Origin of the sequence: Dongia sp. (assembly GCF_041918875.1) — a bacterium.
In the GTDB taxonomy this organism is placed as follows: Bacteria; Pseudomonadota; Alphaproteobacteria; order Dongiales; family Dongiaceae; genus Dongia.
In genome coordinates this window covers 225,385-282,060 of record NZ_JAYRUV010000003.1, presented here as the reverse complement: position 1 = coordinate 282,060, position 56,676 = coordinate 225,385, and the positions used below count along the sequence as shown (strand labels likewise).

The following is a 56,676-nucleotide window of genomic DNA, read 5'->3' as shown; positions in this document are numbered from 1 at the left end:
TGCGCAGCTGGAACATTGTGGCTTCTGCAACCCGGCCGCCCAAGGTCTCCGCCACGAAGCGTAACGGATCGATATCCCCGGCGCGCGTCGCCGACACGCGGGCGAAATCGACCCGCGCCATCAGGGATTCGGGTGACAGCCATGCATCGTCCCGATCGGGCCAACCGGCCGGCGACGGCGCAAAGAACGGCTGCTGGCCTAACGCCTTCATCGCGGCGACAATACGTTCGCCCGGCAGATCGGCCTTCTGGCCGATGCCGCGCAGCAGGGCCACTACCCATTCGTGGGGGCTGCGCAATTTGCCGGATCCCACGCGCCAGGCGTCCGGCCGTTCGATCAAGACCCGATAAAGGGCCGGCAGATGGCCGCCACTCTCGAGATAGGCCCGCGCAAGAGCGTCCGTCAGATCGGTTGACGGTGCTTCGGCCGTGAAATGCCGCGCAAGCTTGGCTGCAATGAATTTGGCCGTGGCCGGATGGTTTGCAAGGTCGGCAATCGCCCTTTCGGCCTCCTCGCCGCCGGCTTCGCCATAGGTCCTGCCGAGCAGCGTTTTCGGACCGGGTTCGTGCAAGGCCGGAACGAAGATGGCGGAGCCCCTTTCGCCCTTGGCGAGCCGCTCTGGCAAGCCGGCGCGCGACACGGTCCAGCCAGTCAGAATGTTTGCCAGAGCCCGCACATCGTCCTGGCCATAACCGCCGCCGACACCCAATGAATGCAATTCCATCAGTTCGCGGGCGAGATTTTCGTTGAGGCCTATTTCGCGTTTGTTGCCCAGCTTGGAATTGGGTCCAACCGAGCGCGCATTGTCGAGATAGAGCAGCATCGTCGGGTGCAGGGCGGCCGCACGCAGCAGGGCGCCGAAGCCGCCCAGCACATGCGGCCGTATGGCTTCGCGCTCGAATGCACCGGCAAAACCGACAATTTGCCGCCGCGTGCCCGAGACGGTGAAATGATTCAACCAGAATTGTACCAGCCTCTCGTGAAAGCCGGTCTCCGTTGCAACCTGGACGCTGAGTTGCGCGCTTACGTCGGCAAGGTAGAGCGAGTGCAAACTATCGCGCAGTTTCTTCCTGGCCATGGCGTCGCCGTCTTTGACGGCTTTCGCGCCCGGCAGGCTTGCGGCAATCTCCGCCATGCCCGGACGTGCCAGAAGAACGGGGGGCGAAGCAGGCGTTATTTCAATCTGCCGCGACAGCCAGCCTCGCGGATCGCGCCGGACCTTGTCCAGTTCGCCGGGCCTGGCGCCAAGCCCGAACCTGTTGGCAGCAATGACAGCGGGCTCGGCCATGATTTTTACCCGCGTGTTAGGGGCGCTGCCCCATCTTGCGCCAGCCTTCCGCCCATTGTTTACGCTGCTCGGGCGTCAGTTCAGCCGCGATTTCAGCCAGGCCCTCCTGGGCATGGTGCAGCAATTGGCCAGCCGATTGCTCCAATTCATCCAAGGCTGCATCGAGCTTGGCCTTGTCGAACGGTTCCGTTGCCAGTGCATCGGCCACATGCAGGTTCAACGCGCGCATTTTTTCGCGCTCTTCCTTGAATGCCGGCCCGCGTGCCTTCAATTTTTCACGGATCACCGGGCGCAGTTCGTGCGGAACTGTCGCTATCACCATGCCGCCCTTGCCTTCGGGGCCGCCCCAGGGTCCATGCATGCGGCCCGCGACCATGCCGGCCAGCAGGAACAGGTTGAGACACATCGAGACAATGGCACCGGCCAGCAGCCATTTCGCCTTGGCGCCTGAAATCGTCATCAGTATTCCCCCACATCGTTGGCAGTGTAGATCGACGCCACCACATCGAACTCCTGCTCATCGCTCACCGAGGCATTGCCCCAGCCCAGCACAAAACCCGTCAGCAGCGACAGGAGCGCCGCGCTGGCGGCCATCCGCGCCGGCGACATCAGAGCCATCAGCCAGATACCGCGGCGCGGCGCGGCGCGATCGAGACGCCGTGCCAGTGCCGGCGGCGCCGCTTCGACCCCGAGCGCGGATTCCAGCAGGGCTTCGAACTCTTCATCCCGCATCCGTCCAGTCATCGCTCCGTTCCTTCCAATCTGGCGCGGATATCGCGCTTGGCTCGCACCAGAAGTGATTCATATGCCTTCACGGTAATTTCCATCGTCGCGGCCGCTTCCGCATTGCTAAGGCCAAGCGTGTAACAGAGTGCCATCGCTTCCCGCTGTCGCTCGGGCAGATCCGCCATCGCGGTGCGTACCTGCTCTTCCTGCTCCGTCTTCAGCATCTGCAGTTCTGCGCCCGGATTTGGATCGGCCAGGGGCAGATCCGGATCCAATTGTTCCGCCCGCGGCTTGCGGCGCGCGTCGATGCATAGATTCATCGTCACGCGGTAAAGCCAGGTCGAAAATTTCGCCTCGCCGGGGCGCCATTTCTCCGCCTTGCGCCAAGCCCGGGTGAAGGCCTCCTGCGCCGCATCCTCGGCATCGGCGCGCGATCCGGTCACACGCAGGGCCAGCGAGAAGACGCGGTTGAGATGCCGTTCGCGCAGCCGCGCGAAGGCCGACCGATCTCCCGCCGCAACGCCTCGCAACAGGCGATCGTCATCGTCGCCGCCAGGCTCCAGATCGTTCGCCGCTTGTCGATCGCGCACTGTCGCTATCAAGGCAACTCCGGTTGCTCCGGCCCTGGCCTTTCGACCAGGGCCTTCATGAACGGCGATTATGGCCACGTCACTGAGCATCTTGCCAGTCCCCAGAGGGATCGGGTTACGGCAGGACCGGCCCTTCGCCACTCGGCGCATAGCGTTTGTGATGCCGCGGCATTTCGTCCTTGGCGATCTTGCCATCCTTGTTATCGTCAAGGCGCACGAAGATCTTCTCGGCCTGGGTGCTCCACTCCGCGGCAGAGACCTTGCCGTCCTTGTCGGTGTCGAGGCGTGCCATGTGGTCCTTTCCATCGGGGCCGCCCTTGCCGTCATGGGGCTTGCGCATCTTGCCCAGTTCGTCGGCGGTCACGACCCCGTCCTTGTTCGCATCCATCTCGGCGAAAGTCATGCGCCCCTTCTTCGGCCATTCGGCTTCCGTCACCTTGCCGTCATTGTTCTGGTCGAAGTGCTTGAGGAACATGGCGCCCATTTCACCCTGCTTGCCTTCCATCTTGGCATGCTGGGCATCGAAGAAGGTCTTGAACTCCGCCTCGGTGGCAAAGCCATCGCCATTGCTGTCGACGCTCGTGAAGTGGGTCTTGCGCTGGGCGTCGAATTCGGCGCGGTCGATCGCGCCGTCATTGTTCGTGTCGGCATTCGGCCATGGGCCCATCTCGGCGACAGCCGGCACGGCCGCGCTCAGCATCAGGCCGATGACACCGCCTAACAGCATGAGACGATTGGAATTTTTCATTTACCGATACTCCGTCATGATAGGCTGCCTCGCAGCCCCTTCATGACGTTACACGGCGCTTCGGGAAGAACCCTGCGCAGGGCGGAAAGACCGCCGGCGCCTGGCCGGAGCCTACATTTCTCCGGAACTCAGGACCCCATCGCCATCGGTATCGAACTGGACGAAAAGATCGTTGCCACTCTGCATGTATTCATCAAGGCTGATCGTTCCGCTGCCGTCGAGATCGCTGCCTTGGAACAGGGACGATCCGCCATGGGTCATCGCCCGCTCCATTTCCTCGGGCGAGAGGGCCAGGTCGCCATCCGCATCGGCCTGGTTGAAAAAGCTCATGCGGGCGGAATCGAAATCGATCGCCGACATGCCCTGCTCGACCCCGATAACGCCGGGCATGAATACATCGTCCTGAGCATTGGCGGCGGCTCCCAAGACAAGCCCAGCCAGCGTGAACGCCGCGCGCCACGTGAATTTAGGCATTGAGACCTTGCCGTCCCATGTCGAGGAACTTCTGGCGCCGTTCGGCGCGGACGTCGGCGCCGGATTGATTGTCATACTTGGTCAGCGCTGCTTCGACCGCATCGCCAAGACGCGTCGCCGTTTCGCCGCGCGCACGGTGAGCCCCGCCCAGGGGCTCGGCGACGATCTCGTCAATGACACCGAGCTGCTTCAGATCCTCGGCGGTGAGCTTCAGGGCCTCGGCCGCATCCTTGGCCTGTTCGGCGCTGCGCCACAGGATGGAAGCGCAGCCTTCCGGGGAGATCACGGAATAGACCGAATGTTCCAGCATGACGATGTGATTGGCGGCGGCCAGCGCGATGGCACCACCCGAACCGCCTTCGCCGATGATGGCCGAAACCAGCGGCACCTTGATCTTGAGGCAGGTCTCGATCGACCGCGCGATCGCTTCCGCCTGGCCGCGCGCTTCCGCCTCGACGCCCGGATAGGCGCCCGGCGTGTCGACCAATGTCACGACCGGCAGTTCGAATCGCTCCGCCAGTTCCATCAACCGGATCGCCTTGCGATAGCCCTCCGGCTTTGCCATGCCGAAATTGTGTCGAACACGGCTCTGCGTGTCGTTGCCTTTCTCATGCCCCATGATCACCACCGGGCGGCCACGGAAACGACCGAGGCCGCCCTGGATGGCACGATCGTCGGCGAAGGCGCGGTCGCCCGCCAGCGGCACGAAATCGGTCACCAGGGCCGCGACATAATCGCGGAAATGGGGCCGTTCGGGATGGCGTGCCACCAGCGTCTTCTGCCAGGGCGTGAGTTTCGCATAGGTCTGCTTCAGGAGCTTTTCAGTCTTGCTCTGCAGCTTGGCGACTTCTTCGGCGATGTTGATGTCGCCGCCAGTGGCCACATGCTTCAGTTCGGCAATCTTGCCGTCCAACTCGGCAATCGGCTTCTCGAATTCGAGGTAGGTCGCCATTCTCGCAAAACTCTCCCAGTAACTAGCCCGGTGAAACTTGCCCGGTGGCCGGCTTATTTGGCGCCGGAAATCTGCCGTGCCTTGGCAAGTAGCACCTCGGCCTGGCGGATAGAAGCCAAATCGATCAGGCGGCCGTCGAGGGAGACGGCGCCCTTGCCCTCTTTCTGAGCCTGGGCCATGGCTTCCATGATGCGTTCGGCCTTCTTCACCTCGGCTTCCGCCGGGCTGAACAGCTCATTGGCAAGGGCCACCTGCGACGGGTGGATCGCCCATTTGCCTTCGCAACCCAGCACATTGGCGCGGGCGCCGGCAGCCTTGTAGCCGTCGGCATCGCCGAAATCGCCAAACGGACCGTCCACGGGGCGCAGGCCGTTGGCGCGCGCCGCAACCACCATGCGGGCGACGGCATAGTGCCACATGTCACCCCAATGCACGTCGCGATTTCCGCCGGCATCCTTGTCGGTGAGGATCGAATAGGCAGGGTTGGCGCCACCGATATTGGTGGTCTTCGCCTTGGTCGAGGCGGCATAGTCGGCAACGCCGAAATGCAGGCTCTCATTGCGCTTCGAGGCGGCGGAGATAGCGTGCACATTCTGCATGCCCAGCGCCGTTTCGATGATCATCTCGAAGCCGATGCGCTTCTTGCGCCCGACCGCCGCTTCGCATTGCGTGACCAGCATGTCGACGGCATAGACATCCTCGGGCGTGCCGACCTTCGGAATCATGATGAGGTCCAGGCGCTCGCCGCCCTGTTCGATCACGTCCACCACGTCGCGGTACATGTAATGGGTGTCGAGACCGTTGATGCGCACCGACATCTGCTTGGTGCCCCAGTCGATGTCGTGAAGGGCCTGGATGATGTTCTTGCGCGCCTGTGCCTTGTCGTCGGGCGCCACCGCATCCTCAAGATCGAGGAAGATCACGTCGGCGGCGGATTTCGCCGCCTTTTCGAAAAGCTGCGGCTGCGAGCCGGGAACGGCGAGTTCGCTGCGGTTGAGACGCGCGGGTGCCTGGTCGACGATCTTGAAGCTCATGTTTTCACTTCCTGCCCAGATGGTTGCGATTGTTATTGGCCCGGGGTCCGGGCTGCTGTCAATCCTCGCCTTTGCGCTGCACAATGCCTGCGCCGGGAGCGGCATGCTTTGGCCAATTTACTTTTCCTGGGCAGTTTTACGCTTTCCAGATGTGGATTTCGCCGCTTTGGCCAGCGGATGATGCGTTTCCACCAGGGATTTCAACCGTTCCTGCTGTACATGCGTGTAGATCTGCGTGGTGGCAATGTCGGCATGGCCCAGCATCTTCTGCAGGCTGCGCAGGTCCGCGCCATGGTCGAGGAGATGCGTGGCAAAGGCGTGGCGCAGGACATGGGGCGAGATTCGTGCCGGATCGATCCCGGCCTTGAGACCGATCTCCTTCAGCATCTGCCCGAAGCGCTGGCGCGTGAGATGCCCCTCCTTGCCCCGCGACGGGAACAAAAAGGGCGAATTCGGACGCTCTCCAAGATGGCTTTGCCGATGCGCCAGGTAGGCGGTGACCGCCGCCTTGGCCGGCGGGTTGAGCGGCACCAGCCGCTCCTTCCCGCCTTTGCCGCGCACCGTGAGAAACGGCTGATCGCGCATCATCGCGGCAATCGGCATGCGCACCAGCTCGCTCACCCGCAGACCCGTCGCATAGAGCAGTTCGATCATGGCAAGGAGCCGCGCCCCTTCAGCGCCGTCGAGCTTGCCGCAGATATCGATGAGGGATGCCATTTCCTGTTCCGACAACAGCTTAGGCAATGGCCGGCCGAGCTTGGGCGCGTCCAGCGCCGCGGTCGGGTCGTCGCCTCGCCGGCCATCCTCGACAAGAAAGCGATAGAATTGCCGCAGGGCGGAGAGCCGCCGCGCCTGGGTACGTGGGGAAAGATCGCGATCGGCGAGGAACCCCAGATAGGCGCGCAGATCCGCCGAACTGGCCGTACCGAGGGCATTGCGCCGGGCCGTCAGGAACTGCAGCAGATCGTCGAGATCGCGGCGATAGGCGGCCAGCGTATTGGACGCCGCATTGCGCTCCGCTCCCAGCATTTCAAAGAAGGCGCCCAGCGCCGGATCTGCGCTCACAGCCCGGCGAGGACGGCGATTTCGCGGGCAATGCGGCGCGCGTCCGCCTCCAGTCCCAGATCAATCATGCTACGGAGGGCGCTGCCGAGAGTTGCCGGATCGGCTGCGATCGCCTTGTCGCCACCGATGCCGATAAGGCTCAGTGTCAGCGCCTCGCCCTTGCGCTTGCCGGCGGCGGCGGCCACGATCTCAGCAGCCGGCGAGCCGAGTGCGACGATCGGTGCCGCCTGGAAATTGCCGGCAACGGGCGATGCCACGGGCTGATTGAGGCCGGCCAGCAATGTATAGAGCAGCTCCACGCGCGGATTGGCCGTGCCACTGGCCTTGCTCCAGGCCGCTACCGGATCGCCGGAACCGGGCAAGCCGGCGATCCGGCCGAGAAGATCGAGCCCTTCCTTCTCGCCGGCACCTCGGAAGGCGCCGGGGTTGGCCGCCACCGTGTTCAGCCAGTAGCCGCCTTTGTCCGCTTGGCCGATGACGAACATCAGGCGCGCGGCCTCGGGCGCGAAGAAGGCGAGTTCCCGCGCCGGCGCGATGTCGCGGGCAAGCGGGCCAAACAGCTGCGCCTGATTGAGATAGTCGCCGCGCTGGCGCGCTTTCTTGAGCGCCGCGTCGACGATGCGCGCCTTCTGCGCCGGCATGCCGCCGCGATATGCGGCCTGATAAAGCTGCGCGCGCAATTCGACCGTATCGCTCATGCCGATCGCCGTCGCCGGGTCGGCGATGCCCGCCGGCATCTGCAGATAAAGCTCGCCCAGTTCGCGGTCCTGAATGAGGCCGTAGCGAAAGGCCTGCTCGGCGGCAGCGACGCGTTCCGGCAGCGGTCGCGTGACGTCGCGCGCGATCATCACGCTGCCGCCGGTGCCGACCGGCACCATCTGCGCAGCGCCAATGGCGGCCGGCGCCTTCATGCCCACCGTCTTCATGAGCGCCACATTCAGCGGGTCCGGCACGGCCACATTCTTCGGCACGCGCTTGGTTTCGCCATTGGCGAGTGCCGCAAGTGCGATGAAATCCTTGGTCGCCGGATCCGGATCGTTGCGTTCGCGCAGCAGATCGAGGCCTAATGAGGCCGGATCGTTCTGCTCGCGCATGATCTGGCAGAATATGACCGCGCGACGGAAAAAGAGGTCCGGCGCCTCGGCGCGCGCCGCGATGCTGTCGACCTGCTGGCAGGCCCCGTTCGTATCGTTGGCCAGGAGCGCCTTTTCGACGGCTTCCTGGGGATCCATCGGACCCGCCGCGGGCGTCCCCTGCCCCAGCGACATCGCGGCATCGTTGAAGCCCATCTGATGCAGCTTGTCGGCCCGCCCCGGCATCAAGGGATCGACCGGACCGGCAGCACCCGCGCTGGGCGCATCGGTCAGCAGCAGCCGGCGCTGCAGGTCGCCCAGGCTGGGCACGCCGACCGGCGCCGGCAATTTCGGCACGAGGCCCATCAGCCGCGACACTTCGGAGGTCCGCCACAAATCCGCGCCGAGACCGCCATTGCCGGCATTGAGCAAGCCGGTGCCGCTCAATGCGGGCGATGCAGCGACCGGATCGGCTGGCGGCAGCGGTGTCGCGGAAGGCAAGGGCTGCTCGCCAGGGAGCTGAGCCGGCGGCGGAGAGGCTGGCTGGGCCGGCTGAACGGGCGGCAGGGGTGCCGCTTCGATCTCGCCGCCCGCCGGCGGCTGTGTGGCCCCAGGCGCAGGCAGCGGCACGCCAAGAGGTGTCGGATCGCCGGAAAGCGCCCAAGCCTCGGAAACGTAGCCGGCGAAGGAAAGGATGGCGGCGGCGCACACCGCCGGCAGGGCACGTCCCCAGAGGCTGCGGCGCTGCCGCATCGGACGGTCGGGCCTATTGCAAGGACAGCCGGTCATTCGGAATCTGCAATTCCACCTGCTGCGTCGGCGCCGGCAGCTTGTAGGTGCCGAGAAAGACGATGCCGCCCAGGATGACGAGGACGGCGATGCCGAAGATGCTGAGGATTGGCTTGCTCATGTCTGGAATATCAATTGCTTAACCATGGCCCGTGACACCGTATCCGAGACTTTGCGGACATTGCGGTCGGGATCGGATGCAACATGCCATAGCGCCGGATTCGAATGCTAGTTCAAATACTAACCGCGATTTCGGGTTCCTGGGCTTCAACTCGGCGTGACGGAGCCTGCCGCCGCCCTAAACCTTGACGCGGAGGCTAAGTGCCTGATACCCACGGCAAATGGTCGAAACAACCCAAAACAGCGCCGTCCATGGCGCCACCGCAGGCGGTCGCGCCGGTTCGCGCGAAACGGCCGATCATGCCCTGGACAAGGCCTTCGCCCACGGCGTCCTCGCCCAACTCAAACGCCCGATCGTTCTCGTCGGCCTGATGGGTGCCGGCAAGAGCTGCATCGGCAAGCGCCTTGCCAGCCATCTGGGCCTGCCCTTCGTTGATGCCGACCGCGAGATTGAGGCGGCGGCGGGCTGCTCGATCCCCGACATCTTCGCCATGCATGGCGAGAAGGCATTCCGCGATGGCGAACGGCGCGTCATCCAGCGCCTGCTCGGCAACCCGGTCCATGTGCTGGCCACCGGCGGCGGCGCCTTCGTCGACCCGACCACGCGCGCGCTGGTCAAGGAACGCGCCATCTCGATCTGGATTCGCGCCGACCTCGATTTGCTGTTCAAGCGCGTTTCGCGCCGCAACGACCGGCCGCTGCTGCAGAACGTGGATCCGCGCGCCAAGCTTGCCGAACTCATCGAACTGCGCCATCCGTTCTACGCCGAGGCCGACATCATCGTCGACAGTGCGGACGGCCCCCCGGAAGTGACATTGGGCCGCGTCATGGAGGCCTTGCACGACCATTTCGCCAGGGCGCAGGATGCGGCATCATGAGTGTTGCGCCAGCCAATGCCCGGAACCATGTGCAGCCCGACCGCTTGCGGGTCGAACTCGGCGCGCGCAGCTACGATATCCTGATCGGCCGCAATCTCATCGCCGCCGCGGGCGAGCATATCGTGCCGCTGCTCTCGAAGCAGCATGTCGTGATCGTCACCGACGCCAATGTGGCCAAGCTTCATCTCGAGGGCTTGGAACATGCCCTCGCCCAGGCCGGCATCAAGGTGGACAGCATCATTCTTCCTGCCGGGGAAGCGACCAAGAGCTTTGCCGAGGTCGAGCGCCTGACCGGCCTGCTGCTCGACATGAAGATCGAGCGCGGCTCCACGCTCGTGGCTCTCGGCGGCGGGGTTATCGGCGATCTCACCGGTTTTGTCGCGGCCATCACGCTGCGCGGCATCGACTTCATCCAGGTGCCGACGACCCTGCTCGCCCAGGTCGATTCCTCGGTCGGCGGCAAGACCGGCATCAACACGCCGCACGGCAAGAACCTGGTCGGCGCCTTCTATCAGCCGCGCCTGGTCCTCGCAGACACGGCCACACTCGACACCTTGCCCCGGCGAGAATTGCTGGCGGGCTACGCCGAAGTGGTGAAATACGGCCTCATCGACGAACCGGAATTCTTCGCCTGGCTGGAAGCCAATGGCATGGATGTGATCGAGGGCGACGAGGCCGCGCGCCGGCACGCCATCGCCGTCTCCTGCCGCGCCAAGGCCCGCATCGTCGGCGCCGACGAACGCGAAAGCGGCGCCCGCGCTCTTCTCAACCTCGGCCACACCTTCGGCCACGCGCTGGAAGCCGAATGCGGTTTCTCCGACGAGCTGCTGCATGGCGAAGGTGTCGCCATCGGCATGGTGATGGCATTCGACCTCTCGGCCACGCTGGGCCTTTGCCCGCTGGCGGATGCCGCGCGCCTGCAGCGGCATCTGGCCAGCGTTGGCCTGCCGACGGCACCCGGCGCCGTGCAGGGCCGCTTCTGGTCGGCCGAGCGGCTGATCGAGCATATGGGCCGCGACAAGAAGGTGAAGGACGGTCGCATCGGTTTCGTGCTGGCGCGAGGCATCGGCAAGTCGTTCCATCCTGCGCATGTTGACCTTGCCGAGGTCATGGCAACTCTGGAGACGGCAATCGCCGCCTGACCCTGCATCGCGACCGGCGGCTTATATCTCGATAGTGGATGGCGAAGATGGATTGGATCCTGCTGAACCTCGGCGTTCTGGTGCTCCTGGTCCTTGGTTCCGCCTTCTTCTCCAGCTCCGAAACCGCGCTGACCGCGGCTTCCAAGGCACGCATGCTGACGCTTGCCAATCAGGGCTTCAGGCGCGCGGCCGTGGTCAACAAGCTGCGTGGGCGCATGGAGCAGGTGATCGGCACGATCCTGCTTGGCAACGCCTGCGTCAATAGCTTCATCGCTATCCTCTCGGCTCAGGTCTTTGCTGTCTATTTCGGCGATTCTGGCGCTGTCTATGCCGGCATCGTCGCGACCATCGTCATTTTCGTGCTGGGCGAGGTGCTGCCGAAGACGTTCGCTATCAATCATGCCGACCGCTCGGCCCTGACCCTGGCGCCTTTGGTCCTGGTCCTGGTGCGCGCCACGGCGCCGGTCACGCAGCTGACCCAGCTGGTCTGCAGCGGCCTGCTGCGCCTCTTTGGCGTCAAGGTAGTCAATGAGCCGGGTGCCGAGGAGCGGATCGAAGAGCTGCGCGGTGCCATCGCGCTCCATGCCGGCGCCGACGAGGAAATCCGCGAAGCCGGCCAGATGCTGCATTCGATTCTCGATCTTGAGGACGTGCCCGTCTCCGACATCATGGTGCACCGGCGCAACATGACCTTGATCGATGCCGACCAGCCGATCGAGCAATTGGTGGCCGAAGTGCTGCAGAGCCCGCATACGCGCCTGCCGCTCTATCGCGGCGAAGCCGACAACATCATAGGCGTCCTCCACGCCAAGGCGCTGCTGCGCGCAATCCAGGCCAATCAGTGGAAACTCGACGGCCTCGACATCGTCTCGCTCGCCGCTTTGCCCTGGTTTATTCCCGACCAGACCAACCTTTTGGCGCAGCTTGAGGCGTTTCGCAGTCGGCGCGAGCATTTCGCCATCGTGGTCGACGAATATGGCGCCTTGATGGGTATCGTGACGCTGGAGGACATTCTGGAGGAAATCGTCGGCGACATTTCCGACGAGCATGACGTCACCGTGGCCGGCGTCAGTCCACAGCCGGACGGCAGTTTGGAGATGGACGGCACGGTCACCTTGCGCGATCTCAACCGCGAATATGGCTGGCGCCTGCCCGATGAGGAGGCCTCAACCATCGCCGGACTGGTGCTGCACGAAGCCCAGCAGATCCCTTCGCCCGGCCAGGCCTTCGCATTCTATGGCTTCCGTTTCGAGATCCTCGAACGCCAGCGCAACCAGATAACCCGGATCAAAGTGATGCCGCCGGCCGATACCGTATTGCCCAAGACCGTCCGCCCCAGCGAGAAGCGCGAGGTCAGGCAGCATGGTTGAACCCCTGCGATCACTGCCGGAAGCTGCGCCGCGCGAACCCCTGCATACGCGGCGTTACGATTTCCGCGGATACCGGCGCGCCGACGGCCTGTTCGATATCGAAGGACGCATGGTCGACACCAAGGATTATGCATTCCCCAACGAATGGCGCGGGGTGGTCGAACCGGGCGCACCGGTGCATGACATGATCATCCGCCTGACGCTCGACGATCACTTCACGGTCATGGACATCGCCGTGGTGACGGCGGCTTCGCCATTTTCCATCTGCGGCGACATCACGCCGGCCTTCGACGCGCTCAAGGGTGCCACCGTCGCCAAAGGCTGGTCGCGCACCCTGCGCAACAGCGTCAGCGGCGCCCATGGCTGCACGCACCATGTCGAAATGCTGCGCGCGATGGGCACGGTCGCCTTCCAGACGATCTATGGATATCGCGAGAAGGCCAAGCGCGACGCCGGCCTCGCCCGGCACGAAGGTCCGCCGGCCGACACCTCGCCGGGAAAACGCCCCGGCTTCCTCGACACCTGCCACGCGCTGGCCAGCGACGGCGAAGTCGTGCGCACACATTGGCCGGCATTCTTTGTGCCGCCGGCAAAGTCGGCAAATTAGATCACACCTCCCCCGGCGCCTTAACCACCAGCGCCAGGGCGTGGACGCCGGCATTGAGGTCATCCGCCAACGCGGCATAGACCATCCGCTGGCGCTCGACGCGGCTTTTGCCGGCGAAGGCTGCGGCCGTAATCTCCACCTTGAAATGCGTTTCGCCGCTTTCCTTCCAGGCGGCATGGCCGTGATGCTGGTTGGTTTCGTCGATGACGTTGAGTCGTGTCGGGGCGAAGGCCGCCTGCAGCTTGGTGCTCATGCCGTCGGCAACCTTGCCCATGATACTCAGCTCCCTTACGCCGCGGCGCCGCAGCACTTTTTATATTTCTTGCCCGACCCGCAGGGGCAAGGATCGTTGCGGCCGACCTGCACCACGCGGCGCGGCGGCGCCTTGGGGTTGATCTCGCCATCGACATAGACCCAGCGTCCGCTCTCGCGCTTGAAGGTCGCCTTCTCGTGATGGATGCCGGTCTGGCCTTGGGCCTTGAAACGGGCAATGAACTCAACCTCGCCCGTCTCGTCTTTGTCGCCGCCGCCGACCACGTTCCGGATTTCGAGCCCGCGCCAGTCGATGTCGTCGACCATATGCTGGCCGTGCTCGCGGTCGAAAGGCTCGTCCATGTCGCTGGCATGGGTCTTGTCGATATAGTCGAGGTTGCCCAGCTTGAACGCGCTATAGCGCGAGCGCATCAGGGCCTCGGCCGTGGGCGCGGCGGCACCGTTGATCAAGGGCAGGCAGCACGCCTCAAGCTGTTTTCCCGAACCGCAATGGCACATCGTCATGAGATCAAGACCCATCAAATAATTTCCAGTCGCCGCATTGGCTTAGACTGCGACATGACTTCCTGCAAGCGCTCTCGCCCTTGCGAGAACGCCGCGCGCCCCTCATACTTAACTTCATGTCGAAAGAACAGACCATCCGTCATCGGCGCCGCAGCCATTACGACCCGGACCCGCCGCCGCGCCAGACCATCTGCGATCATGCCGGCTGCCAGGAATCCGGCACCTTTCGTGCGCCCAAATCGCGTGAAAAACTCAACGATTACTACTGGTTCTGTCTCGACCATGTGCGCGAATACAACCGTACCTGGGACTATTACGCGGGGATGGGACCGGCGGAAATCGAAAAATCGGTGCGTTCCTCGATCGTCGGCGACCGGCCGACCTGGAAGCTCGGCCAGCGCTCCGCCAGCGGCCGGCAATACAAATTTGCGGCAGGCACCCGCTTCGACCTTTTCCCTGAGGAAGTACAGGCGGAAATAGAGGCCCGCCTAGGCCAGGCCAAACGGCAGGCCGAGAAAGAGGCCAAGGCCCGCGCGCGCAGGAAATTGTCGGCTGAGGAACAGGCGCTGGCGGTGCTGGATCTGACAGCGCCGGTCGATTGGGATGCGATCAAGATGCGCTACAAGGCCCTGGCCAAGCAGTTGCATCCGGATTCCAATGGCGGCGACAAGGCGGCCGAGGAGCGCCTTAAAGTCGTCAATCAGGCCTATAGCACGCTCAAACGTGCCGCCATCCTCGACTGACGCAGTGGGATTGGCTCCCTTCCTGCCGAATTGGTGGGCACAGGGTCGAATCGCGACCTAAACCCTGCCGAAAGCAGGGCTGCTTTGCAGGGAATGACCTAGTCACCATTCCGGAATTGCCCTAAAAAGGGCGCCCTTTTCTAAGACGTTAACGAGCTGACGAGCCCCGTATCATGGTCACCCAGAACCTCGCCCAAATCGACAAGTCCTCGATGCCCGATATCAACATCTCGGTCCGCCAGATGTTCGGCCTCGATTCCGACCTCCAGGTACCGGCCTTCAGCCAGCGCACCGAGCTTGTCCCCGATGTCGATGACAGCTACCGCTTCGATCACGATACGACCATGGCCATCCTGGCGGGCTTTGCCTTCAATCGCCGCGTGATGATCCAGGGCTATCACGGCACGGGCAAATCGACCCATATCGAGCAGGTCGCGGCGCGCCTGAACTGGCCCTGCATCCGGGTCAACCTCGACAGCCATATCAGCCGCATAGACCTCATCGGCAAGGATGCGATCGTCCTCAAGGACGGCAAGCAGGTGACCGAATACCGCGAAGGCCTGCTGCCCTGGGCGCTGCAGCACCCGACCGCCCTCGTCTTCGACGAATACGATGCCGGCCGCCCGGACGTGATGTTCGTCATTCAGCGCGTGCTCGAAGTCGAAGGCAAACTGACGCTGCTCGATCAGAACAAGGTGATCCGCCCGCACCCGGCCTTCCGCCTGTTCGCGACGGCAAACACCGTTGGCCTCGGCGACACGACCGGGCTCTATCATGGCACGCAGCAGATCAACCAGGGCCAGATGGACCGATGGAACATCGTCGCCACCCTCAACTACCTGCCGCATGACGACGAAGCGAACATCGTCGTCGCCAAATCGCCGACCTATGACAACGAGGCCGGCCGCAAGCAGGTCAATGCCATGGTGGCCTGTGCGGAGCTCACCCGCGCCGGCTTCATCAACGGCGACATATCGACCGTGATGAGCCCGCGCACGGTCATCACCTGGGCCGAGAATGCGCGCATTTTCGGCGATATCGGTTTTGCCTTCCGCGTCTCCTTCCTCAACAAATGCGACGAGCTGGAACGGCCGGTCGTCGCTGAATATTACCAGCGCTGCTTTGGCCAGGATCTGAAGGATTCCGCGACCCAGGCCAATATCCGGGCTTGAGCGAGCGGGGTCGAGGGCAGCAATGTCGGGACCGAAGAATCCGGTCGAAGAGTTCCGCCGCGTCACCGGTGCCACCATGCGCGCCATGTCGGGCAACAAGGAACTGCAGGTGAGCTTCGCTCCCAACCAGGGCCAGAACTCGGGCATGGGCGGGATCAGCGGCAACGAAGCGCGGCTGCCCTTGCCCGGCCGGCATCTGCCGGCGGCGGATGTCGCTCTGACACGCGGCGAATCCGACGCGATCGCCCTGAGACTTCGCCATCACAACGCAAGGCTCCATGCCCGCGAAGCGCCGAAGAGCCAGCTTGCACGCGAAATATTCCAGGCGCTGGAAACGGCGCGCGTCGAAGCGATCGGCTCCAAGCGCATGGACGGTGTGCGACAGAATTTGAATGCAGCACTCGACGAGCATTGCCGGCAGAAGGGCTTTGTCCGCGTGGCCTCCCGTCAGGAAGGTTCCCTGCCCGATGTGCTGCGCCTGCTGGCGCGCGAAAGCCTCACCGGCCAGGCCGTTCCGGATCTCGCCAAAAGCATGGTCGACCTGTGGCGCGGCGACCTGCCGCAAAAGGTGCGCGAAGACATCGAGCGTCTGGGTGAATGCCTGACCAGCCAGCGCGCCTATGCCAAGGCAACGCGGCGCCTGCTGGCCGACATGGAACTCGAAGCCAGCGAGGACGATTTCGATCCCGAGGACGAGGAGCAGGAGAACCAGGACGATCCCGATCAGGACAATCAGGACGACCAGCAACAGACCAAGGGCAAGGAACAGCAGAAATCCGACAGCCAGATGGAGCTGGAATCGGAGGCGGCGGAGAGTGCTGCAGCGGAATCTGAGGATGTCGACGCAGAAGAAACCGATATGGAGATGGACGCCGAAACGGGCGACGAAAAGCCCGGTTCGCCCAAGCGCCGCAACGAGCCGGATTTCAGCCGCCGCAACGAGGCGCCCTACAAGCCATTCACCACGCAATTCGACGAAGTGGTCGACGCGGCCGACCTGTGCGATCCGGAAGAATTGGCGCGCCTGCGGCAACTGCTCGATCAGCAATTGACCGCGCTGCAGACCGTCGTCGCCAAGCTCGCCAACCGCCTGCAGCGCCGCCTGCTTGCCAAGCAGAACCGCTCGTGGAACTTCGACCTCGAGGAAGGCATCCTGGACGCGGCGCGCCTGCCGCGCGTGGTCGTCAATCCGGACCTGCCGCTTTCCTACAAGCAGGAAAGCGATACCGAATTCCGCGACACCGTCGTCTCGCTGCTGATCGACAATTCGGGTTCGATGCGCGGCCGGCCGATCACGGTTGCCGCCATGACCGGCGACATCCTGGCCCGCACACTGGAGCGCTGCGGCGTGAAGGTCGAAATCCTTGGCTTCACCACCCGCATGTGGAAAGGCGGCCAGTCGCGCGAAAGCTGGATCGCCGCCGGGAAGCCCGGCAATCCGGGCCGTCTCAACGATCTTCGGCACATCATCTACAAATCCGCCGACGCGCCGTGGCGCCGCGCGCGCAAGAACCTGGGCCTGATGCTGCGCGAAGGGATCCTCAAGGAGAATATCGACGGCGAGGCCCTCCTCTGGGCACACAACCGCATCGCCGTGCGACCCGAACAGCGCAAGATCCTGATGGTCATCTCGGATGGCGCGCCGGTCGACGATTCGACGCTGTCGGTCAACCCGGGCAACTATCTGGAGCACCATCTCCGCGACGTTATTGAGTGGATCGAGACGCGCTCGAATGTCGAACTGGTTGCGATCGGCATCGGTCACGACGTGACGCGCTATTATCGTCGCGCCGTCACGCTGGTCGATGCCGAGCAATTGGGCGGCACAGTACTGGAGCAGCTCGCCGCCTTGTTCGAGGAAGATCACCGCCGCGGCGGCAAAAGCGGTTTCGCCGCCTGAAGATTCGCGCCTGAAGATCAGCGCTGCTTGCGGGCGATGGCGGGGACGGGCTGCGCTTGCCAGGAGTCGATTTCACCATCAGGGCCGCGCGGCGCCTCGTCTTCTTCCGGTTCGCCCTTCAGCGACATGATCGCCATGCCCATCTGCAAACCGGCGAAAGTCAGGCCCGTGAAGAAGGTCAGCAGCGCGACCGCAAGAATACCGAAGTTCGACGAGCCGACAAGCGTCGCCAAGCCACCGACATCCAGCGCAAAGAATGCTGCCACGAAGATACCCGCCATGGCATGGCCGATCAGCGCGTGTCGCAGCATGAATTTGACCAGAAGCGGCATTGGGACCTCACCATATTTGGCAGTGTAACCGATATTACCTCGCACGGTTCCCAACGCCGTTTAAGGCGTCATATTGCCGCGAGACTGTGGCTTGGGTCGGATTCAACAAAAATGTGAGGTTCTCGAAAAGTATCGTCGGCAGAATGGAACCGCCCCCGGTCGCGACATCGACGCGACTCGTTTCTTCTGTCTATGATGTAGTTAGTCCGAATTTACACGTCTTCAGGTGGAGCCTAATCATGGGTGCCTTAGCCGGTTTCCGGCCTGTCCTCACACTGCTCATGCCGGCCAAGGCGATGGCGGCGGCATTGATGGCTCTAGCCCTTGGCTCGGTGCCGGCACAGGCGGATCTGGCTGCCGCGGAAGCCGCGATCGCGGCCAGGAAATATGATGCCGCCATCGCGGAACTGCAGCCCATGGCCGAGAGCGGCGACGGTTACGCCAAGTGGAAACTGGCACAGCTTTACCTGGCCGGCCATGGCGGCACCGTGACCGAGGGCGTGGAACTGTTGAAACAGGCCGCGGAAGCCGGCGAACCTGAAGCGCAATCGCGCCTCGGCGTCCTGTATGCAAAGGGCGAAGGCGTCCCGCAGAGCGATACCGAGGCTTATAAATGGCTCTCCCTCGCCGCGCGCGGGGCATCCCCAGGCGTCTCTCGCCTGATGGCGGAGACCAATCAATCGATCGTCGGCCAGCGCATGACGCCGGAGCAGCGCGCCGAAGCACAGGCAAAATCGGATGAAGCCGCAGCCGGATATCAGGCCCCCGTCGCCGCGGCCGCGACACCGGAGTCCGTACCTGCTTCCACACCCGCCCCCGAGATCGAGCAACCCCAGGCCGCGGCCTTGCCGCCATCTGGGGTCCCCGCCGGAATCCGCCTGCAGATCGCCTCCGTCCCGAACGAAAGCGATGTCGAGGGCGAATGGCAGCGGCTGAAGAAGCGTCTCGGCGCGCCACTCGACGGCCAGGAACTCCATGTCGAACGAGCCGACCTTGGCGCCAAGGGAGTTTTCTATCGCCTGCAGATCGGCCCTTTCGCCGACCGCGCCGCGGCCAATGCGACCTGTCGCGACATCATGGCGGCGGGCGGCGAGTGCTTGCTGGTTGGGCCTTAAAGGTCTCGGGCGACCCGAAAGCCGTAATTGAAATACGCCGTCGGGCGGTTGTTGCCTTCGCGGTAGGCTGAGCGATTGTGATCGGGCAATCCGTCCCAGGCGGAACCTCGGACGGCGCGCATATCGCAATTGCCGGCACGGCGCGGCTTTGCCGACGGGCCGATGCCGTCCAGATCGTCATTCCAGCAATCGGCCACCCATTCCTTCACATTGCCCAGCATGTCGAAGAGGCCGAACGCATTGGCCGCGAAGGAACCGGCCGGCGCCGTGAAGACATAACCGTCGTCGCAATCGACACTGCGCCAGCCCTTGAAGTGCGCCGCGGCCGCACTATCGGCGATATTGCCATTGGCGCAGATGGCGTCCGTATCGTCCCCCCACGGCGTTGGTGTCTGCGTTCCACCGCGTGCGGCATATTCCCATTCGGCTTCACTGGGCAGCCGATAGGCCCTGCCGGTCGTGGCGGCGAGCCATTTGACATAGGCCAGTGCATCATCCGCCGAAATACAAACGACCGGATCGCGATCGCTCTGCTTGTAGCCCGGATTGCGCCAGTTCCGGCCGTCGACGAAGTCGAACTTCCCCGCCGGTGTCTCCGCCCAGCAGCGGCGCGCGGGCTCATATCCAGCTGCCTCGACAAAGGCGCCGAACTCGCCACGCGTCACTTCGGATTTGCCGATGGCAAAGGGCGCAACCGTAATCGGCGTCTGGGGAAATTCGGCTTCCGTGGCACCCCGTTCGCCATTGCGCGCCCCCATGACGAAATTGCCGGGCGCCATCGTCACGAGTTCGGGGCAGGATGGGCAGTCACGAATGATTTTCCCTGCCGCGGCACCACTCGGCGGCGGTTGCACCGCTGCTGTCGTCGTTGGCAGTTCGGCACCGGTATCGGGCGCCACGGATGCCGCCGCGCCTCTCTCCTGAAAGTAAAAAGCGCCGGTCAATGACGACGATTCCCATGGTATCTGTTTCTCTGCCGTCTGCTTCAGGACATCGACGCGCGCATTGCGGAAAGTTTCCTCGATGGAGATGCCGGGCTGCTGCATGGCCTTGGCCAGCGCCTGGGTATAGGGGCTGTTCTTGCCCGCCCCATCGGCGGCCGTTTCGCCCGGCGCGGTCGCATAGGCAATGAAGCTGCCTTTGGGCGCATCCATGCGCGCGAGGCCGCGATCGACCGACCGAACCGAGCGCGGCAACGGGTTGTTGCGGCAGGCATCGAGGATGATGATGTTGATCCGGTTGCCGGCAAATTCCATCTGCTTCAGAACCCAATCGGCCGGAACGGCTTCCAGTTCCGCATCCGCCTCCTTGCCGATTTCAGCACGGAGCGGAATGAGATAGTTCTCTCCGGCAATCTGCACGCCGTGGCCGGCATAGAAAAAGAGACCGGCCGCATCCGGTCCCGCTGCGGTCAATGCCGAGCCAAAATCGGCGATGGCGCGCTTCATCTGCTTCTGGTCGGCGTCGATGAGCTTGGTGACCTTGAAGCCGAGCTTGGCCAGCGTCGCCGCCATCAGCGCGGCATCATTGGCGGGATTTGGCAGCTTGCCCATCTCGCCCCCATAGGTCGAATTCCCGATAACCAGGGCGAGGCGCGGCTCAGCCGTCGCGGCAGGCATGGAAAATCCCAGGAGCAGGCCAACCAGCAATGCCGCGCGGTACATTTCTGTCCTCGATCCGACGCAAAGTAGCGATGTCACAGCCTAGCCCATCGCGGGGAAACCCGCTAGATTGGCCGGACCATGCCTTATGAATCCCTGCGCGATTTCATCCAGAAACTTGAGAGCAGCGGCCGCCTGGTGCGGGTTGCGGCACCGGTCGATCCGCATCTCGAAATGACGGAAATCCAGACTCGCCTGCTGGCCGAAGGCGGCCCCGCGGTGCTGTTCGAAAATCCCGTCTCGAAGACGACCGGCAAGCGCTACGCCATGCCCGTGCTGGTCAATCTTTTCGGGACGGTCGAGCGTGTCGCGTGGGGCATGGACCGCGAACCCGAAGGCCTGCGGGCACTTGGCGAGACTCTGGCCTTCCTCAAGCAGCCGGAACCGCCGGGCGGCTTCAAGGAGGCCTGGGAGATGCTGCCGCTCCTGAAGACGGCCCTCGCCATGAAGCCCCGCCAGGTCGGCTATGCCCCGGTACAGGATGTCGTTCTCACCGGCGACCGGATCGACCTGACCGAATTGCCGGTACAAGGCTGCTGGCCGGGTGAGCCGGCACCGCTCATCACCTGGCCGCTGGTCGTCACCAAGGGTCCGGGCAAGGGTAAGTCTGACAATTTCAACCTCGGCATCTATCGCATGCAGGTGCTGGGCAGGAACCAGACCCTGATGCGCTGGCTGAAGCATCGCGGCGGCGCGCAGCACCACGCGCGCTGGGCCGCTTCGAAGCGCGAGCCATTCCCCGCCGCCGTCGTGATCGGCGCCGATCCCGGCACCATTCTCGCCGCCGTGACGCCGGTGCCCGATACGATGTCGGAATATCATTTCGCCGGCATGCTGCGTGGCAGGAAGGTCGAACTCGTCGATTGCAAAACGGTGCCGCTGCAGGTTCCGGCGCAGGCGGAGATCGTGCTGGAAGGCCATGTCTCGCTGGAAGATTACCGCGACGAAGGCCCCTATGGCGATCATACCGGCTATTACAATTCGGTCGAGCCCTTCCCGGTCTTTACAATCAGCGCCATTACGATGCGGCGCGACCCGATCTATCTCTCGACCTTTACCGGCAGGCCGCCCGACGAGCCTTCGGTATTGGGCGAAGCGCTCAACGAGGTCTTTATTCCACTGCTGACCCAGCAGTTCCCTGAAATCGTCGATTTCTGGCTGCCGCCCGAAGGCTGTTCCTATCGCATTGCAATCGTCTCGATGAAAAAGGCCTATCCAGGCCATGCCAAACGCGTGATGTTCGGCGTCTGGTCGTTCCTGCGCCAGTTCATGTACACAAAGTTCGTCATCGTCGTGGATGACGACATCAACGCACGCGACTGGAAGGATGTGATGTGGGCGATCTCCACCCGCATGGATCCCGTACGCGACCTCACGCTCGTCGAACGGACGCCGATCGATTATCTCGATTTCGCCTCGCCGGAAAGCGGCCTTGGCGGCAAGATCGGCCTCGATGCCACCAATAAACTGCCGCCCGAAACGCATCGCGAATGGGGTGAGAAGATCGCCATGGATCGTAATATCGTCGACAATGTCACCGCCCGCTGGGCCGAGCTTGGCCTGCCGGGCAGCGGCAAGCCGATCTGGAAGCGATGATTTCGCATTCGGCCAATTGGGGTGAGGTCAAAGCCTGGCGCAAGGAGGCGCGCGCGAGGATTCTTGCCGCGCGTACAGCCTGCCCGCCGACTTTGCGCCAAGGGATGTCGGCAGCCTTGATGGAACGCCTTCACCCCCTGTTGCAGGAGGCCGAAGGACCGATCAGCTTCTATTGGCCATTCCGCGGCGAGCCCGACCTGCGCCCGCTGATGCGCACGCTTGCCGCCGAAGGTGTCGAGATTGCCTTGCCGGTCGGGACGAAGATCGGGGAGCCGTTGACCTTCCGCCCCTGGTCGCCAGGCTGTGCCATGGCGCGCGGCATCTGGGATATTCCCATTCCGGCGACCGACCTGGAGATCACGCCGCAGACGATCGTGGCTCCGCTGGTGGGCTTCGACGCCGCCCTCTATCGCCTGGGCTATGGCGGCGGTTTCTTCGACCGCACCCTGGCTGCACGCAGGAAGCCGGGCGAGGTGATCGGCATCGGATTTGCGATGTTCCAGCTACCCAGCATCGAGCCGCAGCCGCACGATATCCCTATGGGCCGCATTGTCACCGAGCGCTCGGCGGCCTTGCAGCCAGGCATCGGCAGTGCGTCGCCCGTCTGCTATGCCGAGGAATCCGAACGGAATTATGCGGGCGATTTCGAAGCACAGGAGATTGCCGCTGCCTTGCAGCCATTGGCGGGGTTGCTCTCCGGAGAGCGCCGCCCGCTGCTCGACTTCATCTATTGGCGGCTGGGTACGGAACCCGAGGGCAGTTCGGCGTCGCCGCCGGCGGATATCGACAATTATCTCAGCCGCCTCATACCGCGTGTCGCCGATAACGGCATTCACGCGGCGCTGCAGGCCTTGCGCGCAACCCTATTGCCGTAAGCTTGCTATTGTTCCTTCGCCCGCAGCATCTCGCGCGAGATGATGTGGCGCTGGATTTCCGACGTGCCCTCCCAGATGCGCTCCACACGCGCGTCGCGCCACATCATTTCCAGCGGCAATTCCTCCATCAGGCCCATGCCACCGAAAATCTGGATCGCCTGATCAGTGACACGGCCCAGCATCTCGGTGGCAAAGAGCTTCGCCATGCCGGCATCGCCGTTGGTCATGGTGCCGTTCTGCAGCTTCCAGCAGACATAGGCGGTAAGGGCGTCGGCCGCAGCAAGTTCGGTCTTCATATCGGCAAGCTTGAAGGAAACGCCCTGGAACTTGCCGATCGTCTGGCCGAACTGCTTCCTGGTTGCGGCCCAATCGAGCGCCAGTTCCATGGCACGCTCCGCCTTGCCGCAGCAATTGGCGGCGATGAAGACACGGCCGCCCAGCAGCCATTCATTGGCGACCTCGAAACCTGTTCCTTCCTCGCCCAGGATCTGGCGCTTGTGCAGGCGGACATTGTCGAAGAAGAGTTCCCAATTGTCATAGGCACGGTAGGAAACGCAGCGCGGGCCACGGCGGATGGTAAAGCCCGGCGTGTCGCGATCGACCAGGAAAGCCGTGATACGCTTGCGGGGGCCCCGCTTGGTTTCATCGATGCCGGTGACTGTGAAGACAATGGCGAAGTCGGGCACGCCGACGCCGGTGATGAAATGCTTGCCGCCATTGAGGATGTAGTCGTCGCCGTCCGCCTCGGCCCGCGTCGTGATCGACATGGCATCCGACCCCGCACCAGGCTCGGTGAGTGCGAAGACTTCCATCTTCTCGCCACGCACGGTCGGCAGCAGATATTTCTCGATCTGATCGCCCTTTGCCGCCATCAGGATGTAGGATGGGCGCCCGACGAACTTCTGCACCGCCCAATTGGCCTTGCCGAGTTCGCGTTCGAACAGCATCTGCGACATGACATCGAGACCGGCACCGCCGACCGATTCCGGCATGTTGGCGGCATAGAGCCCCAGCGCCTTGGCCTTCGCCTTGATCGCATCGCCGATCTCCTTCGGCACATGGCCCAATTTGTCGACTTCCCGTTCAACGGGATAGAGCTCTTTCTCGACAAAAGCGCGTGTGGTCTCCACCAGCATGCGCTGTTCATCGGTCGGCTGAAAATCAAACGGCATTGAGGAATCCCCGATGGCAAAGCAAAGCGGGCGGCCAGGAAAAGCCGTCTCGTTACGCCAAGCTATACCGCCTGGAAGTGCTCGGGGAAAGCATTATTTTACGGTCGTAAAATAATGCTTTCTGAGATCCACCCTTGCCGATCCGGCGCCACCAATCCAATGCCAACGCCCTCAAACAAGACCGAGTACCGGCTTCAGCCGATCATTGTAGGCGCAGAACTCCTCGAAGGTGAGGTCCGGGTTGTCGTTGAACACGACATAGACGCCGTCCATCAATGGCCGTACCAGTGGCACTTTGCCGGTAAGACGACTGATCACCTCATCACGGCCATACCCGAGTGCTCGTTGGCAGAGTTCAGCGTCCCAGTACTGCACGACATCGAGTGTGAAGATGTTGTTACGACCATCAGGATCTGCGTTCGCCTGCTCAATGAGCTTGCGTCGTTGGCTCTGATGCCGCTGAGAGTATTTTGACGAATGATAGCCCAAATACGCTGCAGCACGGTATCCACGAACAGCATCTATCACCTCCGGAAATCGGTAGCGTAATAAGTTTTGATACTGCTCCAGGCTCAACTTCTGTATTTCGAATGAGAATGTGTCGTCGGAGGTCTTATCATCGTCGATGTAACGCGCGTCTCTGATGCGGAACGCACCACGATGGCTGAGAGCAGTATCCGAGTACTTCACGCTATAGCATGCAGCTAGATCTCCTTTTTTGCGAACCGGTGCCGCCGGCACCAACGCTCCTTTCCAAGATAGCGGAGAATCCAAAGCGATCATTCGTCGAGTGATTCCAGCATACAATTCCTCTATGGACTCGCTCGGCTCAGGGTGCTGATAGATCCATAGGTCTATGCGATAGCTGCTCATCCTTTTTTCCTCAATTTCTTGAACTTGTTTTGGGCCTCCTCCGATGCCTCCCTCACTAGAACGGTAACCTCATCTTCATATCCCAGACTTCTTAGGAGCTTGCTCATTGCCTCGGCACGACTTTGGTCAGGTAGTTCATATCTGATCTTATATTTCGGGCCGTTAATCACTTTGTTATTTTGTCGAACAGCACTGATCTGCCGCCGCAGGTCAGCTGCCGCAGTATGCTGCGCACCCGGAAATGAAGGAGGGACATCTGTTTTGGAATCGACCAGGACTAGGTATGTTGCCTCCGGAGTCGGATCCAAGTGGTCAAATCTTACCAGGTTATCACCATCTGGGTTATCCCATCGAAGCGATGGCTTGGCTGGCATGTTATGCTTCTTCGACCAGACGTAGCCTTTCCCACCTCTTTCGTACGCGGCCGCGTGCGGCATATGTGTTTCTGGCTCCGCGACCCAATAGAGGCCACTATTCTCACCAGACAGGTTTAGTACCTCTTTCTTGGTCAAAATATCATTTTCGTCCTTCGGGAAGAAGGATTGCGGATCAAACGTCACCTGCTCTACGTTTTTGATTGTGCCATCGGCGGGTGCATTGTCGATGCCGCTCTTCCGAGCGGTACCGGCCGCCCCAAGAAGTTCTTCGCCCTCTCCTTCCCACGCTGATACGACTTTGTCGGCTAATTTGCCGCCGATCTTCTCTGCGCTTTTGATGGCCTTCCGATTGGGCATACCCGGTGCAACACCGAGTGTGGCATATATATAGTCTTGCGCTCCCCACTCGTCCCCGTGCTCTTTCCAATCCTTGAAGTCGGCGGCTGCGCCGGAGAGATCGCCGACGATCGGAATGAAACTGGTGAGGAGTTCCACGCCGGTGCCCGTCAGCCCTTGACGCTCCTGCGCTGCCTCTGTCTTCGCCCTTTCAGCTTGAAGCTGACTGTCGAAAGCGTCGCCAAAGGCTTTGCCATCCCACCATGAGCCAATAGCGCCCATTCCGGCTCTGACTTCATCGCCGTAGTTGCCGAGCACGGAGTTGACCGCGATCCGCCCGATATCATCGGCGCTCTGCATGTCCGCACTTTCCAGCGCTGACTTCATCGCGCCAAATCGGCCGGCCATCATTTGGCCGGCGCCTTGATCGGGCCGCGGCAATGGCTTTGCCGAAGGTGGTTTTGTTTCGTCGGTGGACGAACTGGCCGGCCGTTGAGCATTCAGTGCCACCGCTGCGTCAGCGGCATCATCATTCGCAGCACCTTGCTCCGCCTTCCCCTTCGCCACCCACTCTTCCACCCCCGGCATTGCTTTCGCGGCGGCGATCTGGTCCATCGTTTTGCCGGTGAGGTACTTGTTGCGGTGATCGCGCGCCTCTTGGCTCTCGATCGTCTTCGCGTTCATCAGGCGATACTTGCCATCCGGCCCCAGAAAGAGACCGGGGTTGGCGCCGCCGAGGCCGGCCTGAGTAATTGCGGCGCTTTTGGAATCGATCTCCTTGCCGAGGTGCCAAGTCTCCTCGCCGACACCCTGCTCATAGGACTTCCATCGCCACTTCTCCTTCGCCTCAGGTGAGGCAAAGCGGAACACGCCGTTCTCCCATGCGCCGAGGACGTTATCGTTCGCGGGCTTCGATGCGAGTGGGCCGGAGGGCCGCTCTGCATAAGGTCTGGGACGAGGGTTGAAGGGAGCCATGTCGCTCTCCAAAGGTTTATGTTTTATACGTAACATATGAAACGCGTTTTGTAAAGAACAAAATGAGAACTTCTGGAATTTTCCAATTGAATCGGCTCCCGGCTTACGCAGATAATTGAACTAGCGTTCAGCGTTATCGATGCATACGTTTGTAATTATTGACTTTATTTATATCCATAGATAGAGTTCACCTCGTCTTTCAAGGAAACCTTCCATGCTGCATCCGCAGGCGCATAACGCATTACGCAAGACCGGCCTCTGGCTCGGTCGGCATGCGCTTGTCCGCTTGCCGGATCTGCCGCCGAGCGGACCGCTCGAACGCAGCGACATCGAACGCTAGAGCTCTTCCTACTCACCATCCTTCGAGCTTGATGACGTTCCGGAACGGACGGGCCTCGCGGCCGCGCCCGCTTCTCCCCTTGCTGTCGTCCGCGTCCGACTGGAGTTCCCGATCATGCGTGCCCCCTTGTTCCTCTTCCTCCCTGCCCTCATCGCCGTGGCTGGCTTCGAGACCGCGCTGGCACTGGTCTCGCCGCTGATTTCGCTGCGCCTCGAAGAGGGCGGAGTCAGCACGGGCATGATCGGCTTCGTGGCCTCCGCCTATTCGATCGGGTATCTTGGCGGCACGCAGGTCTGCCGGCACCTCATCCTGCAGTTCGGCGCCCGGCACACGATCGCCCTATTGGCGACGGTCGCCGCGCTCAGCCTGCTCGCGCATGCCGTCCTGTTCAATGTGCTGTTTTGGCTGCTGCTCTCAGGCCTTTGCGGCTTTGCCATGGCCGGCATCTACACGATCGCCGAGAGCCTGCTCAACATCCTGGCCAGCCGCGGCAATCGTGGCCGGCTCTACAGCGTCTACATGACGGCGTCGTGGCTCACCGCCGGCGCTTCGCCCGTGGCCGTGCTGGCTGAAGGGAGCGGCGGCATCGTCAGCTTCATCGTCGCCGGCGCGCTTGTCGCACTCACCACTTTGCCCGTGCTGGTGTCGCGCCGTGCTGAACTGCCGGTGCCGGCCCAAGGCAAATTGACGTTACGCCATTTCCGCGCTGTCCCGCCGGTGGCCCTCGCCATCTGCTTTGGTTCCGGCATCATCAATGGTGGCCTGCATGGCCTGCTGCCGAGCTATGCGGTGGAGACCGGACTCAGCAATGGCGATCTGTCACTGCTGCTGACCGTGGCGGCGATTGCCGGCATCGCCGGTCAGTTTCCGATCGGGCATCTGTCGGACCGGGTCCGCGAGCGCCTGTCGGTCGCCAAGGGCATCGTCTTTCTGGGACTTGCGCTGTGCAGCGGGATGGCGCTCTTCGGCAACAGCGGCCTGCCGATGCTGGTGACTTTCCTGGGGCTGCTCACCGCCATCATGGCACCCATCTATGGCATCGGCGCAGCGCTTGCCAATGACCGTGCCCATGGCGGCTGCACGCTGGCGACGACGGGTGCCCTACTCTTCGTCAACGGTATCGGCGCTGCCTTGGGGCCGCTGGGTGCCGGGTTCGCGATGGAAGCACGGGGGCCGACGGGCCTGTTCCTGTTCCTGGCATTGGCGAGCGCCGCCGTCGGATTGGTGACCGCCTGTCATCACCGCCTGGAGCGGATCTGGGTGGTGGCCCGGTAGATACGGAGACGGGGTGCGGTTGCCCGCACCCCGCTTCACTTCAGATAGTCGACGAACTTAGCCGACGTCGAACTTGACGCCCTGGGCCAGCGGCAGCTGGTCGGAATAGTTGATGGTGTTGGTAGCACGGCGCATATAGGCCTTCCACGCATCGGAACCGCTTTCGCGGCCGCCGCCCGTCTCTTTCTCGCCACCGAACGCACCGCCGATTTCGGCCCCTGAGGGACCAATATTGACGTTGGCGATGCCGCAATCTGACCCGACGGCGGAGGTAAAGAGTTCCGCTTCCCGCACGTCGCGCGTGAAGATGCAGGAAGAGAGGCCCTGCGGCACATCGTTCTGCAGTCGGATGGCATCGGCAAAGTTGCTGTACTTCACGACATAGAGGATCGGCGCAAAGGTCTCGTGCATCATGACGGCGCTCTGCTTGGGCAATTCGACGACGGCGGGCCGCACATAATAGCCGTTGGCGCAGCCGGAAACGCCGACTCGCTCGCCGCCGGTGACCTTGCCGCCTTCGGCTTTGGCCTGCTTCAACGCGTTCTGCATTGCTTCGAAAGCCGCAGCATCGATCAGCGGACCGATCAGCGTCTTGGCCTCCAGCGGATTGCCAACGGGCACTTGACCATAGAGTTTCTTCAGGCGCGGCAGAAGCTTTGCATAAATGTCTTCATGAACGATCAGGCGACGCAAACTGGTGCAGCGCTGGCCGGCGGTGCCGACGGCGCTGAACAGGATAGCGCGTTCAGCGAGCTTCAGATCGGCCGAGGGGCAGACGATCATGGCATTGTTGCCGCCCAGTTCCAGCAGCGAGCGGCCGAAGCGCTTGGCGACGCGGGGCGCCACTTCGCGGCCCATGCGGGTGGAACCGGTGGCGGAGACGAGCGCCACGCGCGGATCGTCGACCATCACCTCGCCCACTTCGCGGGCACCGATCAGCACTTCCATCAGGCCGTCCGGAATGGCGGTGCCGGTTTCCTTGGCGAAGCGGCTGGCAGCCTTGGCAAAGATCTTCGCGGAGGCGAGTGCCACGAGCGGCGTCTTTTCGCTGGGCTTCCACACCACCGAATTGCCGGCGACCAGCGCCAGCGCCGAATTCCACGACCATACCGCGACCGGGAAATTGAAGGCGGTGATGACACCGACGATGCCCAGCGGATGCCAGGTTTCCGCCATGCGATGGCCGGGGCGTTCCGAAGCGATGGTGAGGCCGTAAAGCTGGCGCGACAGGCCGACCGCGAAATCGCAGATGTCGATCATTTCCTGCACTTCGCCGAGGCCTTCGGTGACGATCTTGCCGGCCTCGATCGAGACCAGTTCGCCAAGGGCTGCCTTGTTGGCGCGCAACTCTTCGCCGAGCAGGCGCACGAGTTCGCCGCGCTTGGGCGCCGGCACCTGGCGCCAGGCGAGGAAGGCTGCCTGTGCCTTGGCGATTTTCTTGGCGGCACCCTTTGCGTCGTCGCAGACGAGCCGGGCGATTTCGCCGCCGGTGATGGGCGAACGGACGATGAGATCGCCCTTTTTAAGCGCCTTGGCATCAAGGCCAAGCGCCTTCAGAACCTTGTCGAGTTTCATGGTGAGGCAGCTCCAATTGAAAGGCGTCCATGGAATGCGCCAGAGGTGCCAATCTTGTCAACTGACCAGCTTGGCAACCTACATTTCGCCGGGCGGAGGGAACTTTTCGCCATTCCGAAGGCTTTCAAACCGACATTTGTCGGTCAGCGGCTTGCCCTGCGGCTTGCCCTGCCACCGCAACCCGGCAAGAATGCCCGGCAAGGGAACAAATCGGCCACCAGGGGAGAAGAGAGGATGGCGCGCGTTGAGAATTGGTCGTGGAGTCGCGGACTGAGGCATACCGCACTGGCGGTTGCCGCGATGTCTGCCGTCGCCTGGGCGATACCGGCACGGGCGGAGAGCCTGCTGGATATTCTGCCGGCGCCGGAAACGGCCGCGGGTCAGGCCTGGGCCGGTGTCGCCGAGATGATCATGGTCTATTACGACGTACCCAATACCGGCCCCGGCGACATGCAATGTAGCCTCGCCTTCTTCCTCACCGGCACGCAGAATTGCTACAAGGCTCAGGAAGAGAGCGAGTTTTCGGCGGTGAGCCGCATTGTCAAAGGCTATTCGCAGTTTGCGCACGAATCCTTTGGCGAGATTCCCGTCGCCATGCGCTGGGAGGAAGCCAGGACGATCACGCCGCAGGACATCATCCAGGAGATCAAGTTCGAGCGCCCCATCCTGGTGCAGATCGAACCGCCAGCGAACGAAGGGGAAAACAAAGGCGAGAAGCGCGCCGTGCTCATTGTCGGTTTCGACGGTGGGCCGGACAATCTGCAGCTCATCGTCAACGACCCGAAGATCTACGCCCCCACACAGAACCCGTATCTCGAATTCGGCGGTCGGATTCGCGACAATAGCGGCCAGTACCAGATCGGCTACGCCGATTTCCAATCTTTCCTGAAATGGTCGGCAACACTCTACAAGATCAAGCCGGACTGAACTAATCACAAGAAAACACAGGACAATTTCGCCTCTGCCCAGCGGCGGCGCCAAGCCAAAGCGTCAATTATCTTGACATATGGCCGTGCCGGCCTCATATCTCGCCTGCATTTCTTGCGGACTGCGCGCTTACGCCTGGACTGGCCGATACTAGAAGGCCGCTTTACCGGCGTCCGTCCCGAGATATATCCCACGTCATAGATTCTCAAGCGGCGCGCCTTGGGTTCGCCCGCTGGCCTTTGCCCGCGCGCCCATCGGCGCACGCGTAACTTCCTCGCGGCATGACAATGAACTGCCGAAAAGGAATTCAGGCATTGAATACGCATACCCAAACCAAACCCGCCGATCGCATTCTGGCGGATTTCGCTTCCCTCAATCTCGTTGAACCGCTGATGCAGGCGGTCACCGAATCCGGCTACACCAAGCCGACGCCGATCCAGGCCCAGTCGATCCCCGCCCTGCTCGAAGGCCATGACCTGTTGGGTCTCGCCCAGACCGGTACCGGCAAGACCGCCGCTTTCGTGTTGCCGATGCTCCAGCGCATGATGGCCAACCGCAAGCAGCCGCAACCCAAATCGATGCGCGCGCTGATCCTGACGCCGACGCGCGAGCTCGCAGTCCAGATCAACGACAGCATCAAGACCTATGGCCGCCATTTGCCACTGCGCTCGACGGTGATCTTCGGCGGCGTCGGTTCCGTGCCGCAGGTTAATACCATGCGTCGCGGCATCGACTTTGTCGTCGCCACCCCAGGCCGACTGCTTGACCTTATGAACCAGGGCCATGTGTCCTTGTCCTCGGTCGAGTTCTTCGTACTCGACGAAGCCGACCGCATGCTCGACATGGGCTTCATCCGCGACATTCGCAAGATCGTGGCCGCCCTGCCCGCGCGTCGCCAGACGCTGCTCTTCTCGGCCACCATGCCGCACGATGTGGCCGATCTCGCCAACAGCTTGCTTACCAAGCCCAAGCGCGTCGAAGTCGTTCCGCAATCCACAACAGCGGAACGTATCGATCAGATCGTCTATATGGTCCCAAAGGCCAACAAGCGCCGCTTGCTCGCCGAGCTGCTGAATGGCGAAGGTGTCACCCGTTCCATCGTCTTCACCCGCACCAAGCGTGGTGCCGACCGCGTCTCCGAACAATTGGAGCGCGACGGTATCCGCAGCGCCGCCATACACGGCAATAAGGGCCAGAGCGCCCGTCAGATCGCACTCGGATCGTTCCGCAACGGCAACGTCAAGGTGCTGGTGGCTACCGACATCGCCGCCCGCGGCATCGACATCGACAATATCAGCCATGTGGTCAATTACGACCTGCCGCTGGAGCCGGAAAGCTATGTGCACCGCATCGGCCGCACGGCGCGCGCCGGCGCCACGGGCATCGCCATCAGCCTGTGCGACGGCGAGGAACGCAGCCTGCTGCGCGACATCGAGAAAGTCGTGCGGATGAAGATCCCGGTGGTCGACGACCATCCGCTGGCCGTCGGCGGCGGCGATACAGCCGGCGAACAAGTGACGTTGCAGCGCGCGCAGAGCCTGCGCCAGGACCGCGAGGTACAGCAGGCGCGCCGCGGTCATCGCGGCGGCAACGGCGGCGGCGATCGTAATCGTGGCAGCCAGAAGCGTGGCGAGCGCAGTCATGCCGGTCGGGGCGAGCGCGACCGCGCGCCTCATAAGAATGCCGAATTTCGCGGCGGCGACTTCCGTGAACAGGAAGCCCGCCAACCGCGTGGCGAGCGTCCTTCGCTGCCTCGCGGGGAGGGACGCGCCGATCGCAACCATAACCGGCATCCGGAAGCGCGCCATGAGAACCGTAATGCGCGTCCCCAACGCCGCGATGAAGGCGGCGAGAGCCGTTTCGAGGCGGAACGCCGTCTGGCTGGCGGTCATCATAATGATGCCCGCCGCCACGATTCGGCGCGCGCCGGTGAACCGCGCCGCGATCCGGTACGACCCGACGGCGAACATCGCCGGATCGATTATCGTGCCCGCGCCGAGCAAGGCGAGCGCAAGCCCCCAGTCCATCGCGGCCCCGGGAGCGAACGCTCGCGCGGCAGCAACAAAAGCAGCCCACGCAAGTAAGCTCTGTCGGATCGATCGACGAAACGCCGGCGGCCAGTATCGGACTGGCCGTCGGTGTTCGTTTCAGGCGGCCGGGCGCACACCGAGAACGGAGTCGATGTCCGGTTGGTCTATCTGTTCCGGAAGCAGGAATTGTTCGGCGTAGCGCTTCCAAACACCACTGTATAGGAATAGATCGAGCAGATCCGGATCGAGATGATTGTCCTTCTTCATGAAGGCCATGATCCTGATGGCTTCGCTGAGTTTCTTGGCTTTCTTATAAGGACGATCTCCGGCCGTCAGCGCTTCGAACACATCGGCGATCGCCATCATGCGCGCCACCGGCGACATTTCGGCGCGCTTCAGGCGTTTCGGATAGCCGGTTCCATCCATCTTCTCGTGATGTCCGCCGGCGATTTCCGGCACGGCGCGCAGATGCTTGGGGAAAGGTAGACTCTCCAGCATCATGATGGTCTGCGATATATGATCGTTGATGCGATAGCGCTCCTCCTCCGTGAGGGTTCCGCGGCTGATGCACAGATTGTAGATTTCGCCCCGATTCATCTTGTATTTCGGCAAGGACAGATGGAAACCCCATTGATTGTCCGGTGCGATGAAGTCTCCTGATTCGAGCGGCGTGATGTGGTCGTCCCGGTCCGCGAGCAACGGTTCGTCGACCGGCAGGATCGGCTCGGGCTGGCGTTCCATCCGCTTCTTTTCTTCGTACGAAATACCGATCCGATTGCTCAGCGTCCGGCGCCAGGTACGCGCGGCGATCGACCTGATCCTGTCTATTTTCGTTGGCTCCATGAATTCGCCACCTTCATTGCAGGCGGCGACAAAGGCGAAATCCTCGTCCAGCAGACGATGTGCGGCCAGCATTTCCTGGCGCAGCCTTGCCTCATCGCCGCCCTCGAGCCGGCCTCGCCAATAGGCAATCTCTGCGTCGCGCTTCAAGACCTCGAAACGCATGCGGACTTCATGCAGCCGGTCGTAGATGGTCTCCAGTTTGGTGGCCTTGTCGACGACATATTCCGGTGTCGTCACCTTGCCGCAATCGTGCAGCCAGGATCCGATCTCGACCGCCTCCCATTCGTCTGCAGACAAGGAGAAATCGGCAAACGGCCCCTCCGATTGAGCGCAAGCCGCTTCGGCCAGCATTTTGGTGAGGGCCGGCACCCGGGCGCAGTGGCCGCCAGTATAATTGGACTTCGCATCTATCGCGCCGGCAATCAGCTTGATAAGCGCATCCATGAGATCTTTCTGCGCCTGCAGAAGCTGCTTGTTTTCGATGGCGATACCGGCGGAACTGCTGACAGCGCGGATGAGTTCAATCAATCGGTCGCCTGGCGCCCACACACTGTCCTGGGCCTGCCGGGCCTTGACGAGAAGCTGCGCGCCCATCACTTCCTGATTGCGGTTGAACAGCGGCACGACGATCAAAGCGATGCGCGCAGCCTGTTGCCGTTCGACCATATCGCGGAGGCCAAGCGCGTCCAACTCTTCGTAACTCAATCGCCTCTCGAGCCGCCCGATCTCGCCTTTTTCGAGAGACGCCCCGATCTCTCCCTCAAGCCCCACCCCGCGCATCGCCAAAGGCTTGGCGTGGGTGGCATGTCCACCAATTTTTCCGTGATGCCAGCGGATGATTTCCGGATGCAGCAGCCCCGATTCTTCGTGCAGCAGGTAGATGGCGCCACCGTCGCAATCCAACAAGTCAACGGTCTCCCTAAGGACCAGGTCGAGCAAAGGCTCCAGATCGCGTTCCGCGCCCAGGGCATGACCTATATCCATGAACTTGCGCAAGGTCGTCTTCATGCGCCTTAGCGACCTGCCGAGAGTGCCAACCTCGGCAATCACGGTCTTGACCTTGACATCCTTGCCGAAATCGAACGCGGCGATGGCTCCGGTTTCCCGGGCCAGCCGTTTGATCGGCTTCACCAGGAGCCTTGTACCGAGCCAGCCGACTGGAATGGCAATGAGAAGGATCAGGAAAGCGAGCGACATCTGATTTTCAACGATATCCCGGGCCCCAGCGAACAGTTCGTCTTCCGGTATGGCAATCAGCATGCTGACGGCGTTGCTGCCTTCGATCGCAATCCGCGTCGTCGATATCTGCCATTTGCGGCCGTCTAATTCGATAACATCGCGCGAACGATCGTTGGCAAGGAGCTCGGCCGCGCGCTGCAGCACCGGGACTTTCAGTTCCGGCACCGTGACAAGCCGCAGAGAGCCGTCGGCCTGCGATGCGGTCATGCGGGCACTGTCACGATAAGCGACGACCTGCCCGCTGGGCCCGATCAAGGCGAGTTCGGACGATGGCGTAATACGGATATCGCGCAATTCCGCTGCGATCGATTCCAGCGTCAGATCGAGCGCCACGATCACCGCGCCGTCGGCCGACCGGCTCGCCAGGGTTGCGCCGACGAACTTTGTGGTGAAGAAGATGTATGGCTCCGTCAGCATCATGCCGGGCCGCTCTGCAGCCATCTGGAACCACGGCCGCGTACGGGGGTCGTAGCGATAGTCCGGCATGTAGCGCGCGTCCAGGAGCTTGCCGGCGGCATCGTAATATCGGTACTCGCCGATCATGGTGCCGACAACATCCTGATTGACCGACTGCACCAGCAACGAGGCCTGGGCAGGTGATTTTACGGCCTTCCGCACGGCGTCGCTGCGCAAAGGACGGAACAGGATGAACTCGCCGTTCGGATAGCCGATATAGAGCGCGTCGGTGATCGGGTTTTCGCTCAACGCGTCGACTATGAGCGGCATCTGTTCCAGGCGCTGCGCCAGCGTGTCGGCGCTCGAGAAGCCGCTATGTGCCAAAAGGGTGATCTGGTTGCGGGCAGGTGAAAGTATGCGCTGTACCTTTTCACTGAGCGTATCGCGGATGTAGCGCGTGGTTTCGGCCGATGTCTGCAGGAGAATGTCCTGCGCCCCTCTATAAGTCTGCCAGGCAAATATTGAAATGACCAGCACAAGCAGAACGGTTACTCCCAGCGTACCCAGGAGGTGCAAGGGTATTTCGAAGGCCGATTTTCTGCGCTGACTGGGACCTGACATGATACCGGACTCCTGGCATGACCTGTCGGACCTGGCCTGATCAATATTCGATCATGCCTGCCGCCGCGGACTTTGAGATGTGACGCTCCACATAGCGATGCAATGTTCGGTCGAGCCGCATCGATTCGATCAAGCGCAGCCAGTTATCGACCTGCGGCGCGCTGAATTTCTTACGCGACAGCGCTAGTCCGCTTGGCGTGGGTGGCGCCGGTGAAGCATCGACGAGGACGAAATGCTGCCGTTCCCCCTCGTTGAGAAAGAAATAGTAGTTCACCGACGGCGTCAGTACAGCTTGCACCTCGCCGATGCGCAATGCATCGAAAAGTTCGGCATGGGTTGGGAATTCAAGAATCCTCGCCTCGCCCAGCAATTGCTTCAGATGATAGTCATCGTAATTGCCGTACCGAAAGCCGCGCACCAGTCCCAGCCGCCAATCGGGCTCCGCTGTCAATGCCGGTAGAGAGTTGATGGCATCGGCGCGACCCGATGGCACCACCATCATGTTCTTAAAGCCGAAATAGGTTACGAAGCGCGCCAGTTTGGTGCGTTGCGGCGTCGAGATCGAATTGGTGGCGAGGTCGATGTCGCCAGCCTCGATGGCTGGCCACAGATCGATACGCAGCATGCTCGCAATTTCGAACTGGCAGCCGGAGCGACGCGACATTTCATGGATAATGTCGACATCGACACCTTCCTCCGCAAAGTACATCGGACCGAATTCGACGATGCCGACGCGGAGCGGCCGGTCGCAGCCATACTTTAAGGCGCTATCCTCGGCACGTGCGAACGCAATGTTTGCTGCGAGAAGCAGCAAGACCAGGCATTGCGATACAATCGACTCCCTTGCCCCGGCCATGAAAAGGGTTCCATCACCTTCGCGGGAATAGCCCTGACGCCGTCGGCCCTATAATATATTAAAGATTGCAGATGCGCGAACGCTTCGAATTCCATGCGCTCGATTTACTGGACGCGGAGATTGATGCGCTGCAGCGCATCGGCGATGGGAATGAAAAAGTTGATGCCCACCAGATGCGCCCCGTCATCGGTCAGCCCCGACTGCGAAATGCCAATGACATTGCCCCGTGCGTCGAGCAAGGGGCCACCGCTGTTTCCCGGCTGTATCGTGGCGTCCGCCTGGATCAGGGCCAGGCCGTATTCGTCCCGCTGGAACTGGCTGACGATGCCGCGCGTGACCGTCCCGGCCAGGCTTTCGTCGAGCGGCGATCCGACGGCATAAACCTCTTCCGTCAATGAAACAGGATCGAGCCGCAGCGGCAAGGGTGAGAACGGGCCCCCTTCCACCTTCAGCAGAGCGACATCGCGCTTGGCATCGCTGCGCAAGGTCGTGGCATAGACTTCGGTGCCGTTGATCAGCCGCAGCTTCAACCGCGCAGCATCGCGGGCGACGTGGTGATTGGTGAGCACGAGGTCCGGCGCCACGAAGAATCCTGAGCCTTGGGCGGTCCCGGTCAGGACTGTAACCACCGATGCCTGAATCCGCGCCATGTTTACCCCGATCGGGGTCGAAAAGGGCGCCGTCGTCGCAAGTGCCATCGCCGGCTGGCTGGGGACATCGCCCCACCCGGCAAGGGGGGCGGCCGTCGTCACATGCCCGCTCTTGTTCTTGCGCAGCAGGGTATCGTGGAAGCGCGGGTCACCCGCAAGATTGCGCGCCGCCGCACCAAAGGCGCGAAGAATCAGCGTGACTTCACCATCTGGAACGCCCTCCTTTATTACCACCGAACCCTCGCTTTGCGCCTCCAATACGACTTCTTCTTGGAGCGGCGAGTAGACCTGCCAGGTAACTGATACTGTCGCAGCGCCACTCTGCACGCCGAACCGATGAGCATCCCATGTGGACACCTCGTCGCAGACGTCCATGCTGATTGAATCGATTCTCCCACCGACCAAGAATTCTGGCTCGCGCTGGTTGTCGCCGTAATTTGCGAACAATGCGTCCGGCTCACCGACAACGCTGTAATTTGCCGCACGCAGCTCGCGATAGAAGATGTCCGTGAGTTCTTCATCACGCACGGTCGTCTTGCCGAGTGTCCAATGTACTTGCTTGCCGCTAACCCTCCGGCTGCAACCCGTATACTCACCGCCACCGCGGTACGAACCGATCGGTTGGCCGCGCTCAAGATTGAAAAGCACGCGGTCAAGTTGGATCGACGCGAGATCTTCACCCTGGACCGCAGCGCTGGTACGCGCTGGCGGTGGTTCCGGATAGATTTGAGCGCAACCTATTGGGCCAGCGGCGAGAATGGTCAGTGCGCCAGCGCTGGCGATCTTCCGAGCAATAGATGCAAACATGTTCCCTCCGGCGACGCGGACCCCAAAAACATCCACATCAAATCTGGAGGAACGAACGTTGTACTGTAAAGAGAAAAAATATAAAAAAGCTAACTTTTTACGCGTACTCGTTCATTTATGTGCATAGCCGACGCCCTTCAGCGCCCCCTCGATCTCGCCCAGGATGGCGGGATCGTCGATTGTGGCCGGCATGTTATAGGCTTGGCCGTCGGCGATCTTCTGCATGGTCCCGCGCAGGATCTTGCCCGAGCGGGTCTTGGGCAGGCGATTGACCACGGCGGCGGTCTTGAAGGCCGCCACCGGGCCGATCTTGTCGCGGACCAGCTTCACGGCTTCCGCCACCACCTTGTCATGGGGCTTTGTGACGCCGGCCTTCAATACCAGGAAGCCCAGGGGCAACTGACCCTTCACATCGTCCTGGACGCCGATGACGGCGCATTCGGCTACGTCCGGGTGGCTTGCCAGGACTTCCTCCATGCCACCGGTCGACAGGCGATGGCCGGCCACGTTGATGATATCGTCCGTGCGGGCCATGATATAGACATAGCCATCGTCGTCGATATAGCCGGCATCCGACGTCTCGTAATAGCCGGGGAAATGGTCGAAATAGCTCTTGCGGTAGCGCTCAGGTGCATTCCACAGGGTCGGGAATGCCGAGGGCGGCAAGGGTAGCTTGCAGACGATGTTGCCGATCTCGCCGGGCCTGGCCGGATGGCCGTCATCGCCCAGCACCCGCACATCCCAGCCGGGCGCCGCGCGCGTCGGCGAACCGTGCTTGATCGGCAGCAACTCGATGCCGAGGCAATTGGCGGCGATCGCCCAGCCCGTCTCTGTCTGCCACCAATGATCGATCACCGGCACGCGGAGCATTTCCTCGGCCCATTCGAGGGTTGGCGGGTCGGAGCGCTCGCCGGCCAGGAACAGGGCGCGAAGCGAACCGATGTCGTAATTCTTGATGAGCTTGCCGTCCGGATCGTCACGCTTGATGGCACGCAGCGCCGTCGGTGCGGTGAAAAGGGTCCGCACCTTGTGCTGTTGGATGACGCGCCAGAAGGCGCCGGCATCGGGCGTTCCCACCGGCTTGCCTTCGAACAGCACCGTGGTGCATCCATAGAGCAAGGGGGCGTAGACGATATAGGAATGGCCCACCACCCAGCCCACATCCGACGCGGCCCAGAAGACCTCGCCGCGCTCCATATTGTAGATGTTGCGCATCGACCAGTTGAGTGCCACGGCATGGCCCCCATTGTCGCGCACGACCCCCTTGGGCGCGCCCGTGGTGCCGGACGTATAAAGGATGTAGAGCGGATCTGTGGCCGCTACCGGCACGCAATCATGCGGCGCGGCCGCCACGACATCTTTCCAGTCGATATCGCGGCCCGCCGTCATTTCGGCACGCGCCCGGTCGCGCTGCAGGATGATGCAATGCGCCGGCTTGTGGCTGGAAAGGCCGATGGCCTCGTCGATCATCGGCTTGTAGGCGACGACGCGGTTGATTTCGATGCCGCAGGAGGCGCCGACGATGAGCTTGGGCTGGCAATCGTCGATGCGGGTCGCCAGTTCCTTGGCGGCAAAACCGCCGAACACCACCGAATGGATGGCGCCCAGGCGTGCGCAGGCCAGCATCGCCACAAGAGCTTCCGGCACCATCGGCATATAGATGATGACACGGTCGCCCTTGACGATCCCCTGCCTGGCCAGCCCGCCGGCAAAGCGGGCGACATCGTTCAGAAGCTCGCCGTAGGAAATGTGCCGGACGGTGCCGGTGACAGGGCTGTCATAGATGATTGCAGCCTGCGCGCCATGGCCGGCGGCAACGTGCCGGTCGAGACAGTTGAAGGCCGTGTTGAACTCGGCACCGGCGAACCAGCGCGCGGCCGGCGGGTTGCTGCCGTCGATGACATCTTCCCAGGGCTTGAACCAATGCAGCTCCGCCGCCGCATGTGCCCAGAATATCTCCGGATGCTCGATCGACTGGCGATAGATGGCGTCGAACTTCCCCGACATGCGCTTTCACCCTTCCCGATATCCGCCATTGCTCCCGGCGGCTATTCCTTTGAGCCGCAGTATCGCCATAACCATGGCATAGGCAAGGGATTAGCGTGACCCTACTTAGGTCGGCATGACAAGGGCCGCTCCCAGGGGAAGCGGCCCGCTCGCATAGCCCCATGAAAACGCAGTCAATTTGTCGCGGGTGCAACCTTGCCGCTGGCAACACGGTTGGTAGCGCTGATGATCGCCTTCAATGAGGCGGTGACGATGTTGGAATCCTTGCCGACGCCGAACACTTTGCGTCCATCCGCCGTCGCCATCTCGACATAGGCCACCGCATTGGCATCGTTGCCGGCGCCCACGGAATGCTCGCGGTAATCGACCACTTTGAGATCGATGCCGGAATGCTTCTTCAGCGCATCCATGAAAGCGTCGATCGGCCCGTTGCCGCGACCCGTGATGGTAATCTCCCTGCCCTTGTCGCGAATGCTGGCGCTCAAATTGCGCAGCTCGGTGGCATGGCTGTCGGCCAGGGTCTGGTGGCTGACGAAGGCATAGGGTTGCGCCAGGGAAAGATATTCGTCGTTGAACGACTGCCAGATCTGGCTGGCGGTGATTTCCTTGCCGGTCTTGTCGGCTGCGTCCTGCACGACCTGGCTGAATTCGACCTGCAGGCGGCGCGGCAGCGAAAGGCCGTAATCGGTTTCGAGGACATAGGCGACGCCGCCTTTGCCGGACTGGCTGTTGATGCGGATGACGGCTTCGTAGGAACGGCCGACATCGGCGGGGTCGATCGGCAGATAGGGCACGGCCCATTCGCCGGAATTCGACTGTTTCATCGCCGCGAAGCCCTTCTTGATCGCGTCCTGGTGCGAACCGGAAAAGGCCGTGAAGACAAGATCGCCGGCATAGGGGTGCCGTGGATGTACCGGCAACTGGTTGCAATATTCGGCTGTGCGCACCAGTTCATTGATATCCGAGAAGTCGATCCGGGGATCCACGCCTTGGGTGAAAAGGTTGAGCCCCAGGGTGACCAGGTCGACATTGCCGGTGCGCTCGCCATTGCCGAACAGCGTGCCTTCGATACGGTCGGCGCCGGCCAGCACGCCCAGTTCCGCCGCGGCGACACCGGTGCCGCGATCGTTGTGCGGATGCAACGAGATGATGGCCGCCTCGCGATTCTTCATCTTGCGACAGAAATATTCGATCTGGTCGGCATAGATGTTCGGCGTCGACATTTCGACGGTGGCCGGCAGATTGATGATGCAAGGTTTCTGCTCGGTCGGCTGCCAGACATCCATCACGGCTTCGCAAACCTCGATCGCATAGTCGATCTCGGTCCCGGTGAAGCTTTCCGGGCTGTACTGGAAGACGAATTCCGTATTGCCCTTCTGCTGCCTGGCGAGGTCGCGCACGAGCGTGGCACCGTGAACGGCGATTTCCTTGATGCCCTTCATGTCCTGATTGAAGACAACGCGGCGCTGCAGGGTCGAGGTCGAATTGTAGACATGGACGATGGCGCGCTTTGCACCCACCAGCGCATCATAGGTGCGCGTGATCAGATGATCGCGCGCCTGGGTCAGAACCTGGATCGTCACATCATCGGGAATGTGCCCGCCATCGATGAGTTCGCGGCAGAAATCGAAGTCGGTCTGGCTGGCCGATGGGAATCCGACCTCGATCTCCTTGTAGCCCATCTTCACCAGGGTGCGGAACATGCGCAGCTTGCGCTCCGGACCCATCGGCTCGACCAGGGCCTGGTTGCCGTCGCGCAGGTCGACCGAGCACCAGATCGGTGCCTTGGTCATGGTCTTTGACGGCCATTGCCGGTCGGGCAAGGGGATCGGCTGAAACGGTCGGTACTTGGAACTGGGGTCGATATGCATGGCACTATCCTCGCGAGGAATTTCATTAACTGGGTTGTTTGGTTCTGCGACTGTCAGCCGCCGCCGGTATCCCGAAACGGGAGGTCGCCATCAGCTCCGACGGCGGCGGCTAAGCGAGGTCGTGCCCGGAAATCGGCCCAAACACCCTAATATATTGCGGCTTATGACGATTTTGCGGATCATCGGCAATCCCTGACGGTATGAAAGTCTCTGGCGGAGAGGGCCAAGCGGCCAAGCGGCCGGCGCGATTCAGCACGCCGGGGCGGTAAGTCGAAGCGTAAGCGCCAGAATTTGCGTCAGATTGCTCATGGCAAGACCTTACTCAGCCCAAAAGGGGCAGGTCAAGGCTAAACAAAAGACCGCCGGACGGCCTGCTCCAGGCCATCGACGGCGGTCTGTTTTGTCGGAAATCCGGCTAGGTCCGGGTTAATGAACCCTCTCTAAACTAGCCAGTTCGTCCTTAATTCGGAGTTTCAGCTTTTTCAGCGCGTGGATCGTGGCTTCGTCAGGGTGGGGGCGGCGTTCCTCGTCGGCGATCTTGGCGTCCAAATCGGCGTGCTTTGACTTAAGCGATTCCACGTGCGCAGTCATTGCCATTCCCTTTCTCCCATCTGTTTTACGATGATCGGATCAGATTGCGGTTGCTTGCCGTCGTGCTTTGCTGGTTCCCTCTCTCCCTGCTTTGATGTCGTTGAATGCTAACGCCGTTTGGCTTCTTAAGTAAATGAGAGACAGGGCTTGGCGCTTCAAGATGTCACGGTAAAATCCCGATATGATTAAGCCTCACTGACCCAATCGACCCGACCCTGCCTCTTGCGGAGCGCAATGACTAAAAGCCGTGGACATACAGACACTCAGCACCCGCCTTCCCGCCTCGTCATCGGGATATCAGGCGCGTCCGGTATCATCTATGGGATTCGGCTCCTTGAACTGCTCAAGGGATCGATGATCGAGACTCATCTGGTGATGTCGCGCACCGCTGAGCTCACCTTGGCATATGAGACCGAGCGTAAAGTTGCCGCCGTGAAGGCGCTGGCCGATCATTGCCATGGCAATGACGATCTGGCCGCCCCAATCTCCTCCGGCTCGTTCCTGACACTTGGCATGATCGTGGCACCCTGCTCTGCCAAGTCGTTGGCCGAGATTGCATGCGGCGTTACGCCGACACTCATCGCCCGCGCTGCGGATGTCGTCCTGAAGGAACGCCGGCGGCTGGTCCTGATGCTGCGCGAGACGCCGCTGCATCTGGGACATATCCGCAACATGGCGGCGGTCACCGAAATGGGTGGCATCGTCGCGCCACCGGTACCGGCCATGTACGCACAGCCGCAATCGATCGAGCAGATGGTCGACCAGAGCCTCGGCCGCGTGCTCGACCTTTTCGGCCTGCACCTCGATCATGTCACGCGGTGGGACAAGGATGCCAAGCGGCGCGGCTAGAACTCCCGCCGGCGCAGTGACACCAGGAGGGTGAAACAGACGGCGAAGATCAATGCCACCAGCATGAGACCATGCGGGCTCATAAGATCCATCGCCGAACCGGCAATCGGCGGCGCCACGATATTGGCAAAGGTATAGGCCATGACGAAGGCGGCGTTGACCACCGCCAGCGTGCCCCCGGAATAGCGACGCCCCATGGCGACAAGCGCCACGGCATAGGCACCCCAGACGCAACCGCCCCACACGAACGCGACGGCACCCAAGAGAACGGGGCGGGCCGCCAACCCACCCCAGAACAGCAACGGGCCGGCGCTGCAAAGAGCGCCGCAGAGCAGCATGATCCGATATGGCCCGTAGCGATCGGCAAGCCAGCCGATCGGAAACTGCAGCAGGACATTGCCCGCGACGAAGACGCTGAGCAGCGTCAAGGCGAAGGATTCGCCAAGGCCGACCCGCTCGCCCCAGATGGCGAGGAAGCTGAAGAACGATGCGTCGAGCGCCCCTGAGATCGCGGCTGCCGACATCAGCGCCGGCAGGGACCGGATCGCATCGAAGACATTGGCCCCTTCATTGTCATCGAGTCCCGGTGCCAGGCGGCGCAGCGGGACGACGATGAGCAGGGACAGGAATTGCAGCCCGATGAACCATGGCAAGGGCGATGTTCCAAGTTCGGCTGCCCATTTCAGCGTTTCGGGACCGGTCGCGAAGCCGGCAGCCATGATCGCGGCGTAGAGTGCCACCGCCCGGCCGCGGTTGCGGTCGTTGGACGCAACGTTGATCCAGGTCTCGGTCACCACCCAGGGCACGCTGCCGGCCAGGCCGCTGATGAAGCGCAAGGTGAGCCATCCGCCAAGAGAATTCCATTCGGCCAGCGGCAGCATGGTCGCCAAGGAGATGACACCACACCAGATCATTGCATTGCCGCTGCCAAAGCGCCTGACAATACGCTGGGTGAAAGGCGCCATGATCATGACGCCGACAGGCTGAGCCGCCGAAACCACGCCGATCCAGAAGCCTGAGATGCCGCGGCCATCCATATCGGTCGCCATCCACGGCACCAGCCCGCCAAAGGAAATGCCGAATGCGAAGATGCTGGCGTAAAGCCCAAGCAGTGCCATGAAACGCTGGCGCTCCGCCGCTTCGCCGATCGCCCGTTCGTTGCTCATTCCACCCTCTTATGCCGTCGCACAATAGCGGGCGGGCGCTTTCCATTGAAGCCAGAATCGTTAACCAAAGATAACCGGCGGCATGGGTCTTGCTTATGTCGATGCGAATTGCACGCTTCCAGGCAGGAAAGGCCAGGCGCCATGTCGATCACCATGCTAAATGCCGTCGGCGATAGTGCCAGATTGTTCGCCGAGGCGGAAAAAGATGCCCAGCAGAAATCGGCCGAGGCCAACGCAAGCAGCGCGTTCGCCGGCGTGCTGGCGCAGACCGGCACCGCTTCCGACGTGGCCGTTATCAGCGGAAAGCCGCACTCGGCGGTCATACCGGCAGTCCTGATCGACGCCGGGGCCGCGGATGCGGGCAATACCACGCTCGCGGCGACGTTGGCCGAAGACGAAAGCGTTACCGTCAAGGACGCCACCGAAACGTTCCTCGAGTTCGCCAGCAAGACGCCGGCGGAGAAGATGCGCGCCATGATTCTGGCCGAAATGGGCTTGACCGAGGAAGCGCTGCAAAATCTAGATGCGAAAACGCGCGCCGAGATCGAGGAGAAAATTCGTATCCGGATAGAGGCCAAAATCCGGCAGGGCATCGAGGAGAAGTCAGGTGTCGTCGTGAGCTCGTCGCTCACACCATCCCTGCCGATCTACACGCCAGCGGATTGAAATCCAGGCCTAGAGGCCGGCAAGTATCGCATCGCGATCGGCCCGGTCCTGCGCATGATTTTCGGCGGCCAGGCGCGCCAGGTAGAGATCGAGCCCGACGGCCGCAAGGCCACGCGCCGGCTCCGTGCTGAGGCCATCCAGATGATCGGCCATCACCGCGACAATCTTCTGCTGCGAAATTCGTTCGGCTTCGAGTTCGACCGAGAGGAGGCCGTGCTTGATCGATTGCCGTTGGTTCGCTCCCACCTCGGCAAACTCGGCACCGAGACGGCGGCGAATCGTTCGCATCGGCCGCAGGATTGCTTCGGACCAGGGCGCAATGGCGGCCAGCGCGCTCTCGATTGCCGTCTCACGCACGGCATAGCCGCTTCGCGCCAGCCAGCAGATGGCGAGGATGAGGTTGACATCGGCACCGCGACGCTCCTGCAGCGACAGGCAGGCGTTCGCCACCGCCTCGCGGCAGTAGAGCGCCAGGCTGAACTCCCAGAAATCGTCAGGGTTCAATCTAATCGCCAAAACTGATCCCCAATCCGCGTGCCGTCTTTACCAGTGCACCGTGCGGATCGACCGTGGCGGCGCCTTGAATAGCCGTCTGAATCGGTACGTCGATCACCTGTCGTGCGTTCCAGGCGACCATGCGATCGAAACGGCCGGCAGCGATGAGGTCGACGGCATGCACGCCGAATGCAGATCCCAGCACTCGGTCCTTGGGCTCCGGCGTACCGCCGCGCTGCACATGGCCCAGCACCGTGACACGCGTCTCCGCTCCGCAGCGTATCGCCAGTTCCTCGCCGATATAGTGGCCGATACCGCCATAGGTATGCGTGGCCTTGGCACCGCCGCCATGAACGGCCGTAATTGCCTCACCGCTTTCGGTCTTTACCGCTTCGGCGACGACAACCAGGGCGAAATTGCGCCCGCTTTTGCGCAAGGCAGCGAGCTTCGCCTCGACCGTCGCGAATTTGTAGGGAATTTCCGGAATGAGGATGACGTCGGCACCACCAGCGATCCCGGCCGAAAGCGCTATGTGCCCGGCGTCACGCCCCATCACTTCCAGCACCATGACGCGGCTGTGGCTGGCGGCCGTCGGCTGCAGATGATCGAGGGCCGAGGTCGCCGTCTGCACCGCCGTTTCGAAGCCGATCGACATTTCCGTGGCACCCAGATCGTTATCGATGGTCTTGGGAATCGCCACCAGATTGATGCCCCCCTGGATGGCAAGCCGCCGCAGGATGGCGATGGACCCGTCGCCGCCGATGCCGATCAGCGCATCCAGCCCCAATTGCCGCACGCCCTCGATAACCTCAGCGGACCGGTCGGCAAGCCCGCCATTCTCCTGCGGAAAGGCAAAAGGGTTGCCCTTGTTCGTCGTTCCCAGAATCGTGCCGCCCTGGCGCAGCATGTCGGAGCCCAGCACCTTGTCGTCCAGGGCGCTGGCATCGACCGGGCGAGCCAGCAGGCCGGCCGTGCCATTGTGAATGCCGATCACGTCCCAGCCGAAATGACCACTGGCATGGGCATAGACCGCGCGGATGACCGCGTTCAATCCGGCACAATCGCCACCGCTGGTCAGAATGCCGATGCGCTTTACCGTCATCTGCTGCCGTCCCCCATGGATCAATCCTCTTGCCTTTTCCCGACGCCGTTCCAACTATTAGCACAGAAACTAGAAGGCACTACATAGCCACATGATAGATAAGGCTTTTTTCGAACTCAATCCAGCCCGCAGCGTCATTGCCGTCGGCGGCGAGGACCGCCAGGAATTCCTGCAGGGCTTGATCAGCAACGATTCCGGCCGCATCAGCGAGTCGCGCGCCATCTTCGCCGCCCTGCTGACGCCGCAGGGGAAATTCGCCTATGACCTGCTGCTGGTGGGTCAGGAGGCCCGCTACCTGATCGATGCCGAGGGTAGCCGCCGCGCCGATCTCTTGAAGCGACTGAAGATGTTCAAACTGCGCTCAAGAGTGGCGCTCGATGATCTCGATGCCGAGTTCGTCGTGGTCAACCTTTTCGGCGGCGATGCGCTTTCACGCCTCGGACTCGCCGCCGAGACTGGCGCCGCGCGAGCTCTGAATGACGGCGTCGTCTTCACCGACCCCCGCCTCGCCGATCTTGGCGCCCGCGCCTTCCTGCCACGTACCAGCTACACGCAAACCCTCGCTGGTCTCGGCTTCAGGGAAGCGCCGCAAGGCAGCTTCAAGGATCACCGCTACGCCCTCGGCGTTCCGGAAGGCAGCGATGATCTGCTGCCCGACAAAGCCATTCCGCTGGAATGCGGCTTCGACGAGCTCAACGGCGTCGATTGGCAGAAGGGTTGCTATATGGGCCAGGAGCTGACCGCCCGCACCAAATATCGCGGCCTAGTCAGGAAGCGCCTGTTGCCTGTGAAGATCGAGGGCGCGACGCTTGCTCCCGGCACATCGCTTACGCTCGACGGCAAGGAAATCGGCGAGATCCGCAGTGTCGATGCCCATCAGGGCCTCGCCCTCATCCGCCTTGAACATCTTGAGAGCGCTGCCAAGGGCATCGAAGCCGATGGTGCCCGTGTGATCGCCTCGATCCCGACCTGGGTAAAATTTCCCGAGATGGCTTGAGCTGCCGCACCTTCCTCGCCTACTCTCCGCCCACAAAACTGGAGGGGAATGATCATGGCGAAGGCGCGGCTGCGGGATCTCGGCATTGTCCTGGGGCAGATGAAGCCTGGTCCGCTGAATGCCATCACCGATGTCGCCGGCATCCGTGTCGGCTTCTCGACGCTCGTTCGCGATGAACCGCATGTGGTGCGTACCGGCGTCACGGCGATCTGGCCGGCCGACGACATCTATACCGATTTCATGTTCGCCGGGCTCCATTCCTTCAACGGCAATGGCGAGATGACTGGCAGTCACTGGCTGAATGAGCAGGGCCTGCTGGCGGCACCCATCACCATCACCAACACGCATGCGGCCGGCGTCGCGCGCGATGCCATCTGCGTGCATGCGGCCAGGAAGGGCATTGATCAGGCCTGGCACCTCCCCGTCGCGGCCGAGACCTGGGACGGCTGGCTCTCCGACGCCGAGACTTTTCCGGTGACGCTCGATATGGCCATCGAGGCGCTCGATTCCGCCAAGGCGGGTCCGGTGCCGGAGGGCAATATCGGCGGCGGCACCGGCATGATCACGCATGAGTTCAAGGGCGGGACCGGCACCGCCTCGCGCCGCCTCTCCGCCAAGGATGGCGGCTGGACCGTGGGCGCCCTGGTGCAATCGAATTATGGCCGCAGGAACCTGTTGCGCTGCGGCCATGCACCGGTCGGCGCCGAAATCGATACGAATGTCGTCGAATCGGCTCATGCCGAACGCAAGACCGAGCAGGGCTCGATCATTGTCATCCTGGCCACCGACGCACCGCTGCTGCCCATCCAATGCCAGCGCCTTGCCCGGCGCGCCACCACGGGCCTCGCCTGGGTCGGTGGCATCGGCTCCAACGGTTCGGGCGATATCTTCCTCGCCTTCTCGACCGGCAACCGCGTGCCGCTGAAATCGGCGATGGCGGATGTGCGCATGCTGGGCATGGAGGAATGCACCGCCCTCTTCCAGGCCGCGGCCGAAGCGACCGAGGAAGCCATCTGGAACGCCCTCTGCGCCGCCGAGACGATGACCGGCTATAAGGGCCGCACGGCGCATGCCGTGCCACACGATCTCTTGAAGCAGGCTGTCGCGCGCTATGCCCGCCGGGATTGATCGGCTCATCGAGGCGCTCGGCCTGCAGCCGCATCCCGAGGGCGGCTTCTATCGCGAGACCTACCGTACGGCCGAGATGATCCCCAATGCGGGCCTGTCAGCGAGGTTTCACGGCCCGCGGGCGCATGCCACGGCAATCTATTACCTGCTGCGGGCCGGCGAGCGTTCGAAATTGCATCGGATCAGATCGGACGAGGTATGGCACTTCTACGACGGCGATCCGCTGACCATCGTCGCCATCTCGGCCGAGGGGAAATTGATCGAGACGAGTCTCGGACGCGACTTTGCCGCCGGCCAGGTGCCGCAGCATGTGGTCCCCGCAGGCCATTGGTTCGGTGCCCTACCCTCGCGGGGCAGCGCCTTCACCTTGGCCGGCTGCACCGTCTCGCCCGGATTCGATTTTGCCGACTTTGAACTGGCCTCGCGGTCCAGCCTGCTTGCCGACTATCCGCAGCACCGCGCCTGGATCGAGCGGCTGACCGACTGATTTCGGCCGGCTAATCCTCCTCGTCGTCGAAGACCGGCGGCAGATGGGCGCCGAGCGCCCGCACGGCCTGTTCCATCCCCTGCGTATACTGGGCACGATTGCCGCTCCAGGGGATGGGCGTTCCCACCACCGCATCGACCACTACCGGCACCAGCACGATCTCGCCGCGCGGCAGAGCCTTGCCGGCGCCTTGCAGGAAGACCGGAACCACCGGCACCTCGGGATAGCGTTCCTTCAACCGCGCGACGCCGCCCTTGAACTTGCCCATCACCTCGGCGCTGCCGCGCGAGCCTTCGGGAAAGACGATGAGGATTTCGCCGCGGTCGAGCGCTGCCGCGCTTTCGGCGAGCGGATCCTCGCCACGCGCGGCATTGCCGCGCTCCAGCGGCAGGATGTTGAGGATATGCAGGCTGAACCAGGCGAGATAACGGTTCTTGAGGAAATAATCGGCCGCCGCCACCGGCCGCACCAGGTCGATCTGCCTGAGCGGCATCAGGGACAGGAGAACCAGCGTATCGAGATGGCTGTTATGATTGGCGATGACGATGGCAGGGCCGGCCTTGGGCAGATTCTCCCGCCCGCGCACGGTCAACCCCAGCATCAGGAAAGCCACGGGCCGCAGTACCAGGACGGCGAATAGGCGACGCAGCCAGCGCGACATCGTCAGTAATAGAGGAAATAGACGATGTGGAAGAAAAGCGGCGCGGTGAAGGTCAAACTGTCGACCCGGTCGAGAATGCCGCCATGACCCGGCAACAGGCTGCCGCTGTCCTTGAGCTTCAGATCGCGCTTCACCGCCGAAATGGTGACGTCGCCCGCAAAACCCGCCAAGGCCAGCACGAAGCCGATGCCGCCGGCTTCGTACCAGGCAAGCGGGGTCAGATAGGGCGCGGCCAAGGCTGCCACCAATGTTGTGATAATCACGCCCCCGATCAGCCCCTCGACGGTCTTATTGGGGCTGACCTTGGGCACGACCTTGTGCTTGCCCAGCAGCTTGCCGCTGCAATATTGCCCGACATCGTTGATCTCGGTGAGGAGCAGCAGATAGAGGAGCAGCCCGTCGCCGCCGGCTACCGGATTGCTGGCAGCCGGCAGCGCCAGCAGAAAGGCGGCATGGCTCAGCGAAAAGACCGCGATCATCAGGCCCCAATGCACCGTGCCGGCAGCCTTGATGAAGCCCTGTGTCTCGCCGGCCAGCACCATGCGCAATGGAAGAGCGAGGAAAATGTAGACCGGGATGAAGATGATGAACATGCCGTACCAGCCGATCGACACCCAGTAATATTGCAGCGGGATCGAAAGATAGGCCCAGAGCAGCACCCGGTGATCGGCCCGGCGCGTCGGGATCAGCGTCACGAATTCCTTGAAGGCGAGAAAGCTGATGAGGCCGAAGAGCGCGATCGGGACCCAGGATGGAAGTGCGATCGAGAGACCGAGCAAGGCGACGATCACCCACCAGGTGCGGGTGCGCAGCCACAATTCATGCTTCCGCTTACGCTGCGGCCAGGCTATCGCGGTGGCGATGAGCAGCAGGACGAAGATTGCCGCCAACGCATAGGCGACATTGACGGTCATATCGAAGATCATTTCGGTGTCTCGGCAAGCGCCCGGCGGGCTCGGTTAAGCAGGGTGACGGCTCCCAGCAGCGCGATGGCGATCATCGCCCAGTTGATCCAGCTGCCCAGCGGCACGCCGATGCCGATGAGGAATCCGATAAGGCCGAACACGGCCGCCCGATCGCTTTTGCCCATTGGACCGTCATAGCGGCGGCTGGCGCCGATCACCTGGCCGAGCACGCCGGTCATTTCACCGATGATGGCGACGACGACCGCCAGCACCACCCAGAAGCCGTTGACGCCGGGAAGCAAGGCAAAGGGCAGATAAAGCGCTGTATCCGAGACGACATCGCCCACCTCGTTGAGGATGGCGCCCAGGCGCGATTTCATGGCGAACTCGCGCGCCAGGATGCCGTCGATGGCATTTCCCGCCATGCGCAGGAAGAGGAAGACCGGCAGAACGAGCCACAGGCGCAGGCAATCCGGCCACAGGGCCAGAACGGTCCCGACACCGATCGAGGCCAACATAGCCGCCAGGGTGACGGCATTGGCCGTGACGCCACGCGCGGCAAGACGGCCGGCGATGGGTCGGAGGAGTGCCACGAAGCGCGGCTTGAGGTCGTAAACGGATGCCATGGGCGCCACTATAGCTGGCGCGCATACTCCGCCAAGGCCAGAAACGGAGATTCGGCTGTGCGCGCCGTCACGGGAGCGGCATTTAAACGCTTCACCCCCTCCCGCCCCCAGCGTTCCTTGATGGCAGCCTCGATCCAGGCTTCGGCCTGGGCGGCGCGTTTGACTTTCCCCCGCCCCTCTTCCCTGAGCCAGGAATCATGCTGGGCCACCGCCTCGATCAACGCCCCGATCCCTTCTGCCGCATTGGCCGAGACGATCAGCACCGGCACCGACCAGCTATCGCCGTCCTGGCGGCCTTCGTTGAGACCCAGCGCCCCTTTGACGTCCGCCCGTGCCCTTGTTGCCGCCCGGCCCAGATCGCCCTTGGTGACGGTGACGATATCCGGGATCTCGACGATGCCGGCCTTCATGAACTGGAGCGCATCACCGGAGCCCGGTTGCACACAGAAGATCACCGTATCGGCGGCAAGTGCGATATCGGTCTCCGATTGTCCGACGCCCACGGTTTCGATGAGAACCACATCGTAGAGCGCACGCATCAGAACCATGGCGGCGAAAGTGATCTCGGCAAGGCCGCCGAGCTGGTCTCTCGCCGCCATCGAGCGCACGAAGATGCCGTGATCGTCCGGATCGGTACGAAGCCGCGTGCGGTCGCCGAGCAGTGCGCCACCGGATCGCTTCGAGGACGGATCGATGGCAATGACGGCGGTCGTTTTGCCGCTCTGGCGATAAGCGCCGATGAGCGCACCGGCGAGGGTCGACTTGCCGACGCCTGGCGGGCCGGTCAGACCGATCACCTGTCCCATCGGCGCCAGGAAAGCGGCATCGAGCAACGCGATGATTTCAGGATCGTCCGGATTGGATTCGAGCCGCGCCAGGACGCGGGCAAGAGCCGCCTTGCCGCCGGCGCGGAGGGTGGAGAGAGTGGTCACTTAGTACCCCCTCCCCAACCCTCCCCCATCGCCGACTGCGGGGGGAGGGGGTTTGATCGAGTTCGCAATGTCGTCAGAGGCAAGCTGGCTGGGATTCCCTCCCCCCAACGTGGGGGAGGGTTAGGGAGAGGGGGCGTTTGGGCCCGCGAACTCACCCCTCGCCCTTGCGGCCGGACTGGTCGCCGGAGAGTGCTGCTTGCGCCGCCGCCAGCTTGGCGATCGGCACACGGTAAGGCGAGCAGGAGACATAGTTCAATCCGACCTCGGCGCAGAAATGGATCGAAGCTGGGTCGCCGCCATGTTCGCCGCAGATGCCGAGCTTGATATCGGGGCGCGTCTTGCGGCCGCGTTCCGCGGCAATCTTCACCAGTTCGCCCACACCTTCGACATCGATGGTGATGAAGGGATCACGTTCGATGATGCCCTGGCGCTCATAGGATTGGATGAAGCGCGCGGCATCGTCGCGGCTGAGGCCATAAGTGGTCTGCGTCAGATCGTTGGTGCCGAAGCTGAAGAAGGCGGCATCCTTGGCGATCTGCCCCGCGAGCAGGGCCGCACGCGGCAATTCGATCATGGTGCCGACGGAATAGGGGATGGAGTTGCCGCTCTTCTCCGCCACTTCCTTCGCCACGCGGTCGATGATCTCGCGCATCAAGGTCAATTCCCTGGGGATGCCGACCAGCGGGATCATGATTTCCGGTTCGGCCGTATCGCCCTGCTTCGCCTTCACCTCAGCCGCCGCCTCGAAGATGGCGCGCGCCTGCATCTCATAGATTTCCGGATAGGTGATCCCAAGGCGGCAACCGCGATGACCGAGCATCGGGTTCGATTCCTGCAGCTGCGACGCACGGTAGGCGACGAGGTCGACCGAAACGCCAGCCGCCGCCGCCACTTCCGCCATTTCCTCGCGACTATGCGGCAGGAACTCGTGCAGCGGCGGGTCGAGCAGGCGGATGGTGACCGGCAGCCCCTTCATGATGTGGAAGAGTTCGACGAAATCCTGGCGCTGCATGGGCAGGATCTTCGCCAGCGCCTTCTTCCGGCCGGCCACATCCTCGGCCATGATCATCTCCCGCATGGCGATGATGCGGTCGCCATCGAAGAACATGTGCTCGGTACGGCAGAGGCCAATACCCTCGGCGCCGAACTGGCGGGCAGTGCGCGCATCGAGCGGTGTTTCGGCATTGGTGCGGATGCGCAACTTGCGGAACTCGTCGGCCCAGCCCATCAACGTCGCGAAATTACCGGAGAGGACGGGCTCGATCGTCGGCACCGCACCCAGCATGACTTCACCGGTGCCGCCATCGATGGTGATGAGATCGCCTTCGGCGATCTTCTGACCCTTGACCACCATGACCTTCTGCGCCGCATCGACGCGGAGGTCGCCAGCACCCGAAACGCAGGGACGGCCCATGCCGCGCGCGACCACCGCCGCATGGCTGGTCATGCCGCCACGCGTCGTGAGAATCCCGACGGCGGCATGCATGCCGTGAATATCTTCAGGGCTTGTTTCGACGCGCACCAGGATGACCTTCTCGCCCTTAGAGGCGCGGTCCTCGGCCTCGTCGGCGGTGAAGACGACCTTGCCGCAGGCAGCACCGGGGCTCGCCGGCAGGCCGCGACCGATAACATCCTTCTTGGCCTTCGGGTCGAGCGTCGGATGCAGCAACTGGTCGAGCGAAGCCGGCTCGATACGCGCCACCGCGGTCTTTTTGTTGATGAGACCCTCATTGCACATATCGACGGCGATCTTGAGCGCCGCCTGTGCCGTACGCTTGCCGTTACGGGTCTGCAGCATATAGAGCTTGCCCTGCTGCACCGTGAACTCGATGTCCTGCATGTCGGTATAGTGCCGCTCAAGCTGGTCGCGCACCTGCATGAGCTGCCCGAACACTTCCGGCATGGTCTCTTCCATTGCCGGGAGGGTTGAATTGTTGGCCTTTTTGCCCTCGATGGTCAGGTGCTGCGGGGTGCGGATGCCCGCCACCACATCCTCGCCCTGGGCATTGATCAGATATTCGCCGTAGAATTCCTTGGCCCCCGTCGAGGGGTTGCGCGTGAAGGCGACACCCGTCGCGCAATCCTCGCCCATATTGCCGAACACCATGGCTTGGACGTTGACGGCCGTGCCCCAATCCTCCGGGATGCTGTTGATCTTGCGATAGGTGACGGCGCGCGGAATGTTCCAGCTGCCGAACACGGCACCGATGGCCCCCCACAGCTGTTCCTTGGGGTCCTGCGGGAAGGGGCGCCCAAGCTCCTCCTCGACCTTCGCCTTATAGTCGGCGATGACCTGCTGCCAATCCTCGGCGGTGAGTTCCGTGTCGAGATTGGCGCCCTTGTCCTGCTTGTGGAAGTCGAGAATGTCCTCGAAATTGTGATGCTCGACGCCCAGCACGACATTGCCGAACATCTGGATGAAGCGGCGATAGGAATCATAGGCGAAACGCGCATCTCCCGACTTGGCAGCCAGGCCCTTCACCGTCTCGTCATTCAAGCCCAGATTGAGCACGGTATCCATCATGCCCGGCATGGAAACGCGGGCGCCGGAGCGCACGGATACCAACAGCGGCGCCTTGGGATCGCCAAATTTCAAGCCGACAATCTTTTCGATATGCGCGACACCGGCTTCGACCTGGGCCGTCAGTTCAGCCGGGTACTTGTTAGCATTGGCGTAATAATGCGTGCAGACCTCGGTCGTCGCGGTGAAGCCTGGCGGCACCGGCAGGCCCAGCGCCGACATTTCGGCGAGGTTGGCACCCTTCCCGCCCAGCAGATTGCGCATATCGGCCCGGCCTTCCGCCGAACCGCCACCGAAATGATAGACCCACTTCGTCATGGTTATGGTCATCCTTCGATCCTTGAAAAGTCCGCGATCAGTTTGAATGTGTCGCGGATCGAATTCAGCAACCGTAAGCGATTGCCACGAAGCTCTTTCTCTTCCGCATTTACCGTCACCTTGTCGAAGAAAGCATCGACCGGCGCGCGCAACGCCGCCAGGGCACGCATGGCCGCACCGAAATCCTCTTTGCCGATGGCTTCGACGACGTGCTGACGCGCCGATGTCAGCGCCTGATGCAGCGCTTTTTCCTCATCCTGTTTCAGCCAGCCGGCATCCGGGGCAGCCGAATGGGCGATGCCGTCCTTCTTCTCTTCGATGCGCAGGATGTTGGTGGCGCGTTTGTACCCTGCCAGCAGATTGGCGCCGTCGGCGCTATCGACCAGCGATTTCAGCGCATCGACGCGCGCCAGCAGGCGCGTGAGGTCATCTTCATCGCCCAGCGCGAAGACGGCGCTGATGAGGTCGTGGCGCGTGCCCTGCTCCTTCAGCGCGACCTTCAGGCGGTCGGCAAGAAAATCCATCAGATCGTCGATAGTATCTTTCGGCGTTCTTCCGTTCAGGGCGCCGACACTTTCATGCAAAGTCCGGCTGGCGATCTCCAGCGCGTCACGCAGCCTGACGCGCAGCTTGTTATCGAGGATGAGGCGGATGATCCCCAAAGCCGCGCGGCGAAGCGCAAACGGATCCTTCGACCCCGTCGGCTTCTCGTCGATGGCGAAGAAGCCGGAGAGAGTGTCGATCTTGTCGGCCAGGGCCACCGCGACGCTCACGGGTGCACTCGGGCAGGTATCGTTGGGCCCCAGGGGCTTGTAGTGATCGGCGATGGCATCGGCAACTTCATCCGACAAGTTTTCATGGCGCGCGTAATAACGCCCCATGATGCCCTGAAGTTCCGGGAACTCGCCGACCATGCCGGAAACGAGGTCCGCCTTGGCCAAGGCGGCTGCCTGATTGGCAAGACCCGCATCGCAGCCGGGGATGAATTTGGCCAGATCCCGAGCCAGCGTTTTCACGCGGCTGACCTTCTGCCCG

At 62.4% G+C, this 56,676-nt stretch carries 53 protein-coding genes (2 of these 53 cut by a window edge); 19 read left to right on the top strand and 34 right to left on the bottom strand.

Features of this window, described 5'->3' with window-relative positions; all coding sequences use genetic code 11:
• The 11 genes from ACE3TY_RS05005 to ACE3TY_RS04955 all read right to left on the bottom strand — a co-directional run.
• Nucleotides 1-1,288: the 5' portion of a DUF1800 family protein gene (locus ACE3TY_RS05005; protein ID WP_374651462.1), read on the bottom strand. It extends 65 nt beyond the left edge of the window; 1,288 of the gene's 1,353 nt are visible here — the first part of the coding sequence; its start codon is at nt 1,286-1,288; the stop codon falls past the left edge of the window.
• 16 nt (nt 1,289-1,304) lie between these two features.
• Nucleotides 1,305-1,748, bottom strand: a complete 444-nt coding sequence (locus ACE3TY_RS05000; RefSeq protein ID WP_374651460.1) for a periplasmic heavy metal sensor — start codon at nt 1,746-1,748, stop codon at nt 1,305-1,307.
• On the bottom strand, nt 1,748-2,032 hold the full coding sequence (locus ACE3TY_RS04995; protein ID WP_374651458.1) for a hypothetical protein: 285 nt from the start codon (nt 2,030-2,032) through the stop codon (nt 1,748-1,750). The genes ACE3TY_RS05000 and ACE3TY_RS04995 overlap by 1 nt, the downstream gene beginning before the upstream one ends.
• Nucleotides 2,029-2,604, bottom strand: coding sequence for an RNA polymerase sigma factor (locus ACE3TY_RS04990; protein WP_374651456.1), 576 nt, complete (start codon nt 2,602-2,604; stop codon nt 2,029-2,031). The genes ACE3TY_RS04995 and ACE3TY_RS04990 overlap by 4 nt, the downstream gene beginning before the upstream one ends.
• Nucleotides 2,605-2,719: 115 nt before the next feature.
• Nucleotides 2,720-3,352, bottom strand: coding sequence for an EF-hand domain-containing protein (locus ACE3TY_RS04985; RefSeq protein ID WP_374651454.1), 633 nt, complete (start codon nt 3,350-3,352; stop codon nt 2,720-2,722).
• Nucleotides 3,353-3,463: 111 nt separating this feature from the next.
• A complete protein-coding gene (locus tag ACE3TY_RS04980) occupies nt 3,464-3,742 on the bottom strand; it encodes a hypothetical protein (protein ID WP_374651453.1) in 279 nt (92 codons plus the stop codon).
• Between the two features lie 76 nt (nt 3,743-3,818).
• Complete coding sequence (locus ACE3TY_RS04975) at nt 3,819-4,778, bottom strand: acetyl-CoA carboxylase carboxyltransferase subunit alpha (protein WP_374651451.1); 960 nt, start codon at nt 4,776-4,778, stop codon at nt 3,819-3,821.
• Between the two features lie 53 nt (nt 4,779-4,831).
• Nucleotides 4,832-5,812, bottom strand: a complete 981-nt coding sequence (locus tag ACE3TY_RS04970) for a CoA ester lyase (RefSeq protein ID WP_374651449.1) — start codon at nt 5,810-5,812, stop codon at nt 4,832-4,834.
• Nucleotides 5,813-5,929: 117 nt separating this feature from the next.
• Complete coding sequence (xerD, locus tag ACE3TY_RS04965) at nt 5,930-6,877, bottom strand: site-specific tyrosine recombinase XerD (RefSeq protein WP_374651447.1); 948 nt, start codon at nt 6,875-6,877, stop codon at nt 5,930-5,932.
• Nucleotides 6,874-8,703, bottom strand: a complete 1,830-nt coding sequence (locus tag ACE3TY_RS04960) for a hypothetical protein (RefSeq protein ID WP_374651445.1) — start codon at nt 8,701-8,703, stop codon at nt 6,874-6,876. Before ACE3TY_RS04960 ends, xerD begins: the two co-directional genes overlap by 4 nt.
• 13 nt (nt 8,704-8,716) lie before the next feature.
• Nucleotides 8,717-8,860 (bottom strand): hypothetical protein, encoded by a 144-nt coding sequence (locus ACE3TY_RS04955; protein WP_374651443.1) that lies wholly within the window; start codon nt 8,858-8,860, stop codon nt 8,717-8,719.
• A 220-nt stretch (nt 8,861-9,080) separates the two neighbouring features.
• Here ACE3TY_RS04955 and ACE3TY_RS04950 point away from each other — a divergent pair, with 220 nt between their 5' ends.
• Genes ACE3TY_RS04950 through ACE3TY_RS04935 form a run of 4 tightly spaced genes read left to right on the top strand, consistent with a single transcriptional unit; the run spans nt 9,081 to nt 12,856 of the window.
• Nucleotides 9,081-9,737 carry a shikimate kinase gene (locus ACE3TY_RS04950; RefSeq protein ID WP_374651441.1) on the top strand — a complete coding sequence of 219 codons (657 nt, stop codon included), beginning with the start codon at nt 9,081-9,083 and terminating at the stop codon, nt 9,735-9,737.
• The gene (gene aroB, locus ACE3TY_RS04945) at nt 9,734-10,879 is read left to right on the top strand and encodes a 3-dehydroquinate synthase (protein ID WP_374651440.1); all 1,146 of its coding nucleotides are present in this window, start codon (nt 9,734-9,736) and stop codon (nt 10,877-10,879) included. Before ACE3TY_RS04950 ends, aroB begins: the two co-directional genes overlap by 4 nt.
• A 47-nt stretch (nt 10,880-10,926) precedes the next feature.
• A complete protein-coding gene (locus ACE3TY_RS04940; RefSeq protein ID WP_374651438.1) occupies nt 10,927-12,249 on the top strand; it encodes an HlyC/CorC family transporter in 1,323 nt (440 codons plus the stop codon).
• Complete coding sequence (locus ACE3TY_RS04935) at nt 12,242-12,856, top strand: DUF2889 domain-containing protein (RefSeq protein WP_374651436.1); 615 nt, start codon at nt 12,242-12,244, stop codon at nt 12,854-12,856. Before ACE3TY_RS04940 ends, ACE3TY_RS04935 begins: the two co-directional genes overlap by 8 nt.
• A gap of 1 nt (nt 12,857) precedes the next feature.
• Here the strand turns inward: ACE3TY_RS04935 and ACE3TY_RS04930 are convergent, their stop codons facing one another.
• Entirely contained in the window at nt 12,858-13,130 is a 273-nt protein-coding gene (locus tag ACE3TY_RS04930; protein ID WP_374651435.1) for a BolA family protein, read from the bottom strand.
• A 14-nt stretch (nt 13,131-13,144) separates the two neighbouring features.
• A complete protein-coding gene (locus tag ACE3TY_RS04925; protein WP_374651433.1) occupies nt 13,145-13,648 on the bottom strand; it encodes a YchJ family protein in 504 nt (167 codons plus the stop codon).
• 101 nt (nt 13,649-13,749) lie between these two features.
• Here ACE3TY_RS04925 and ACE3TY_RS04920 point away from each other — a divergent pair, with 101 nt between their 5' ends.
• The 3 genes from ACE3TY_RS04920 (at nt 13,750) to cobT (ending at nt 17,448) form a co-directional block, all read left to right on the top strand.
• Entirely contained in the window at nt 13,750-14,376 is a 627-nt protein-coding gene (locus tag ACE3TY_RS04920) for a DnaJ domain-containing protein (RefSeq protein ID WP_374651432.1), read from the top strand.
• A gap of 173 nt (nt 14,377-14,549) precedes the next feature.
• Nucleotides 14,550-15,548, top strand: coding sequence for a cobaltochelatase subunit CobS (gene cobS, locus ACE3TY_RS04915; RefSeq protein WP_374651430.1), 999 nt, complete (start codon nt 14,550-14,552; stop codon nt 15,546-15,548).
• Nucleotides 15,549-15,570: 22 nt separating this feature from the next.
• Nucleotides 15,571-17,448: a cobaltochelatase subunit CobT gene (cobT, locus tag ACE3TY_RS04910; RefSeq protein ID WP_374651428.1), complete on the top strand. Its 1,878-nt coding sequence runs from the start codon at nt 15,571-15,573 to the stop codon at nt 17,446-17,448.
• A gap of 17 nt (nt 17,449-17,465) precedes the next feature.
• On the opposite strand, the gene ACE3TY_RS04905 is transcribed toward cobT, so the two are convergent.
• The gene (locus tag ACE3TY_RS04905; protein ID WP_374651427.1) at nt 17,466-17,780 is read right to left on the bottom strand and encodes a hypothetical protein; all 315 of its coding nucleotides are present in this window, start codon (nt 17,778-17,780) and stop codon (nt 17,466-17,468) included.
• 239 nt (nt 17,781-18,019) lie between these two features.
• Here ACE3TY_RS04905 and ACE3TY_RS04900 point away from each other — a divergent pair, with 239 nt between their 5' ends.
• A complete protein-coding gene (locus ACE3TY_RS04900; RefSeq protein WP_374651425.1) occupies nt 18,020-18,895 on the top strand; it encodes an SPOR domain-containing protein in 876 nt (291 codons plus the stop codon).
• Here ACE3TY_RS04900 and ACE3TY_RS04895 read toward each other — a convergent pair.
• The gene (locus ACE3TY_RS04895) at nt 18,892-20,514 is read right to left on the bottom strand and encodes an SUMF1/EgtB/PvdO family nonheme iron enzyme (protein ID WP_374651423.1); all 1,623 of its coding nucleotides are present in this window, start codon (nt 20,512-20,514) and stop codon (nt 18,892-18,894) included. The two genes, ACE3TY_RS04900 and ACE3TY_RS04895, sit on opposite strands and share 4 nt — an antisense overlap.
• Nucleotides 20,515-20,637: 123 nt before the next feature.
• Between ACE3TY_RS04895 and ACE3TY_RS04890 the strand changes: the two genes are divergently transcribed.
• Together ACE3TY_RS04890 and ACE3TY_RS04885 are read left to right on the top strand one after the other, a co-directional pair.
• Complete coding sequence (locus ACE3TY_RS04890; protein ID WP_374651421.1) at nt 20,638-22,152, top strand: UbiD family decarboxylase; 1,515 nt, start codon at nt 20,638-20,640, stop codon at nt 22,150-22,152.
• Nucleotides 22,149-23,027, top strand: coding sequence for a 5-formyltetrahydrofolate cyclo-ligase (locus tag ACE3TY_RS04885; RefSeq protein ID WP_374651419.1), 879 nt, complete (start codon nt 22,149-22,151; stop codon nt 23,025-23,027). Before ACE3TY_RS04890 ends, ACE3TY_RS04885 begins: the two co-directional genes overlap by 4 nt.
• Before the next feature lie 5 nt (nt 23,028-23,032).
• Here ACE3TY_RS04885 and ACE3TY_RS04880 read toward each other — a convergent pair whose 3' ends face one another.
• From ACE3TY_RS04880 to ACE3TY_RS04870, 3 genes are all read right to left on the bottom strand, one after another.
• On the bottom strand, nt 23,033-24,199 hold the full coding sequence (locus ACE3TY_RS04880) for an acyl-CoA dehydrogenase family protein (protein ID WP_374651417.1): 1,167 nt from the start codon (nt 24,197-24,199) through the stop codon (nt 23,033-23,035).
• 171 nt (nt 24,200-24,370) lie between these two features.
• The gene (locus ACE3TY_RS04875) at nt 24,371-25,072 is read right to left on the bottom strand and encodes a hypothetical protein (RefSeq protein ID WP_374651415.1); all 702 of its coding nucleotides are present in this window, start codon (nt 25,070-25,072) and stop codon (nt 24,371-24,373) included.
• Nucleotides 25,069-26,760 (bottom strand): hypothetical protein, encoded by a 1,692-nt coding sequence (locus ACE3TY_RS04870; RefSeq protein ID WP_374651413.1) that lies wholly within the window; start codon nt 26,758-26,760, stop codon nt 25,069-25,071. Before ACE3TY_RS04870 ends, ACE3TY_RS04875 begins: the two co-directional genes overlap by 4 nt.
• 214 nt (nt 26,761-26,974) lie before the next feature.
• On the opposite strand from ACE3TY_RS04870, the gene ACE3TY_RS04865 reads away from it, so the two are divergent.
• The gene (locus tag ACE3TY_RS04865) at nt 26,975-27,100 is read left to right on the top strand and encodes a hypothetical protein (protein WP_374651411.1); all 126 of its coding nucleotides are present in this window, start codon (nt 26,975-26,977) and stop codon (nt 27,098-27,100) included.
• 114 nt (nt 27,101-27,214) lie between these two features.
• A complete protein-coding gene (locus ACE3TY_RS04860; RefSeq protein ID WP_374651410.1) occupies nt 27,215-28,375 on the top strand; it encodes an MFS transporter in 1,161 nt (386 codons plus the stop codon).
• A 57-nt stretch (nt 28,376-28,432) separates the two neighbouring features.
• On the opposite strand, the gene ACE3TY_RS04855 is transcribed toward ACE3TY_RS04860, so the two are convergent.
• Nucleotides 28,433-29,950, bottom strand: a complete 1,518-nt coding sequence (locus tag ACE3TY_RS04855; protein ID WP_374651408.1) for an aldehyde dehydrogenase family protein — start codon at nt 29,948-29,950, stop codon at nt 28,433-28,435.
• 300 nt (nt 29,951-30,250) lie between these two features.
• On the opposite strand from ACE3TY_RS04855, the gene ACE3TY_RS04850 reads away from it, so the two are divergent.
• Both ACE3TY_RS04850 and ACE3TY_RS04845 read left to right on the top strand, forming a co-directional pair.
• Nucleotides 30,251-30,877, top strand: coding sequence for a hypothetical protein (locus ACE3TY_RS04850; RefSeq protein ID WP_374651406.1), 627 nt, complete (start codon nt 30,251-30,253; stop codon nt 30,875-30,877).
• Nucleotides 30,878-31,191: 314 nt separating this feature from the next.
• Nucleotides 31,192-32,961, top strand: coding sequence for a DEAD/DEAH box helicase (locus tag ACE3TY_RS04845; protein WP_374651404.1), 1,770 nt, complete (start codon nt 31,192-31,194; stop codon nt 32,959-32,961).
• A gap of 63 nt (nt 32,962-33,024) precedes the next feature.
• On the opposite strand, the gene ACE3TY_RS04840 is transcribed toward ACE3TY_RS04845, so the two are convergent.
• From ACE3TY_RS04840 to ACE3TY_RS04815, 6 genes are all read right to left on the bottom strand, one after another.
• Nucleotides 33,025-36,006, bottom strand: a complete 2,982-nt coding sequence (locus tag ACE3TY_RS04840; RefSeq protein ID WP_374651402.1) for an HD domain-containing phosphohydrolase — start codon at nt 36,004-36,006, stop codon at nt 33,025-33,027.
• Nucleotides 36,007-36,046: 40 nt separating this feature from the next.
• Nucleotides 36,047-36,862 (bottom strand): substrate-binding periplasmic protein, encoded by an 816-nt coding sequence (locus ACE3TY_RS04835; RefSeq protein WP_374651400.1) that lies wholly within the window; start codon nt 36,860-36,862, stop codon nt 36,047-36,049.
• Nucleotides 36,863-36,966: 104 nt separating this feature from the next.
• Complete coding sequence (locus tag ACE3TY_RS04830; protein WP_374651398.1) at nt 36,967-38,319, bottom strand: S1C family serine protease; 1,353 nt, start codon at nt 38,317-38,319, stop codon at nt 36,967-36,969.
• 111 nt (nt 38,320-38,430) lie between these two features.
• Nucleotides 38,431-40,326 carry a propionyl-CoA synthetase gene (locus ACE3TY_RS04825; RefSeq protein WP_374651396.1) on the bottom strand — a complete coding sequence of 632 codons (1,896 nt, stop codon included), beginning with the start codon at nt 40,324-40,326 and terminating at the stop codon, nt 38,431-38,433.
• A gap of 173 nt (nt 40,327-40,499) precedes the next feature.
• Entirely contained in the window at nt 40,500-42,197 is a 1,698-nt protein-coding gene (gene leuA, locus ACE3TY_RS04820; protein ID WP_374651394.1) for a 2-isopropylmalate synthase, read from the bottom strand.
• Between the two features lie 426 nt (nt 42,198-42,623).
• Complete coding sequence (locus ACE3TY_RS04815; RefSeq protein WP_374651392.1) at nt 42,624-42,794, bottom strand: YdcH family protein; 171 nt, start codon at nt 42,792-42,794, stop codon at nt 42,624-42,626.
• A gap of 228 nt (nt 42,795-43,022) precedes the next feature.
• On the opposite strand from ACE3TY_RS04815, the gene ACE3TY_RS04810 reads away from it, so the two are divergent.
• The gene (locus tag ACE3TY_RS04810; RefSeq protein ID WP_374651390.1) at nt 43,023-43,637 is read left to right on the top strand and encodes a UbiX family flavin prenyltransferase; all 615 of its coding nucleotides are present in this window, start codon (nt 43,023-43,025) and stop codon (nt 43,635-43,637) included.
• Here the strand turns inward: ACE3TY_RS04810 and ACE3TY_RS04805 are convergent.
• Nucleotides 43,634-44,803: an MFS transporter gene (locus ACE3TY_RS04805; protein ID WP_374651389.1), complete on the bottom strand. Its 1,170-nt coding sequence runs from the start codon at nt 44,801-44,803 to the stop codon at nt 43,634-43,636. The two genes, ACE3TY_RS04810 and ACE3TY_RS04805, sit on opposite strands and share 4 nt — an antisense overlap.
• Nucleotides 44,804-44,944: 141 nt before the next feature.
• On the opposite strand from ACE3TY_RS04805, the gene ACE3TY_RS04800 reads away from it, so the two are divergent.
• Complete coding sequence (locus tag ACE3TY_RS04800) at nt 44,945-45,469, top strand: hypothetical protein (RefSeq protein ID WP_374651387.1); 525 nt, start codon at nt 44,945-44,947, stop codon at nt 45,467-45,469.
• Nucleotides 45,470-45,478: 9 nt separating this feature from the next.
• Here ACE3TY_RS04800 and ACE3TY_RS04795 read toward each other — a convergent pair whose 3' ends face one another.
• Nucleotides 45,479-45,973 (bottom strand): TIGR02444 family protein, encoded by a 495-nt coding sequence (locus ACE3TY_RS04795; protein WP_374651386.1) that lies wholly within the window; start codon nt 45,971-45,973, stop codon nt 45,479-45,481.
• Nucleotide 45,974: 1 nt separating this feature from the next.
• Nucleotides 45,975-47,066, bottom strand: a complete 1,092-nt coding sequence (locus tag ACE3TY_RS04790) for an ATP-dependent 6-phosphofructokinase (RefSeq protein WP_374651384.1) — start codon at nt 47,064-47,066, stop codon at nt 45,975-45,977.
• A gap of 91 nt (nt 47,067-47,157) precedes the next feature.
• Here ACE3TY_RS04790 and ACE3TY_RS04785 point away from each other — a divergent pair, with 91 nt between their 5' ends.
• From ACE3TY_RS04785 to ACE3TY_RS04775, 3 genes are read left to right on the top strand one after another with little or no spacing between them, the layout of a single operon-like run.
• Nucleotides 47,158-48,063, top strand: a complete 906-nt coding sequence (locus ACE3TY_RS04785; protein ID WP_374651382.1) for a folate-binding protein YgfZ — start codon at nt 47,158-47,160, stop codon at nt 48,061-48,063.
• A 54-nt stretch (nt 48,064-48,117) separates the two neighbouring features.
• Nucleotides 48,118-49,191 carry a P1 family peptidase gene (locus ACE3TY_RS04780; RefSeq protein ID WP_374651380.1) on the top strand — a complete coding sequence of 358 codons (1,074 nt, stop codon included), beginning with the start codon at nt 48,118-48,120 and terminating at the stop codon, nt 49,189-49,191.
• The gene (locus ACE3TY_RS04775; RefSeq protein ID WP_374651378.1) at nt 49,175-49,678 is read left to right on the top strand and encodes a cupin domain-containing protein; all 504 of its coding nucleotides are present in this window, start codon (nt 49,175-49,177) and stop codon (nt 49,676-49,678) included. Before ACE3TY_RS04780 ends, ACE3TY_RS04775 begins: the two co-directional genes overlap by 17 nt.
• 10 nt (nt 49,679-49,688) lie before the next feature.
• On the opposite strand, the gene ACE3TY_RS04770 is transcribed toward ACE3TY_RS04775, so the two are convergent.
• From ACE3TY_RS04770 to glyS, 6 genes are all read right to left on the bottom strand, one after another.
• Nucleotides 49,689-50,339: a lysophospholipid acyltransferase family protein gene (locus tag ACE3TY_RS04770; RefSeq protein WP_374651376.1), complete on the bottom strand. Its 651-nt coding sequence runs from the start codon at nt 50,337-50,339 to the stop codon at nt 49,689-49,691.
• A 2-nt stretch (nt 50,340-50,341) separates the two neighbouring features.
• Nucleotides 50,342-51,265 (bottom strand): phosphatidate cytidylyltransferase, encoded by a 924-nt coding sequence (locus ACE3TY_RS04765; protein WP_374651374.1) that lies wholly within the window; start codon nt 51,263-51,265, stop codon nt 50,342-50,344.
• Nucleotides 51,262-51,870 (bottom strand): CDP-alcohol phosphatidyltransferase family protein, encoded by a 609-nt coding sequence (locus ACE3TY_RS04760; RefSeq protein ID WP_374651372.1) that lies wholly within the window; start codon nt 51,868-51,870, stop codon nt 51,262-51,264. Before ACE3TY_RS04760 ends, ACE3TY_RS04765 begins: the two co-directional genes overlap by 4 nt.
• Nucleotides 51,871-51,878: 8 nt before the next feature.
• A complete protein-coding gene (locus ACE3TY_RS04755) occupies nt 51,879-52,802 on the bottom strand; it encodes an ArgK/MeaB family GTPase (protein WP_374651370.1) in 924 nt (307 codons plus the stop codon).
• Nucleotides 52,803-52,953: 151 nt separating this feature from the next.
• The gene (gene ppdK / locus ACE3TY_RS04750) at nt 52,954-55,641 is read right to left on the bottom strand and encodes a pyruvate, phosphate dikinase (protein ID WP_374651600.1); all 2,688 of its coding nucleotides are present in this window, start codon (nt 55,639-55,641) and stop codon (nt 52,954-52,956) included.
• Nucleotides 55,642-55,649: 8 nt separating this feature from the next.
• On the bottom strand, nt 55,650-56,676 hold the 3' end of the coding sequence (gene glyS / locus ACE3TY_RS04745; RefSeq protein ID WP_374651368.1) for a glycine--tRNA ligase subunit beta. The gene runs 1,142 nt beyond the window's last position; only the last 1,027 of its 2,169 coding nucleotides appear in the window; its start codon lies beyond the right edge, outside the window; it ends in the stop codon at nt 55,650-55,652.

Coding starts and splice junctions, on each gene's coding strand:
- ACE3TY_RS04810 (WP_374651390.1), top strand. CDS start 43,023: ATGACTAAAAGCCGTGGACATACAGACACTCAGCACCCGCCTTCCCGC.
- ACE3TY_RS04760 (WP_374651372.1), bottom strand. CDS start 51,870: ATGGCATCCGTTTACGACCTCAAGCCGCGCTTCGTGGCACTCCTCCGA.
- ACE3TY_RS04770 (WP_374651376.1), bottom strand. CDS start 50,339: ATGTCGCGCTGGCTGCGTCGCCTATTCGCCGTCCTGGTACTGCGGCCC.
- ACE3TY_RS04885 (WP_374651419.1), top strand. CDS start 22,149: ATGATTTCGCATTCGGCCAATTGGGGTGAGGTCAAAGCCTGGCGCAAG.
- ACE3TY_RS04975 (WP_374651451.1), bottom strand. CDS start 4,778: ATGGCGACCTACCTCGAATTCGAGAAGCCGATTGCCGAGTTGGACGGC.
- ACE3TY_RS04980 (WP_374651453.1), bottom strand. CDS start 3,742: ATGCCCGGCGTTATCGGGGTCGAGCAGGGCATGTCGGCGATCGATTTC.
- ACE3TY_RS04780 (WP_374651380.1), top strand. CDS start 48,118: ATGGCGAAGGCGCGGCTGCGGGATCTCGGCATTGTCCTGGGGCAGATG.
- ACE3TY_RS04995 (WP_374651458.1), bottom strand. CDS start 2,032: ATGACTGGACGGATGCGGGATGAAGAGTTCGAAGCCCTGCTGGAATCC.
- ACE3TY_RS04920 (WP_374651432.1), top strand. CDS start 13,750: ATGTCGAAAGAACAGACCATCCGTCATCGGCGCCGCAGCCATTACGAC.
- ACE3TY_RS04830 (WP_374651398.1), bottom strand. CDS start 38,319: ATGTTTGCATCTATTGCTCGGAAGATCGCCAGCGCTGGCGCACTGACC.
- ACE3TY_RS04880 (WP_374651417.1), bottom strand. CDS start 24,199: ATGCCGTTTGATTTTCAGCCGACCGATGAACAGCGCATGCTGGTGGAG.
- ACE3TY_RS04800 (WP_374651387.1), top strand. CDS start 44,945: ATGTCGATCACCATGCTAAATGCCGTCGGCGATAGTGCCAGATTGTTC.
- ACE3TY_RS04850 (WP_374651406.1), top strand. CDS start 30,251: ATGTCTGCCGTCGCCTGGGCGATACCGGCACGGGCGGAGAGCCTGCTG.
- ACE3TY_RS04815 (WP_374651392.1), bottom strand. CDS start 42,794: ATGGCAATGACTGCGCACGTGGAATCGCTTAAGTCAAAGCACGCCGAT.
- ACE3TY_RS04890 (WP_374651421.1), top strand. CDS start 20,638: ATGCCTTATGAATCCCTGCGCGATTTCATCCAGAAACTTGAGAGCAGC.
- leuA (WP_374651394.1), bottom strand. CDS start 42,197: ATGCATATCGACCCCAGTTCCAAGTACCGACCGTTTCAGCCGATCCCC.
- ACE3TY_RS04860 (WP_374651410.1), top strand. CDS start 27,215: ATGCGTGCCCCCTTGTTCCTCTTCCTCCCTGCCCTCATCGCCGTGGCT.
- ACE3TY_RS04925 (WP_374651433.1), bottom strand. CDS start 13,648: ATGGGTCTTGATCTCATGACGATGTGCCATTGCGGTTCGGGAAAACAG.
- ACE3TY_RS04775 (WP_374651378.1), top strand. CDS start 49,175: ATGCCCGCCGGGATTGATCGGCTCATCGAGGCGCTCGGCCTGCAGCCG.
- ACE3TY_RS04835 (WP_374651400.1), bottom strand. CDS start 36,862: ATGGCCGGGGCAAGGGAGTCGATTGTATCGCAATGCCTGGTCTTGCTG.
- ppdK (WP_374651600.1), bottom strand. CDS start 55,641: ATGACGAAGTGGGTCTATCATTTCGGTGGCGGTTCGGCGGAAGGCCGG.
- ACE3TY_RS04790 (WP_374651384.1), bottom strand. CDS start 47,066: ATGACGGTAAAGCGCATCGGCATTCTGACCAGCGGTGGCGATTGTGCC.
- cobT (WP_374651428.1), top strand. CDS start 15,571: ATGTCGGGACCGAAGAATCCGGTCGAAGAGTTCCGCCGCGTCACCGGT.
- ACE3TY_RS04785 (WP_374651382.1), top strand. CDS start 47,158: ATGATAGATAAGGCTTTTTTCGAACTCAATCCAGCCCGCAGCGTCATT.
- ACE3TY_RS04955 (WP_374651443.1), bottom strand. CDS start 8,860: ATGAGCAAGCCAATCCTCAGCATCTTCGGCATCGCCGTCCTCGTCATC.
- ACE3TY_RS04900 (WP_374651425.1), top strand. CDS start 18,020: ATGGGTGCCTTAGCCGGTTTCCGGCCTGTCCTCACACTGCTCATGCCG.
- cobS (WP_374651430.1), top strand. CDS start 14,550: ATGGTCACCCAGAACCTCGCCCAAATCGACAAGTCCTCGATGCCCGAT.
- ACE3TY_RS04870 (WP_374651413.1), bottom strand. CDS start 26,760: ATGGCTCCCTTCAACCCTCGTCCCAGACCTTATGCAGAGCGGCCCTCC.
- ACE3TY_RS04970 (WP_374651449.1), bottom strand. CDS start 5,812: ATGAGCTTCAAGATCGTCGACCAGGCACCCGCGCGTCTCAACCGCAGC.
- ACE3TY_RS04805 (WP_374651389.1), bottom strand. CDS start 44,803: ATGAGCAACGAACGGGCGATCGGCGAAGCGGCGGAGCGCCAGCGTTTC.
- ACE3TY_RS05000 (WP_374651460.1), bottom strand. CDS start 1,748: ATGACGATTTCAGGCGCCAAGGCGAAATGGCTGCTGGCCGGTGCCATT.
- aroB (WP_374651440.1), top strand. CDS start 9,734: ATGAGTGTTGCGCCAGCCAATGCCCGGAACCATGTGCAGCCCGACCGC.
- ACE3TY_RS04855 (WP_374651408.1), bottom strand. CDS start 29,950: ATGAAACTCGACAAGGTTCTGAAGGCGCTTGGCCTTGATGCCAAGGCG.
- ACE3TY_RS04865 (WP_374651411.1), top strand. CDS start 26,975: ATGCTGCATCCGCAGGCGCATAACGCATTACGCAAGACCGGCCTCTGG.
- ACE3TY_RS04935 (WP_374651436.1), top strand. CDS start 12,242: ATGGTTGAACCCCTGCGATCACTGCCGGAAGCTGCGCCGCGCGAACCC.
- ACE3TY_RS04950 (WP_374651441.1), top strand. CDS start 9,081: ATGGTCGAAACAACCCAAAACAGCGCCGTCCATGGCGCCACCGCAGGC.
- ACE3TY_RS04930 (WP_374651435.1), bottom strand. CDS start 13,130: ATGGGCAAGGTTGCCGACGGCATGAGCACCAAGCTGCAGGCGGCCTTC.
- ACE3TY_RS04765 (WP_374651374.1), bottom strand. CDS start 51,265: ATGATCTTCGATATGACCGTCAATGTCGCCTATGCGTTGGCGGCAATC.
- ACE3TY_RS04960 (WP_374651445.1), bottom strand. CDS start 8,703: ATGCGGCAGCGCCGCAGCCTCTGGGGACGTGCCCTGCCGGCGGTGTGC.
- ACE3TY_RS04895 (WP_374651423.1), bottom strand. CDS start 20,514: ATGCCTGCCGCGACGGCTGAGCCGCGCCTCGCCCTGGTTATCGGGAAT.
- ACE3TY_RS04840 (WP_374651402.1), bottom strand. CDS start 36,006: ATGTCAGGTCCCAGTCAGCGCAGAAAATCGGCCTTCGAAATACCCTTG.
- ACE3TY_RS04825 (WP_374651396.1), bottom strand. CDS start 40,326: ATGTCGGGGAAGTTCGACGCCATCTATCGCCAGTCGATCGAGCATCCG.
- ACE3TY_RS04905 (WP_374651427.1), bottom strand. CDS start 17,780: ATGCCGCTTCTGGTCAAATTCATGCTGCGACACGCGCTGATCGGCCAT.
- ACE3TY_RS04985 (WP_374651454.1), bottom strand. CDS start 3,352: ATGAAAAATTCCAATCGTCTCATGCTGTTAGGCGGTGTCATCGGCCTG.
- ACE3TY_RS04875 (WP_374651415.1), bottom strand. CDS start 25,072: ATGAGCAGCTATCGCATAGACCTATGGATCTATCAGCACCCTGAGCCG.
- ACE3TY_RS04940 (WP_374651438.1), top strand. CDS start 10,927: ATGGATTGGATCCTGCTGAACCTCGGCGTTCTGGTGCTCCTGGTCCTT.